Annotated in this window: 51 protein-coding genes, 1 tRNA gene and 1 pseudogene (1 of these 53 only partly in view); 24 read left to right on the top strand and 29 right to left on the bottom strand. The window is 63.5% G+C overall.

The annotated features are described in order from the left end of the window. A protein-coding gene (gene argE, locus SJI00_RS19150) for an acetylornithine deacetylase (RefSeq protein WP_322463247.1) crosses the window boundary here: on the bottom strand, window positions 1-453 show its start. It extends 687 nt beyond the left edge of the window; 453 of the gene's 1,140 nt are visible here — the first part of the coding sequence; the start codon lies at window positions 451-453; its stop codon lies beyond the left edge, outside the window. Window positions 454-600: 147 nt separating this feature from the next. Between argE and SJI00_RS19145 the strand changes: the two genes are divergently transcribed. Further along, on the top strand, window positions 601-2,001 hold the full coding sequence (locus tag SJI00_RS19145; protein WP_322463246.1) for a CYTH domain-containing protein: 1,401 nt from the start codon (window positions 601-603) through the stop codon (window positions 1,999-2,001). Here SJI00_RS19145 and SJI00_RS19140 read toward each other — a convergent pair. Next, window positions 1,990-2,460, bottom strand: coding sequence for an Lrp/AsnC family transcriptional regulator (locus tag SJI00_RS19140; protein WP_322463245.1), 471 nt, complete (start codon window positions 2,458-2,460; stop codon window positions 1,990-1,992). The genes SJI00_RS19145 and SJI00_RS19140 overlap by 12 nt on opposite strands. 124 nt (window positions 2,461-2,584) lie before the next feature. Here SJI00_RS19140 and SJI00_RS19135 point away from each other — a divergent pair, with 124 nt between their 5' ends. Further along, entirely contained in the window at window positions 2,585-2,896 is a 312-nt protein-coding gene (locus tag SJI00_RS19135; protein ID WP_322463244.1) for an ACT-like domain-containing protein, read from the top strand. 75 nt (window positions 2,897-2,971) lie between these two features. Beyond that, entirely contained in the window at window positions 2,972-4,645 is a 1,674-nt protein-coding gene (locus SJI00_RS19130) for a GspE/PulE family protein (protein ID WP_322463243.1), read from the top strand. Window positions 4,646-4,791: 146 nt separating this feature from the next. Here SJI00_RS19130 and SJI00_RS19125 read toward each other — a convergent pair whose 3' ends face one another. The 4 genes and pseudogenes from SJI00_RS19125 to SJI00_RS19110 all read right to left on the bottom strand — a co-directional run bounded on the left by SJI00_RS19125 (window position 4,792) and on the right by SJI00_RS19110 (window position 9,525). After that, entirely contained in the window at window positions 4,792-5,097 is a 306-nt protein-coding gene (locus tag SJI00_RS19125; protein ID WP_322463242.1) for a DUF971 domain-containing protein, read from the bottom strand. Further along, window positions 5,094-5,237: pseudogene (locus SJI00_RS19120) on the bottom strand (HEAT repeat domain-containing protein); the annotation flags it as partial. The gene SJI00_RS19125 and the pseudogene SJI00_RS19120, both read right to left, overlap by 4 nt. A 251-nt stretch (window positions 5,238-5,488) precedes the next feature. Further along, window positions 5,489-7,165 (bottom strand): aryl-sulfate sulfotransferase, encoded by a 1,677-nt coding sequence (locus tag SJI00_RS19115; protein WP_322463241.1) that lies wholly within the window; start codon window positions 7,163-7,165, stop codon window positions 5,489-5,491. A gap of 11 nt (window positions 7,166-7,176) precedes the next feature. Continuing rightward, window positions 7,177-9,525 carry a TonB-dependent receptor gene (locus SJI00_RS19110; protein ID WP_322463240.1) on the bottom strand — a complete coding sequence of 783 codons (2,349 nt, stop codon included), beginning with the start codon at window positions 9,523-9,525 and terminating at the stop codon, window positions 7,177-7,179. Between the two features lie 191 nt (window positions 9,526-9,716). Between SJI00_RS19110 and SJI00_RS19105 the strand changes: the two genes are divergently transcribed. Then, window positions 9,717-10,673 carry a LysR family transcriptional regulator gene (locus SJI00_RS19105; RefSeq protein WP_322463239.1) on the top strand — a complete coding sequence of 319 codons (957 nt, stop codon included), beginning with the start codon at window positions 9,717-9,719 and terminating at the stop codon, window positions 10,671-10,673. An 84-nt stretch (window positions 10,674-10,757) separates the two neighbouring features. On the opposite strand, the gene SJI00_RS19100 is transcribed toward SJI00_RS19105, so the two are convergent. After that, entirely contained in the window at window positions 10,758-11,663 is a 906-nt protein-coding gene (locus SJI00_RS19100; RefSeq protein WP_322463238.1) for a TauD/TfdA dioxygenase family protein, read from the bottom strand. Between the two features lie 42 nt (window positions 11,664-11,705). Further along, on the bottom strand, window positions 11,706-12,770 hold the full coding sequence (locus SJI00_RS19095) for an ABC transporter substrate-binding protein (RefSeq protein ID WP_322463237.1): 1,065 nt from the start codon (window positions 12,768-12,770) through the stop codon (window positions 11,706-11,708). 450 nt (window positions 12,771-13,220) lie between these two features. Between SJI00_RS19095 and SJI00_RS19090 the strand changes: the two genes are divergently transcribed. The 4 genes from SJI00_RS19090 (at window position 13,221) to SJI00_RS19075 (ending at window position 16,649) form a co-directional block, all read left to right on the top strand. Beyond that, the gene (locus SJI00_RS19090; RefSeq protein WP_322463236.1) at window positions 13,221-14,804 is read left to right on the top strand and encodes an ABC transporter permease; all 1,584 of its coding nucleotides are present in this window, start codon (window positions 13,221-13,223) and stop codon (window positions 14,802-14,804) included. Next, a complete protein-coding gene (locus SJI00_RS19085; protein ID WP_322463235.1) occupies window positions 14,801-15,661 on the top strand; it encodes an ABC transporter ATP-binding protein in 861 nt (286 codons plus the stop codon). Before SJI00_RS19090 ends, SJI00_RS19085 begins: the two co-directional genes overlap by 4 nt. Before the next feature lie 107 nt (window positions 15,662-15,768). Further along, window positions 15,769-15,845 (top strand) — tRNA-Arg (locus SJI00_RS19080). 366 nt (window positions 15,846-16,211) lie between these two features. Beyond that, a complete protein-coding gene (locus tag SJI00_RS19075; protein ID WP_322463234.1) occupies window positions 16,212-16,649 on the top strand; it encodes a CBS domain-containing protein in 438 nt (145 codons plus the stop codon). Window positions 16,650-16,689: 40 nt separating this feature from the next. Here the strand turns inward: SJI00_RS19075 and SJI00_RS19070 are convergent, their stop codons facing one another. From SJI00_RS19070 to SJI00_RS19055, 4 genes are all read right to left on the bottom strand, one after another. After that, window positions 16,690-17,298: an NADH:ubiquinone oxidoreductase subunit N gene (locus SJI00_RS19070; RefSeq protein ID WP_322463233.1), complete on the bottom strand. Its 609-nt coding sequence runs from the start codon at window positions 17,296-17,298 to the stop codon at window positions 16,690-16,692. 68 nt (window positions 17,299-17,366) lie between these two features. Further along, complete coding sequence (locus SJI00_RS19065) at window positions 17,367-17,609, bottom strand: DUF2789 domain-containing protein (RefSeq protein WP_322463232.1); 243 nt, start codon at window positions 17,607-17,609, stop codon at window positions 17,367-17,369. 126 nt (window positions 17,610-17,735) lie between these two features. Then, window positions 17,736-18,368, bottom strand: a complete 633-nt coding sequence (locus SJI00_RS19060) for a LysE family transporter (RefSeq protein WP_322463231.1) — start codon at window positions 18,366-18,368, stop codon at window positions 17,736-17,738. Window positions 18,369-18,493: 125 nt separating this feature from the next. Further along, the gene (locus SJI00_RS19055; protein ID WP_322463230.1) at window positions 18,494-20,404 is read right to left on the bottom strand and encodes an ATP-binding cassette domain-containing protein; all 1,911 of its coding nucleotides are present in this window, start codon (window positions 20,402-20,404) and stop codon (window positions 18,494-18,496) included. A gap of 51 nt (window positions 20,405-20,455) precedes the next feature. On the opposite strand from SJI00_RS19055, the gene SJI00_RS19050 reads away from it, so the two are divergent. Then, complete coding sequence (locus SJI00_RS19050; RefSeq protein ID WP_322463229.1) at window positions 20,456-20,926, top strand: TIGR02444 family protein; 471 nt, start codon at window positions 20,456-20,458, stop codon at window positions 20,924-20,926. Here SJI00_RS19050 and SJI00_RS19045 read toward each other — a convergent pair. Continuing rightward, the gene (locus tag SJI00_RS19045; protein ID WP_322463228.1) at window positions 20,908-21,726 is read right to left on the bottom strand and encodes an AlgP family protein; all 819 of its coding nucleotides are present in this window, start codon (window positions 21,724-21,726) and stop codon (window positions 20,908-20,910) included. The two genes, SJI00_RS19050 and SJI00_RS19045, sit on opposite strands and share 19 nt — an antisense overlap. Before the next feature lie 190 nt (window positions 21,727-21,916). Here SJI00_RS19045 and SJI00_RS19040 point away from each other — a divergent pair, with 190 nt between their 5' ends. Next, window positions 21,917-22,582 (top strand): FKBP-type peptidyl-prolyl cis-trans isomerase, encoded by a 666-nt coding sequence (locus tag SJI00_RS19040; RefSeq protein ID WP_322463227.1) that lies wholly within the window; start codon window positions 21,917-21,919, stop codon window positions 22,580-22,582. Window positions 22,583-22,584: 2 nt separating this feature from the next. On the opposite strand, the gene rsd is transcribed toward SJI00_RS19040, so the two are convergent. The 7 genes from rsd to SJI00_RS19005 form a co-directional block, all read right to left on the bottom strand. Beyond that, window positions 22,585-23,055, bottom strand: a complete 471-nt coding sequence (gene rsd, locus SJI00_RS19035) for a sigma D regulator (protein ID WP_322463226.1) — start codon at window positions 23,053-23,055, stop codon at window positions 22,585-22,587. Between the two features lie 224 nt (window positions 23,056-23,279). Next, window positions 23,280-23,792, bottom strand: coding sequence for a disulfide bond formation protein B (locus SJI00_RS19030; RefSeq protein ID WP_322463225.1), 513 nt, complete (start codon window positions 23,790-23,792; stop codon window positions 23,280-23,282). A 219-nt stretch (window positions 23,793-24,011) separates the two neighbouring features. Beyond that, window positions 24,012-25,250: a heme biosynthesis HemY N-terminal domain-containing protein gene (locus SJI00_RS19025; protein WP_322463224.1), complete on the bottom strand. Its 1,239-nt coding sequence runs from the start codon at window positions 25,248-25,250 to the stop codon at window positions 24,012-24,014. Next, on the bottom strand, window positions 25,247-26,356 hold the full coding sequence (locus SJI00_RS19020; protein ID WP_322463223.1) for a uroporphyrinogen-III C-methyltransferase: 1,110 nt from the start codon (window positions 26,354-26,356) through the stop codon (window positions 25,247-25,249). The genes SJI00_RS19025 and SJI00_RS19020 overlap by 4 nt, the downstream gene beginning before the upstream one ends. Window positions 26,357-26,391: 35 nt before the next feature. After that, complete coding sequence (locus SJI00_RS19015; protein ID WP_322463222.1) at window positions 26,392-27,168, bottom strand: uroporphyrinogen-III synthase; 777 nt, start codon at window positions 27,166-27,168, stop codon at window positions 26,392-26,394. Then, complete coding sequence (gene hemC / locus SJI00_RS19010) at window positions 27,165-28,106, bottom strand: hydroxymethylbilane synthase (RefSeq protein ID WP_322463221.1); 942 nt, start codon at window positions 28,104-28,106, stop codon at window positions 27,165-27,167. Before hemC ends, SJI00_RS19015 begins: the two co-directional genes overlap by 4 nt. Window positions 28,107-28,225: 119 nt before the next feature. Next, complete coding sequence (locus tag SJI00_RS19005) at window positions 28,226-28,972, bottom strand: LytR/AlgR family response regulator transcription factor (RefSeq protein WP_322463220.1); 747 nt, start codon at window positions 28,970-28,972, stop codon at window positions 28,226-28,228. 307 nt (window positions 28,973-29,279) lie between these two features. Between SJI00_RS19005 and argH the strand changes: the two genes are divergently transcribed. Further along, window positions 29,280-30,674, top strand: coding sequence for an argininosuccinate lyase (gene argH / locus SJI00_RS19000; RefSeq protein ID WP_322463219.1), 1,395 nt, complete (start codon window positions 29,280-29,282; stop codon window positions 30,672-30,674). Window positions 30,675-30,728: 54 nt separating this feature from the next. Here argH and SJI00_RS18995 read toward each other — a convergent pair whose 3' ends face one another. Then, complete coding sequence (locus SJI00_RS18995) at window positions 30,729-31,397, bottom strand: glutathione S-transferase family protein (RefSeq protein WP_322463218.1); 669 nt, start codon at window positions 31,395-31,397, stop codon at window positions 30,729-30,731. 147 nt (window positions 31,398-31,544) lie between these two features. Between SJI00_RS18995 and SJI00_RS18990 the strand changes: the two genes are divergently transcribed. The 3 genes from SJI00_RS18990 to SJI00_RS18980 all read left to right on the top strand — a co-directional run bounded on the left by SJI00_RS18990 (window position 31,545) and on the right by SJI00_RS18980 (window position 35,182). Beyond that, a complete protein-coding gene (locus SJI00_RS18990) occupies window positions 31,545-31,859 on the top strand; it encodes a hypothetical protein (RefSeq protein ID WP_322463217.1) in 315 nt (104 codons plus the stop codon). Between the two features lie 78 nt (window positions 31,860-31,937). Then, a complete protein-coding gene (locus SJI00_RS18985) occupies window positions 31,938-32,183 on the top strand; it encodes a TIGR02647 family protein (protein WP_322463216.1) in 246 nt (81 codons plus the stop codon). A 134-nt stretch (window positions 32,184-32,317) separates the two neighbouring features. Next, window positions 32,318-35,182 (top strand): class I adenylate cyclase, encoded by a 2,865-nt coding sequence (locus SJI00_RS18980; RefSeq protein WP_322463215.1) that lies wholly within the window; start codon window positions 32,318-32,320, stop codon window positions 35,180-35,182. Window positions 35,183-35,249: 67 nt separating this feature from the next. Here the strand turns inward: SJI00_RS18980 and rnk are convergent, their stop codons facing one another. From rnk to cyaY, 3 genes are all read right to left on the bottom strand, one after another. Beyond that, complete coding sequence (gene rnk / locus SJI00_RS18975; protein WP_322463214.1) at window positions 35,250-35,660, bottom strand: nucleoside diphosphate kinase regulator; 411 nt, start codon at window positions 35,658-35,660, stop codon at window positions 35,250-35,252. Window positions 35,661-35,806: 146 nt separating this feature from the next. Next, a complete protein-coding gene (locus SJI00_RS18970; protein ID WP_322463213.1) occupies window positions 35,807-36,016 on the bottom strand; it encodes a DUF1289 domain-containing protein in 210 nt (69 codons plus the stop codon). 1 nt (window position 36,017) lies between these two features. Next, complete coding sequence (gene cyaY / locus SJI00_RS18965; RefSeq protein WP_322463212.1) at window positions 36,018-36,350, bottom strand: iron donor protein CyaY; 333 nt, start codon at window positions 36,348-36,350, stop codon at window positions 36,018-36,020. 186 nt (window positions 36,351-36,536) lie between these two features. Here cyaY and lptM point away from each other — a divergent pair, with 186 nt between their 5' ends. The 6 genes from lptM (at window position 36,537) to SJI00_RS18935 (ending at window position 41,249) form a co-directional block, all read left to right on the top strand. Further along, a complete protein-coding gene (gene lptM / locus SJI00_RS18960; protein WP_322463211.1) occupies window positions 36,537-36,680 on the top strand; it encodes an LPS translocon maturation chaperone LptM in 144 nt (47 codons plus the stop codon). A gap of 9 nt (window positions 36,681-36,689) precedes the next feature. Then, complete coding sequence (gene lysA, locus SJI00_RS18955) at window positions 36,690-37,937, top strand: diaminopimelate decarboxylase (protein WP_322463210.1); 1,248 nt, start codon at window positions 36,690-36,692, stop codon at window positions 37,935-37,937. A 4-nt stretch (window positions 37,938-37,941) separates the two neighbouring features. Next, a complete protein-coding gene (gene dapF / locus SJI00_RS18950; RefSeq protein ID WP_322463209.1) occupies window positions 37,942-38,772 on the top strand; it encodes a diaminopimelate epimerase in 831 nt (276 codons plus the stop codon). Window positions 38,773-38,956: 184 nt separating this feature from the next. Further along, a complete protein-coding gene (locus tag SJI00_RS18945; RefSeq protein ID WP_322463208.1) occupies window positions 38,957-39,658 on the top strand; it encodes a DUF484 family protein in 702 nt (233 codons plus the stop codon). Then, the gene (gene xerC / locus SJI00_RS18940) at window positions 39,658-40,557 is read left to right on the top strand and encodes a tyrosine recombinase XerC (protein ID WP_322463207.1); all 900 of its coding nucleotides are present in this window, start codon (window positions 39,658-39,660) and stop codon (window positions 40,555-40,557) included. Before SJI00_RS18945 ends, xerC begins: the two co-directional genes overlap by 1 nt. Then, complete coding sequence (locus tag SJI00_RS18935; RefSeq protein WP_322463206.1) at window positions 40,554-41,249, top strand: HAD family hydrolase; 696 nt, start codon at window positions 40,554-40,556, stop codon at window positions 41,247-41,249. The genes xerC and SJI00_RS18935 overlap by 4 nt, the downstream gene beginning before the upstream one ends. Before the next feature lie 50 nt (window positions 41,250-41,299). Here the strand turns inward: SJI00_RS18935 and sutA are convergent, their stop codons facing one another. The 3 genes from sutA to glnK form a co-directional block, all read right to left on the bottom strand. After that, a complete protein-coding gene (sutA, locus tag SJI00_RS18930) occupies window positions 41,300-41,620 on the bottom strand; it encodes a dormancy-specific transcriptional regulator SutA (protein WP_312933572.1) in 321 nt (106 codons plus the stop codon). Window positions 41,621-42,125: 505 nt separating this feature from the next. After that, on the bottom strand, window positions 42,126-43,457 hold the full coding sequence (locus SJI00_RS18925) for an ammonium transporter (protein ID WP_322463205.1): 1,332 nt from the start codon (window positions 43,455-43,457) through the stop codon (window positions 42,126-42,128). A 48-nt stretch (window positions 43,458-43,505) separates the two neighbouring features. Beyond that, window positions 43,506-43,844, bottom strand: coding sequence for a P-II family nitrogen regulator (gene glnK, locus SJI00_RS18920; protein ID WP_002555808.1), 339 nt, complete (start codon window positions 43,842-43,844; stop codon window positions 43,506-43,508). 374 nt (window positions 43,845-44,218) lie between these two features. On the opposite strand from glnK, the gene SJI00_RS18915 reads away from it, so the two are divergent. The 3 genes from SJI00_RS18915 to SJI00_RS18905 all read left to right on the top strand — a co-directional run bounded on the left by SJI00_RS18915 (window position 44,219) and on the right by SJI00_RS18905 (window position 49,792). Beyond that, window positions 44,219-44,488, top strand: coding sequence for an accessory factor UbiK family protein (locus SJI00_RS18915; RefSeq protein ID WP_322463204.1), 270 nt, complete (start codon window positions 44,219-44,221; stop codon window positions 44,486-44,488). 882 nt (window positions 44,489-45,370) lie between these two features. After that, window positions 45,371-48,067: a magnesium-translocating P-type ATPase gene (gene mgtA / locus SJI00_RS18910; protein WP_322463203.1), complete on the top strand. Its 2,697-nt coding sequence runs from the start codon at window positions 45,371-45,373 to the stop codon at window positions 48,065-48,067. A gap of 237 nt (window positions 48,068-48,304) precedes the next feature. Further along, on the top strand, window positions 48,305-49,792 hold the full coding sequence (locus SJI00_RS18905; RefSeq protein WP_322463202.1) for a YifB family Mg chelatase-like AAA ATPase: 1,488 nt from the start codon (window positions 48,305-48,307) through the stop codon (window positions 49,790-49,792). Between the two features lie 147 nt (window positions 49,793-49,939). On the opposite strand, the gene SJI00_RS18900 is transcribed toward SJI00_RS18905, so the two are convergent. Next, window positions 49,940-51,316, bottom strand: coding sequence for an HlyD family type I secretion periplasmic adaptor subunit (locus tag SJI00_RS18900; RefSeq protein WP_322463201.1), 1,377 nt, complete (start codon window positions 51,314-51,316; stop codon window positions 49,940-49,942). Further along, on the bottom strand, window positions 51,306-53,462 hold the full coding sequence (locus SJI00_RS18895) for a type I secretion system permease/ATPase (RefSeq protein ID WP_322463200.1): 2,157 nt from the start codon (window positions 53,460-53,462) through the stop codon (window positions 51,306-51,308). The genes SJI00_RS18900 and SJI00_RS18895 overlap by 11 nt, the downstream gene beginning before the upstream one ends. Before the next feature lie 742 nt (window positions 53,463-54,204). On the opposite strand from SJI00_RS18895, the gene SJI00_RS18890 reads away from it, so the two are divergent. Continuing rightward, window positions 54,205-56,064, top strand: a 1,860-nt coding sequence (locus tag SJI00_RS18890; RefSeq protein ID WP_322463199.1) for a retention module-containing protein, incomplete at its 3' end; no start/stop codon positions are given.

Here is a 56,064-nt window from a genome sequence, read left to right as displayed (position 1 = left end):
GGCCAAGGCCCGCGCGCCAGACATCGAGCTTTCTTCATCACAGGTGGCCAGGATCAGCAGCGGCTGCTTGAAGTCATGCGCCAGCAACGGCTGCACGGCTTCGATCACCAGCGCAAAGAAGCCTTTCATGTCGCAACTGCCCAGGCCGATCCAGCGGCCGTCCTGCTCGGTCAGCTTGAGCGGATCGGTGCGCCACAGCTGCTCATCGAACGGCACAGTGTCGCTGTGGCCGGCCAGCACCAAGCCGCCAGGACCGCTGCCGCGGCTGGCCAGCAGGTTGAACTTGCCGGGGGTGACCTGCTGGATTTCGCAGCGAAAACCCAGGTCGCCGAGCCAACCGGCAAGCAGGTCGATGACCTGGCGGTTGGACTGGTCCAGCGCGGCTTGGGTACAGCTCACAGAAGGCGCGGCGATCAGCGCAGCGAACTGGTCTTTCAACGATGGCAGCGGCATGCGCGGTCTCCTCTGAATCAGGGCTCATCATAACAATGCGCGTCGGTCAAAAGGCAAGGCTGCCCGGCTTGACGACGGCCCGGCGCAGCGGTAGGCGCCCGACTCCTGTAGACTGCCGAACATCCACGCCCCTGCTTCGAGCCCGTGATGCACATAGAAACCGAACTCAAACTTCGCGCCAGCCGCGAGACCCTTGCCGCGCTGCGCGAACACCCGCTGCTGAAAAAGCGCAACAAGTCCGGCTGGCAGACCCGCGAACTGTCTAACCAGTACTTCGACACGCCCGAGGGTGATCTGTCGGCCGCCCAGGTCGCGCTGCGCCTGCGTCGCGATGGCGAGGTCATCATTCAGACCCTCAAGTGCCGCGGCCGCAGCGTCGCCGGGCTGTCCGAGCGTAACGAGTTCGAGTGGCAGTTGGAAAAACCCAAGCTGGACCTGAAAAAACTCGACGCCACGTGCTGGCCCGAGGCGCTGGCCGCGCTCGACAAGAAAACCATCAAGCCGCTGTTCACCACGGACTTCACCCGCGAGTACGCGGAAATCGCCTGGGGCCGTGGCAAGGCCAAGGTGGTGATCGAAGTGGCGCTCGACCAGGGCTGGGTCGTGGCCGGCAAGCAAAAAGAAGACATCTGCGAAGTCGAGCTGGAGCTGCGTGAAGGCACGGCCGAGGCGCTGCTGGAGCTGGCCAGCGAGCTGTCCGCCACCCTGGCCCTGATGCCCTGCGACATCAGCAAGGCCGAACGCGGCTACCGCCTGCTCGACCCGGCCAGCTACGACCTGAACCTGCCCGGCACCGAGCTGGAGCCGACCATGGCCCTGGACGACGCCTTCACCGCGCTGGCCTGGCAACTGCTCGGCAGCAGCCAGCGCCTGGCCGAGCAGTACCGCTACAACGGCCACTGGGGCTTGTTGCAGGACTGGGTCAAGGCCTTGTCCGAGCTGCGCGCCCTGGTCAGCAGCCTGGGGCAGGCCGCACCGCGCGCCACCTCGCGCGAACTGCGCAGCAGCCTCGATGCACTGCTCGAAGACTGGCGCCCGCTGGTCCAGGCCGGCAACGATGACGAAGACATTCGCCGCGCCGCGCCCGAGCAATTTGCCGAAGAGCTGCAAGACCCGCGCTGGGGCCAGTTCTCGCTGAACACCTCGCGCTGGCTGCTGGCCCGCGCCTGGACCCTGGAGCGCAACAACCGTGGCGACCGCCAGGGCAAAGCACAGCTGGCCAGCTGGCTGATGCACTTGCTGGGCGAAGAGGGCCGCGACTTGCAGTTGTCGCTCTACGTCCAGCGCCCTGAAGACCTGGGCGAGCAGCTGCCGCGCATCGAGCGTGTGCAAAGCTGGTTGCACCATGCGCGCCAGGTGCTCGAAGCACCGCAACTCGATCGCCTGTATGGCGATTTGAACAAGCTGCAGCAACTGGCCGAGCAGCCCTTGGGCGATGAAGAAGCCGAGGTGCGCGAGCAACTGCTCGAAAACCGCATCGAGCAAGCCCGTGCGGTGGATCAGAGCCGCGGCTGGAAATACCTGCTCAAGCCGGCTTCATCGCGCTAATGGCAGGCAGGTGGTGGACTTGATCTGCGACAGTGCGACGATCGAGTTCACCTCCTGGATTCCCGGAACGTTCGACAGCTTCTCGAAGAAGAAGCGCTCATAGGCTTCGATGTCCGAGGTCACGATGCGCAACAGGAAGTCCACTGCGCCCATCAGCACGTAGCACTCCAGCACTTCCGGAAATCCGCGAATTGCATCGGTGAATTCGGTGAAGTTCGAACGCCCGTGGGCGTTGAGTTTCACTTCGGCAAAGATCTGCGTGTTCAACCCCACCTTCTTGCGGTCCAGCAGGGTGACCTGCGCGCGGATCACCCCCTCGTCCTTCAAGCGCTGGATCCGTCGCCAGCACGGTGATTGCGACAAGCCGACGCGCTCGGCCACTTGGGCGCTGGAGAGCGATGCATCGTCTTGCAACACTTCGAGAATGCGTCGATCGTAGGCGTCGAGCGGGCTGTGCATGAACAAGTCCTCATAATTTGATCTTTGAATAGATCAATCTTCGGTTACGCAAAATTCGGTCGATCATAGCGAAATAATCGCAATGGGCGAGTGCCAGAATGTTTCGGTCTTCCGGAGGCCCGCCATGAACGCACTTGCCCAACTCGATCCCCCGCTTCGCCCTGAAACGCTGCCCCCTGCCCACGCGCTCGTGCACGTGAGCTATGCCGTACAGGTCGAGGCCGAACCCGACAGCCTGTGCCGCATCCTCAACCTGTTCGCCTTGCAGTCGCTGATGCCGCACGCCGTTCAGGCGACCCAGCTGGACGACCTGCTGGCCGTGCGCATCGAGCTTGGCGGGGTGAGCTGGGCGCGTGCCGAGTTGATCGCGCAAAAGATGCGCAACCTGATCTGCGTGGCGCAGGTCAGCCTGCAAGGCCCTGGCAAGATTCTGTAACCCCGTCGCACGGCGGCGCTACCCGACAGTGGCTACCCTTGGCCGACCTCTCCCCTCGGCAAGGATGCCCTCGCGATGTTCGCCGCTCCCGATCACTCTCTCGACCTCAATCGCCTGCTCGACGCACTGCTCGCCGAGCAGCGTCTCTCGGCCAACACCGCGCTGGCGGTGCTCGACTGCGCCAAGGCCCGGCCTGACGTCCATCCCCTGGAACTGATCGCCAGCCAGCCACGGGACGCTGCCGAGCCTGCACAGGACCTCGACAGCCTGTGCCAATGGCTGGCGACCAAGGTCGGCCAACCCTACCTGCACCTGGACCCGTTGCAGCTCGACCTGAACCACAGCGCCAGCCTGATCTCGGCGGCGTTCGCCCAGCGCCACGGCATTCTGCCAATCGCCGTGGACGCTGCCGGTATCACCGTCGCCAGTGCCCAGCCCTACCAACGTGAATGGGAGGTGGACCTGCGGCGCAGTCTGGGCCGGCCCATCCACCGGGTCATGGCCAACCCACAGCTGATCCGCCAGATCAGCCAGGCGGCCTTCGAGCTGGCGCAGCAGGTCGCCGGGGCCAGCCACCAGCACAGCGCCGGCCTGGAGCACCTGGAGCAGTTGCTGGCGCCAGGCCGGCGCGCAGAACACTCAAGTGCCGAGGACGCGCACATCGTCACCCTGGTCGACTGGATGCTGCAGTACGCCCTTGAGCAGCGCGCCAGCGATATCCACCTGGAGCCGCGGCGTGAGCAGGGCCAGTTGCGCTATCGCATCGACGGGCTGTTGCACCCGGTCTACGCCTTTCCCGCCAGCGTGACCTTGGCAGTCACCAGCCGCCTCAAGCACCTGGGGCGGATGAACGTGGCGGAGAAGCGCCGGCCGCAGGATGGCCGTCTGCAGCATCGCCTGCCCAGCGGGCAAGACATCGAACTGCGCCTGTCCAGCCTGCCGACCCCGTTCGGCGAGAAGCTGGTGTTGCGCTTGTTCGACCCGCTGCAGTTGCGGCAGGACTTTGCCCGCTTGGGGCTGCAGGGCGAGGTACTGCAGCGCTGGGAGCAGTTGTTGGCGCAGCGCCAGGGCATCATTCTGGTCACCGGGCCGACGGGCTCGGGCAAGACGCAAACGCTCTATGCCAGCCTCGAACGGCTCGCCTCGCCGCAGGTCAACCTGTGCACCATCGAAGACCCCATCGAGCGTTTGCACCCGGCCATCAACCAGCTGCAGGTCCAGGCGGGTCTGGACCTGAGTTTTGCCAGCGGCGTACGCGCGTTGCTGCGCCAGGATCCAGACGTGATCATGATTGGTGAAATCCGCGACCAGGAAACCGCTCAGGTCGCGATCCAGGCGGCGCTGACCGGTCATCTGGTGCTGTCGACCCTGCACACCAACGATGCATGCAGCGCCATCACTCGCCTACAGGAACTGGGCGTGGCCGATTACCTGATCAAAGCGACTTTGGTGGGGGTGATGGCGCAGCGCTTGGTACGCACGCTGTGCCGCCATTGCCGTGGTCAGCCTCGGCCCGGCAACGGCGTCTGCCCGCTGTGCCGCAACACGCGCTATCACGGCCGTACCGGGTTGTTCGAGCTGATGGTGATGAGCGATGCGCTACGCCAGCAGATCGACACGGGCGCAGACCTGCAACGCCTGCGTCGCCAGGCGGCTGCCGAAGGGCTGCGAACCTTGCGACAGTGCGGCGACGATCACGTCGCGGCGGGGATGACCACGGAGCAGGAAGTGCTGCGGGTGTGCGCCTGACGTGCTCCGTGATGTCCTGGCCCCGGGGTGCCTGGCAGCCGTGGAGGGCCAAGGGGCAGAGGTGCCGGCGAACGGCCACGCCGCTCTGGGCAGCGCGTACCACTGCTGCTTTCAGGCAAGCCAGGCCGAGCGTTCTTGCCTGAACCTCACGCCCGGTCCGTCTCCGCACCCAGCGTTTCCAGCAGCCCATGCAAGTAGGCCCAGGGATAGATGCCGCGATCGTGGCCATCACTGAAGATCATCTGCACCCCATACCCCTGCAGCTCGATGCGCTCCAGACGCACCCTGCCCCGTACCGCAGCACCCTGCCCGCGAAGCCGAGCCGCGCGGCAGTGCGAGCAGGGGCAGGCCTGACGCAGCTGGGCATGACTGAACACGTGTGGGCGGTCCCACTCGATGACCAGCCAGCCTTCGTCACGCGCATTGCGCAGCGCCGTGGGCACCAGACTCATGACCCGTCCTCCAGCTGAAGCAAGGCAATCCGTACCGCCTTGTGCACCTCCGGATCGCCGTCGGGCTCGGCGGCGCGCAGCGCAGGCAGCGCTCGCACGTCACCCAGCTCACCCAACGCCAGCGCCGCCTCTTTGCGCAGAATGATTTCGCCCGGCATACCGCGTTCCGAGTAGGAGCGAGTTTGCTCGCGATGGGCGGCGAAGCAGCCCTAATGGCTGCAATCGCGCTTGATCAGACGGTCAGTGTCGCTTGGGGCAGGCCGGCTTCGCCGTCCCTCGCGAGCAAGCTCGCTCCTACCCCCGTGGCTCTCACAGAATGACGCGTGACACTTCAGGCCCCCGGCCACAGGTCGCAGACTGCAAACTGCAAACTGCAGCGCCTCGGAATGCCTCAGAACGCCTTGTCCAACTCGATCACCAGCGCTCGATAGCCCACGCTACCCGGCTGGCGGCTGTGCACCTTGAGCTCGACCAGCACCTCCTGGCTCCCGCGCCGCACCTCGTTGAGCACCGAGGTGGTGAGCTTCTCAGCGGTCAGGAAACCCACCGATGCGGAGTAGATGAACTGGGTATCGGTATCTGGGCGGTAGGCCACCACGGAGGTCACCGGGCTGTACCACTCCTCGCCCCGTTCCTGCCCATAGGCCCAGACCTGTTCGACCGTGCCCTGGGCCTCGTCGATGCGGTACTCCACCGCCCGGCTGTAATTGCCGGTCAGTTTGGTCGGGGCAAAATCGCGGCCCCAGCCGTTGTCGAACACCGTCAAGGTGCCCTGCCCGGTCAGCCAGGCGGTGTGCTGGGTCCAGGACCAGTCGAAGCCTTCGCTGTGCAGCGGCTTGAGCACTTTGGCCTGCAACGCCTCGGGCCAGCCCTGAGACGCCGCCAGAATCCATTTGACCGTTTTGTCCCGGCCAATCTTCACCACGCCCTGATGGCGCGCCGAGACGATGATGCTGTCGTCTGCCGGGTCGTAGTCGATGGCATTGACGTGCGCCCAGTTGCGCCCGGTGCCAACGCCAGGCGTATCGCCAAACGGCAGATCACCCTCGGCCAGCTCGTTGGCCAGGCGCTCGGTCTGCCTGACCACGCCCTCGGGCAACTGCACGGCGGCCTTGCCCAGCGTGCCGAGCAGATCGCCGCGGTACGGGTCGAGGATCTGGTTCAGGTCCCAGAAGTCGATGACATCCCCGGCTTCGTTCACCTCGATGATGTGGTCACGGATCGAGCGCACCCGCTTGCCATCGGGCCGACGGTAGTCGCTGGTGCCGACGCGCAGCAGGTAGGTGCCGTTGGCCGTCTCGCGGATTTCATGGGAAAAGTCGGCGAACTTGTCCGGCAGGTTGCGCTGCCACACACGCCGGCCCAGCAGGTCGAACTTCGAATAAGTCTGGCCCTGGCCCCAGATCAGCTTGCCGTCGCGGGTCTGTTGGAAGCCCATGGTGCCGCCCAGCCCATCGCGGCGGTTGGAGTCATGGATCTGCTCGATGTCCAGATACCAGCGCACCTCGCCGTTGGTGTCGGCAATCCAGTTGTTGCCCACCTGATCCCATTCCGCCGCTCCACCCAGGCCGTTCCACTTGAAGGCGCGCGCGCCGGGAATGTCGCCCTGCAAATGGTTGAACAGGTACAGCCGCTGTTCGAAACCCGGCGCGACCTTGATCGGCTGCACCTGCGGCAGGGCCGCGGTCTGGCTGGCTACGACCGGCAGGCGCACGGCGGGCGCATAGATCGCGTAGCGCTCGCGCAGGCGCTCGCCGTCCAGCGTGTAAGTGACCTGAACCTGGTTGACATAATCAGGGTAGAGCCCGAACACGGGAATTCCGCCATAGGTCCACAGCGAACGGTCGGACACGTCATAGGCGATGTCCACGCCCCGCTCGCCGCGGCCCAGTACGCGCACATGGACGTCACTCACGGTGCGCCCGCCGTCGCGAATCACGGCCGTCAGCGGGGCCAGGCGATACGGGTTGACCACCACATCACCGAGCAGCGCCTGGCTGCGCTCGGGCACGCGCGCGGTGAGGCAAGCGCCCGTGGGAAGGTCGAGGGTTGGCGTCTTGGCATTCATCGAAAGGCTCCTCAGAAGTCGTAGCGGGCTGTTGCACCGACGGTGCGCGGGGTACCGAGTACGCCGGAATAACCGCCGTTGGCGGAGTTCCAGAGACTGGTGAAATAGGTTTTGTCGCCGGCGTTCTTGACCCACAGCGACAGGTCGAGCACACCGTTGTCTTGGTTCAGGCGCACGCCGCCGGAAAGGTTGACGATGGCGTAGCTGGGAATCTGGCCGAACTCGGAATCGTCAAGTGTGCCCACGGCCCGCGAGCGCCATGCGTAGCTGGCGGTGACATAGGGTTCGATCTGCTCATCCACCTGCCACTTGTACTGGGTGTTGAGGTTGGCGATGTACTTGGACGCCCCCACCACCTGGTGCCCGGTCAGGTCGCAACTGGCAGCGCCTGTGGCAAAGCTCACTTCCGGTGCGCACGGCGCATCCTTGTAATCGGTGTAACGCACATCGTTCCAGGAGCCGTTGAGGCTCACCGTCAGGCCGGTGATCGGCAGCGCCGTGGCCTCCAGCTCCAGGCCCCGCGAGCGCACACTGCCGGCATTGGCCAGGTACTGCACGCGGTTGACCTGGTCGTAGACGTTGGCCTGGTAGCCGTGCACGTCGGCCCAGAACAGGTTGGCGTTGAGCAGCAGGCGGCGGTCGAGCAGCGTGCTCTTGACCCCCACCTCGGTGTTGTTGATGCGCTCGGTGCCGACGATCAGCGAGTCGGTGCCGGCCGTTGGCGCGGCGCCTACGCTGAGGTTCACGCCACCGGATTTCTCACCATGCGACACGCTGGCATAGCCGAGTACATCGTCGGTGAACTGGTAGCTCAGGCTGAGCAGCCCGGAGGGGCTGAAGCTGTATTGGTTGAGGTCGCCCGAATCGTAGGCGCCCGCCCGGCCCTGGCGAGCCGCAGCCGCACCACCGGTTACCGCCGCGCCGCCAACCGGCGTATCGCGGGTGATCCAGGCGCTCTTTTCTTCGTACGTGCCACGGATACCGGCGGTGAAATCCAGGCGGTCGGTCAGGTGCCAGGTGCCTTGGCCGAACAGGGCATAGCTGTCGGTGTCGATGTGTCCATCGCTGAGGCTGGTGATGTTGGCCAACGCGCCGCCGGGCGTGGCGCTCCACACGTCAGCCTGCGGGCCGTACTGGTAGGCCAGCTGGTTGTCCAGGTCCTGCTTGAAGTAATAGGCGCCGAGCACGTAGTCGAAGACGTCGTCCTTGGGCGAGGCCAGGCGGATTTCCTGCGAGTATTGTTTATCGCGCACCGAAACCCCGGCGTTGTAGTACACCGGCACATTCAGGCCGTCGTCGTTGCGCGGGGTGAAGTCCCACCAGCGATAGGCGCTGATGGAGGTCAGGGTGAAATCGTTCGGCAGGGTCCAGTTGGCTTCCAGCGACGTGCCGCCCTGGAACACCGTGACCTGCTGCTTGGAGTCGAGGTTGACCTTGCGCTGCTTGCCGTCCACCAGCGTGGCACCGGCCCGGGCGGCCAGGGTTTCGTAGCGGTTCACCCCGTTGAGGGTCGGGCCGGTGCTGAACAGGGCCAGGGTGCCGTTGCTGGAGTCTTCTTCGTTGTACTCGCCGATCCAGCGCAGGTTGAACGTCTCGCTGGGCTGGAACAACAGCTGGGTGCGAAAGCCCTGGCGCTTGCCGCCGTTCAGATCATCACCGTTGTAGACGTTCTTCACGTAGCCGTCGTCTTCGCTGCGATAGGCGCTGATGCGCCCGGCCAGGGTGTCGGTGAGCGGGCCCGAGAAGCTGCCTTGGGTCTGCCAGTAGCCGTCCTCACCAAACGAAGACTGGATGCTGCCTTCGCGCTGGAAGGTGGGCTTGCGTGTGGTGATGTTGAGCACGCCTGCGGTGGTGTTCTTGCCGAACAAGGTGCCTTGCGGGCCGCGCAGCACTTCGAGCTGGTCGACATCGAGCAGGTCGAACACCGCCATGCCGGGCCGGCCCAGGTAGACGTTGTCCAGGTACACCCCCACGCTGCCTTCCAGGCCATCACTGGCCGGATTGTTGCCCAGCCCGCGGATGGAAATGCTCGACTGGCGGGCATGGAAGTACGACACGTTGGTGCTGGGCACCAGTTGCTGGATGTCCTGCACGCGGTAGATGCGCTGGGTTTCCAGGGTCTCGCTGCCCAGCACGCTGATCGCGGTGGGCACGCGTTGCGAGGTTTCCTCACGGCGCCGGGCATTGACGGTCACGGTGCCCAGTTGCGCTTCCTGATCGGCTGCAGGCTTGACGCTGAGCGCAGGGTTTTCAGCAGCGCTGGCCTGGCCAGGACCGAACAGGGCCACTAACGTAGCGGCCGCCAGGGGTTGCAGGGTGAAGACCGAGGCGCGACTCGGACACTTGCAGGTTCGGGACATCCAATACTCCTTGAGGCGTAGGCACCAGGCGAGCATTTCCGTTGGCGGAACCGAATCGCGGGCAGAAACTGTATATTCGTTATGGGTCTATAAATATTTTTAAATCATATTTCATGGAATAAGAAAGACCCTTTATAAGTGGCTGCACCGAGATCCTCCATTGCATTCCACCGAAAGTTTCCATGTAGAAAATGCATATAGACCTGCGCCAACTCCGCCACTACGTCGCCCTTGTCGAGCACCGCAGTTTCGTCGCTGCAGCTGTTGCGGTGAACCTGTCGCAATCGGCATTCAGCCGCAGCATCCAGACCCTGGAGCACAACATCGGCTGTCGTCTGGTCGACCGCGGCAGCAAAGACCTCGAGCCCACGCGGCAGGGTCTGCTGGTGCTTGAGCATGCCCGGCGCCTGATGCATGGCGTGCATGACCTGACCACCGAACTCAGTCAGTTCAATGGCGCCACCACGGGTGTGGTGCGCTTTGGCAGTGGCCCAGCGCCGGCCGGCGGCCTGGTGCCACGAGCCGTGGCCCGGTTCGTGACCCAGTTCCCCGGCGCCCGGGCCTGTTTCCAGGTGGATAACTGGCAGGCGCTGCACCGCAAGCTGGTGGCTGAAGAGATCGAATTCTTCGTCGCCGACACGCGCCAGTTCGAGAGCGATCCGGACTACACCGTGCAGCGCTTGCAGCCGCAGCGCTGGCATTTCTGCTGCCGCGTGGGCCACCCACTGACGCAACAGCCGCACGTACTGGCGCGTGAGCTGTTCGATTACCCGCTGGCCACCACCTTTCGCCCCCCAGCGATCCGCAAAGTGCTGTGCGACTTGAGTGGACGCCCGGATTTCCTGCCCAGCGTGGAATGCGAACATGGCTACGCACTGCTCAACGTGGTGCTGCAGTCCAACACCATCGGCATCGCCTGCCACGGCAACCTGCGGCCTTACCGCATGGATCAGGGCCTGGTGGCCTTGACCCTGGCGGACCTCACACCCGCGCAAGCGGCGTCGTTCTATACCCACTACGGCATCGTCACCCGCGCTCGCTATCGTTTGTCATCCTTGGCCCTGGGGCTGGTCAGGCAGCTGGTGGCCTGCGATGAAGAAGACGGCACGGCACCCGTCGCCGAGCAGGCGACGGGGCGTCCCCAGTAGCCACGCAGCGCGCCTGGAAAAAACCCTGGTGGCGAGGCGTGCGACCAGGGCTCAGGGCGTTGCGGCGGGTGGGTACGGCGCTGTTCAGCCTTTGCGGATCGTTCGGCTCAGTTGTCCATCGACCCCGACCGGCACTTCCCCTGCCAACGTGACGCGGCGTACCACGCGCGCCTGGGTGCCATAGTCATCTACCGCGTAGTGCTGGGTGGCGCGGTTGTCCCAGATCGCCACGTCGCCCGCTTGCCAGCGCCAGCGCACGGTGTTTTCCAGACGCGTCACATGGCTTTGCAGCAACGAGAACAGGTGTGCTGAATCAGAAGTCGAATAGCCCTTGATGCGTTTGACGAAGTGCCCCAGTTGTAGCGCGCGCTCACCACTGAGCGGGTGTACGCGCACCACGGGATGCTCGGTCTCGTACACTGTGGAGGTAAACACCTTGCGGTAACGCTCCAGCTTGTCGGCACTGACGTCGGGGCGGATCACCGAGTAGTCGTAATCGTTGCTGTGCACCGCCCAGAGCTGGTCGGCCAGTTCGCGCAGCGCCGGTGGCAGGCCCGCATAGGCGCTGGCGGTGTTGGCCCACACGGTATCGCCACCGGTGGCCGGTGCCACGACGCTGCGCAGCACCGAGGCTTTCGGGTAGGCGTCGACGAAGGTGACATCGGTGTGCCACGACGACGCTCGCTGGCCTTGCGCGCCGTCGAGTTCGAGCACGTAGTGCGTGCCGTCCACCACCGGCACGGTGGGGTGGGCGACCGGCTCGCCGAGCAAGGTGGCGAAGGCCTCTTGCTGCTGATCGTCCAGGTGCTGTTGCTGGCGCACGAAGATCACCTTGTACTGCAGCAGGGCGGCCTGGATGGCTTCAACCGTTTCAGTGTCCAGGTCGGCGGACAGTGTCAGGCCGCGGATCTCGGCGCCAATGCGCCCGCCAATCGGCTGGATGTCCAGATGGACGGTGTGCGGCGCAGTGGCCAGTGCGGCATTGCTCATGGGGATAATCCTCGGTCGGGTCGTTGGGTGGCGGGCGAAACGTCAGCGGGCGGCCTGGGTGGCCTGGTTCTGTTGCAGTGCAGCGTCGAGAAAACGGGGTTCGATCCAGTCGGCAACCTTGAACCCTCGGCGAATCAGGCGCTCCTTGGCGGCCAGGTCGACGCCCTGCTGCAACAGGTCGACGAATTCGGCGTCCAGGCGGGGATCGAAGTAGTGCGCCAGGTCCTCGTTGGCCAGGTCGCTTTGCAGAATGCTTCTGGGCCAGTTGGCCGTGCTGGCGACGAGGTCCACGTAGGCCTCGCGATTGTTTTCGTCGCGCAGCCAGGTCACGGCTTTCTGCTGGGCCTGGACCACACGTGCGACGACCTCGGGGTAAAGGCGGATGAAGTCACCAGTGCCTAGCAGCACGGCCTGGGTGCTGCCAGCGCCTTGCAGATCGCGGGAATTGATCGGCAGCTCCACCAAACCGCGCTCGCGCAGCGAGAGCAGGTTGGACAGGCCCCAGGTGGCGTCGATCTGGCGCGCTGCGAGCGCGGCGTTCGAGGCGTTGAAGTCGAGGTTGATGACCTTGAAGTCGCGCTTCGACAACCCTTGGCTGGCCAACGCGCTGGCGAAGGAAAGCTGGTTGGCGGTGCCGCGGAACACAGCGACACGTTTGCCCTTGAGGTCCTGCAGGGTCTTGATGCCGGAACCTGGAACGACGCCCAGGTAACTCTTGACGCCCCGCACCCCGGCGGACAGCACGCGGGTGTCGAGGCCACTGGCCTTGCCGATGATTGCCGCCAGGTCGCCGAGGTAGGCGAAGTCCGCTTGCTGGTTGGCCAGTGCTTCGTTGACCACAGGCCCCGCCCCTTTGAAGAACAGCCACTCGATACGAATGCCATCGCTGGCAAATTCCTTTTCCAGCAACTGCTGATCGCGCAGCACATCCACCACCCCGCCGGCACTGGGCTTGCTGCCGGCGCTCAGGTCGGGCACGGCGATGCGGATGACCTCCGGTTGCTGGCGCTGTTCGGCATGGGCGAGCTCGACATGTCCAACCAAGGAGGCGGTGGCGATCAGCGTCAGGGCAAAAACGCTGGCAAAGCGGCGAAGAGGGTTGGGCATGCTCGTAGTCCTGGCGTCTGCAGCCGGCGGCACCGGCGTGGTGAGGCAAACACTAGGCACGCAGACTTAGAACCTACAAAGATCAAAACCCTATTTTCAAATACCCAAAATGCATAAACGAGCGCTCATGCGGCATTGCGCTTCACGTGCAGGCAGCGCATGGAAACTATGAGAAATACGCAACGCCCAGCGCCTTCCCCGCACCCTGGCCTCCATGCTCTTATGCCTAGATCGTATGAACTGTTTTTTTTAATTACTTAAACGCATAAATCATGCGCCGTTTGAACTATGTGCCTGCAACGCCCCACCTGGCGAAACGGAAAGAGAAACGGCCGAGCTCGCATTCGACCGCGCTCAGGTGCATCAGCACTTCAAGCCCGATTTCGACCTGGCATGGCGGCGTGCAGACCCGGCTCACCCAGCGCCTGCCGCGTTCTCGAGAGGTATTGCATGAGCCAGACCGTGCCCAGACCCACGCCCCTTGGCGGCTGGCAATTGCCATGGCGCCGCGTGCGCGTGCCAAGCCAGGTACTGCCGTGGCTGCTGCCGTTGGCGGTCGCTGGCTTATGGCAGGCGGCCAGCCATGGCCATTGGATGAGCGAGCAGATCCTGCCGGCACCGGCGCTGGTCTGGCAAAGCGCCCTGGAATTCGGCACCGGCGAATTGTGGGTACACCTGTGGATCAGCGTGCAACGGTTGTTCTGGGGCCTGGCAGCGGGTATTGCCGGGGGTTTGCTGCTCGGCAGCTGGCTAGGGGGTTCGCGGCGCGCCCAGACCCTGGTGCTGCCGACCTTCATTGGCGTGGCGCAAATCCCGACCTTGGCCTGGATTCCGCTGTTCATGCTGTTTTTCGGCATCGGTGAGCTACTCAAGCTGGTGGTGCTGATCAAGGCCGTGATCGTGCCGGTGACACTGCACACCCTGGTCGGGGTGCGCGATGCCCAGCCGAAACTGCGCGAGGCGGCCGCCACCCTGCGCCTGCCTGCCCACCTGGTGTTTCTACGGCTGTTGCTGCCTGCGGCCTTGCCGTCTTTTCTTGCCGGGGTGCGTCTGGCGCTGGCGGCCGGCTGGACGTCGCTGCTCGCCGTTGAGCTGCTGGCCTCCAGCGAGGGAATCGGCTATCTGATGGTCTGGGGGCGGCAGCTGTTCATGCTCGATCTGGTATTGCTGTGCATCGTGGTCATCGGCGTGATCGGGGCGCTGATGGATCGCGGCTTTACCGCCCTAGAACGACGCGCCCTGTACTGGCCGCAACCTGCAACGGGCGAGCGTGCTCAAGGTCCGATCGCGCGTGGTGCGTCGAGCCTGATCGTGCCCGTGCTGTTGCTGGTGCTCTGGCAAGTCACCGTCAGCCTGGGCTGGGTGGATCGCAACATCCTGGCATCGCCATTCGATGTGCTGACCAGCCTGGGCGCTGGCCTTGCCGATGGCTCGCTGATCGAGGCTCTGCGCCTGAGTTTGCAACGGGCACTGGCAGGGCTGCTGTTCGGCGGCATCGCAGGGCTGGTGGTGGGCCTGCTGCTGGCGATGTCGTTTACCGCCGAGCGGGTGCTGGGGCCGAGCCTGTCGGCGCTGCGCCAAGTGGCATTGTTCGCCTGGGTGCCATTGCTCACGGCCTGGTTCGGCCTGGGCGAGGCGACCAAGATCGTGTTCGTTTCGCTGGCCGCGTTCTTCCCCTTGCTGATCGCCACCCAGCGCGGCATCGCCAACTTGTCTCCACAACTCGATGAAGCCGCGCACGTGATGCGCCTGAGCCTGCCCAAGCGTTTGCGCCTGCTGCTGTTGCCAGGCGCCGCACCGGCCATTTTCGCAGGCCTGCGCCTGTCGTTGATCTACGCCTGGCTGGGCACCATCGGCGCCGAATACTTCATGCCCTCGAACGGCGGGATCGCCAGCCTGATGCTGGGCGCTCAACAATTGTTTCGCATGGACCAGGTCATGGCCGCCATGCTGCTGATCGGTGTGATCGGCGCGGCGCTCGGCTACCTGGGCCAACGTCTGGAATCACGCGCCACGCGCTGGAGAACCGCATGAATGCTCTGATTACCCCGGCCCGGACTACAGCCAGGCAAGCACACACCCCACCCCTGGTCAGCTTTGAACAGGTGAGCAAGTCGTTCACGGTGGACGGGCAAGCCCTGGAGGCAATTCGCGACTTCAACCTGGCCATCCATGAAGGCGAGTTCATCGCCATCGTCGGTTCATCGGGCTGCGGCAAGTCGACCTTGCTGCGCTTGCTGGTGGGACTGGACACTGCGTTCAGCGGCACCATCCAGGTGGACGGCCAGCCGGTGACCGGCATCGGCGGCGAGCGTGGGATCGTGTTTCAGGAGCACCGCCTGTTCCCCTGGCTGACGGTTCAGCAAAACATCGGCCTGGGGCTGGTCAACGAGCCACTGACCGCCGGTGAGCGGGCCCGGCGCATCCATGAACACGTGCTGCTGGTCGGGCTATCGGGCTTCGAGACCGCCTACCCCCATCAGCTCTCTGGCGGCATGGCGCAGCGCGTGGCCATCGCTCGCGGGCTGGTCGCCAGCCCGCGCATCCTGCTGCTGGACGAGCCGTTCGGTGCGCTGGATGCCCTGACCCGTCAGCAATTGCAGGATGAACTCCTGGCGATCCGTGAGCGCTCTGGCATCACCACCTTGTTGGTCACTCACGATGCCGAAGAAGCCACTTACCTGGCTGACCGCGTGGTGGTGCTCGAACCGCGCCCAGGACGCATAAAGGCCGTGGTGGACATCGACTTGCCGCACCCTCGCCAACGCACCAGCGTTGCGCTGCACACCTTGCGCGAAAGGGTGCTGCACCAGATCACCGGCGATAAGGGCTATCGCAGGCCATTGCCCGCACGGGTCGAAGGGCTGCGGCCGGAGTTGATTGCGCTGTAGGCGATGACGCGCTCGCCAAAGCGCCCCGAGGCCCGCCGCGTAGGGAAACGCCTACGAATCAAGGCAATGGACGCCATCGGCAGACATGGGTATCATTGCGCCGCGTTGCACTCGTAGCTCAGCTGGATAGAGTATTGCCCTCCGAAGGCAGTGGTCGTGGGTTCGAATCCCGCCGAGTGCGCCATCTATTTCGCCATGTTCATGGCACTGCGTTGCCAACGCCGCTTATCGGTGGGTACACGCACTCGCAAACGGCCCCGCTAATCTCGATTGGCGGGGCCGTTTGCTTTTCGGTTTTCCGTAAGTGCCGATGCATGCCTTGGCCGTGGTGCCGAGCGCATTCTGCTGGGTCGGGAGGCGTCGCACGTCCACGCCTGTCTGCACACTCGGCCTCAGCGACCGGCTTGCTCTCAACTCGCGAATGGCTCGTTTCAGCCCATGGCGTTTTTCAATCAGGTCGATGCCGTTTTCTGCGTTGCCGCCGAGCGCGCGGTGCAGGATGCTTGCGTAACCGGCGCGCGATCGCTGACCCCACCCCGTAGAGGCCCGTATGAAAAACGTCGAACACATCCTCAAGGCCAAATCCGATCACCAGACGGTCTACACCATCGGTCCGGACGAATCGGTGCTGCAAGCGCTCAAGCTGCTCGCCGAAAAGAACATCGGGGCGCTGCCGGTGGTGGAAGATGGCCAAGTGGTGGGCATCGTCAGTGAGCGCGATTACGCGCGCAAGCTGGTGCTCAAAGGTCGTTCCTCTGCGGTAACGCCTGTGCGCGAGATCATGAGTGCACCGGTGGTCTTCGTCGAACCCAAGCACAACCTTGAGTACTGCATGAACCTGATGACCAACCGTCACCTGCGCCACTTGCCGGTGGTGGATAACGGTGAGCTGCTGGGGTTGCTGTCGATTGGCGACCTGGTGAAGGAAACCATTGCCGAACAAGCGGGGTTGATCATCAAGCTGGAGCAGTACATTCGCGGCGAATGACCGCCAGCGTTCAGTGGTAGGCGCGTTCCAGTTCGTCGAGCTAATGATCGAAGCGTTTGAGCCGCGCTGACCAGGTATAGACCAGCACTTCCAGGTCGCGGCTGAGTACTGCCGTCGCACCGCTGCGGGCACTGGATGGCTCGACCACGTCCAGTTGATAACGGTCACGCGCCATGGCGGTGGCAACGCTGGACAGGTCACGGGCGTTGGCCAGCCAGTGATGGCGAGGGTCGTGAACTTCCCTGTCCAGCGCCCTGCATTGGCACCTGAGCGCCTCCAGACACTGTTCGAGCGGCGTGTCCTTGAGCTCGCCCATGACCTCCTCGAAAGTGCGGCCAGAGTGCCAGTAGCTGCCCCAGAAATAGCGATCGAACACGGTCTCGACCCGGCGCAGTGCAACCTTGGTGTTCCAGAGGGTCACAAGGGTATGGCCCTGGCGGACTTCACGTCGATTCAGCTTGAGCGATTGCCAGGCGATCCAGCTCAGCGCCACCAAGGCACCGGCGATCGACAGCAGGGCCACGGCCTGCAGAAACTGCACAGCGTGGCTCAGTTGCAGGGCATGGCGGATGCCCTGGAAAAACCCGGCAGTCATGGTGCCCAGCACCAGCAAGGCACACCAGAACGCGGGTGCGTAGGGGTCCTTCATGGCGCCTCCCCCTTGGGTTTTCCTGAGCATAGCAATGCCTTCGGAACGGGGCAGGCGCCGCTGGGCGGTTATGTGTTGGGTTCGTGCAGCGCTACGTTCAACTGGTCGATGATCGGGATCCAGTCGGAGTCGGCGATGTAGTTTTCCTTGAGGAAAGCACGCTGACCTTCGCTCCAGAACGGCGCATCCACCAACTTCACGTCGTCATCGAGCGGCCCATGGGTGGTGATGAACTGTTGAATCTCTGCGGGCTCGTCGCCAATGCCTAGCTGCTTGAAAAGATCGGGATAGGTAGGAATCGGTGCGTCCATGTTGCCTCCACTGCGCCGGCCCGAGGGTGTCGGGCACATCGGCGGGTTTACGTCGGGGCGGGCGGTTGCCTCACCCCCTGGAACGTAGACAGCAATGGACCGGGCATAGGTTCCTGAAATCTTCCCTTACAGCGGCGCGCGGCGCAGTGTGGCCAGGAAGGTCGCGGCACCCAGGAACAGCCCGGCGAAGGTCCGGTTGAGGCGTTTCTGCTGGCGCGGCGTGCGCAGCAGACGCAGCACGCGTGAGGCCAGCCCCGTATAGCCGGCCATCACCAGCAGATCGACGGTGACCATGGTGGCGGCGATGGTGAGGTACTGCGCCAGCAAGGGCGCATGCGGGTCGATGAATTGCGGCAGCACTGCCAGCATGAACACCAGCGCCTTGGGGTTGCTGACATTCACCAGAAAACCTCGCGCAACCAGCACCAGCGGTTTGCCCAAGGGGCGAATACCGCTGTCGTCGCTCATGTCCATGGGCAAGGCGCGCCACTGCCGGTAGGCGAGGTACACCAGATAAGCCACGCCAAACCACTTGATGACCTGAAAAGCGGTCGCCGAGGCCGCCAGGATGGCGCCCACACCGGCCGCGACCACAGCGATCTGCACGACCAGGCCCAATTGCAGGCCCAACGCGTTCCAGTAGCCACGCCAGAAGCCGTATTGCAGGCCGCTGGACATCGAGGCGATAGCCCCCGCGCCCGGCGACAGGCTGATTACCCAGCACGCAGCGAAAAACGCCAACCAGGTCTCAATGGTCATCACACACCTCGAACAGGAGAATTTGCAAACGTTACGCTAATCTGCCGCGGCTAAAAGCGCCAGCGCGTTGAAGGCCCAACGCCACCTCGCTCAACCGATTGCGGTCAAGCGAGGCACGCCAGGTTTCACGACAAGGCTTCGAGTTCGGCCTGCATCGCCTCAAGGGTTTCCAACGCCTCCATCCACGCCTCTTCCAGCTCACCTTCACGCTGCTTGAGGGTGGTCTGGCGGGCCAGCAGCTCGCGCAGCTGGTCCTTGCGTGCGGCCTCGTACAAGCCGCCGTCACCCAGCGCGGTCTCGATGTCGGCGAGTTGGCTGTGGACCTGGCCCAGCTCGGCTTCGAGCTTGTCGGCGGTGCGCTTGTGCGGCGCCAGTTGCTGGCGCAAGGCCGCGGCGGCCTGGCGCTGGGCTTTCTTGTCGGTCTTGTCCGGATTGCCCGCGCTGGTGCTGGCAGGGGCGCTGCGCTGACGGTAATCAAGCAGCCAACGGCTGTAGTCTTCGAGGTCACCCTCGAAGCTTTCGACCTTGCCGTCTGCGACCAGCAGGAAGTCATCGGTGGTGCTCTTGAGCAGATGACGGTCGTGCGAGACCACCACCACGGCGCCGCTGAATTCCTGCAACGCCATGGTCAGGGCCAAGCGCATTTCCAGATCGAGGTGGTTGGTGGGTTCATCGAGCAGCAGCAGGTTCGGCCGTTCCCAGGCGATCAGCGCCAAGGCCAGACGCGCCTTCTCGCCACCGGAGAAGTTCAGCACCGGCTCATCGACCCGATTGCCATGAAAATCGAACCCCCCGAGGAAGTCGCGCAGGGTTTGCTCGCGCTCGCCCAGCGCCAGGCGCTGCAGGTGCAGTAGCGGGCTGGCCTTGTCGTCGAGCGAGTCGAGCTGGTGCTGGGCGAAGTAGCCGACCGCGAGGTTCTCGCCACGCACCAACCGCCCGCCGATGGGCTGCAGTTCGCCAGCCAGGTTCTTGATCAGGGTGGACTTGCCCGCACCGTTGGGGCCCAGCAGGCCAATGCGCGCACCGGGGACCAATTGCAGCTTGACCTTGTCGAGGATGACCTTGTCGGCATAACCGAGGCGGCCTTCGGAGAGGTCGAGCAATGGGTTAGACAGCTTGTGCGACTCGCGGAAGACAAAGTCGAACGGCGAATCAACGTGGGCCGCCGACAACTCTTCCATGCGCTCCAGGGCCTTGATCCGGCTCTGCGCCTGGCGCGCCTTGGTGGCCTGGGCCTTGAAGCGGGCGATGTACTTTTCCATGTGCGCGCGCTGGGCCTGCTGCTTCTCATAGGCCTGCTGCTGCTGCGCCAGACGCTCGGCGCGGGTGCGCTCGAACGCGCTGTAGCCGCCTTTGTAGAGGTTGAGCTTGCGTTGCTCGACGTGCAGCACGTGGTCGACCACTGCATCGAGGAAATCCCGGTCGTGGGAAATCAGCAGCAGTGTGCCGGCGTAGCCTTTGAGCCAGTCTTCGAGCCAGAGGATGGCATCGAGGTCCAAGTGGTTGGTGGGCTCATCGAGCAGCAGCAGGTCAGAGGGGCACATCAGCGCCTGGGCCAGGCTCAGGCGCATCCGCCAACCACCGGAGAAGTCGCCGACACGGCGGTCCATCTGTTCGTTGCTAAAGCCCAGCCCGGCCAGCAGCTTGCGCGCGCGGGCATCGGCGGTGTAGCCGTCGGCGCTGTCGAATTCACTGTGCAGGCGTGCCAGCGCGGTACCGTCGTGGGCCTGTTCGGCGGCCTCGAGCTGGCCTTGAACCTGACGCAGGCGCAGGTCACCATCGAGCACATAATCGATGGCCACGCGCTCGAGCGTATCGACCTCCTGGCGCATGTGCGCGATGCGCCAGTCGGCGGGCAGCAGGCAGTCGCCGCCGTCGGGCGACAGCTCGCCACGCAGCAAGGCGAACAGGCTGGATTTGCCGGCGCCGTTGGCACCGATCAGGCCGGCTTTGTGGCCGGTGTGCAGGGTCATTTCGGCGCCATCTAGCAGGCGCTGAGGACCACGCTGTAAAGTGAGGTTGGATAGTCTGATCATGATGGTCGCGGAGTCTACCAGCTTCCTCGACCCTATAGTGCGAGCTCAACCATGCCCCCTGACCTGTGGAATTACGCCCTGGCGTTGTATGGCCGGCGCGGCGTCGAAGCGGCCTGCCTGAGGCTGCAGGACACCGGTGCCGACGTGTGCCTGCTGCTGTGCGCCTGTTGGTTGCAGGCGCGCCAGGTGCACCCCACGCAAGACCGCGCGACGGCGCTGCGAAGCGTATCCGAACCCTGGCAGCAGGAGGTGATCGCGCCCCTGCGTGAACTGCGTCAGCGCTGGAAAGCACAGGCGCAGCATGACCCGCAATGGGCGGGGCTGCGTGGGCGTATCAAGGGGCTTGAACTGGAGGCTGAGCAGGTGCTGCTGGAGCGCCTGGCGCAGTGTGCCGGCCCGTGGCCTACACAGCAGGCGCCACGCGAGGATTGGCTGACGTGGCTGTCACCGACGCCTTCGGACAACGCCGCGCTGAACAGTCTGCGCGACGCTGCCCGTTCGCTTCAGGAGCCGGAAGGCTGAGTAGCGTCTGCCGAGGGGGCTGGGGTGCTGTCAGCCGTGCTGGCAGTTGCAGCAGCGGGCTTGCGCACCGCCGGCTTACGCGGGGCGGCTTTGGCTGGCGCTCTGGCAGTGCTGGTTGATGCCGCAGCTGGCTTGGCGGATTCAGCAGTGGCCGCAGGCTTGGCCGCTACAGCCGCTGAACGCGCGGCAGGCTTGGCAGGGGCCTTGCGCGGCGCGGGCTTGGCGTCGTCTGCAGGCGCAGGCGGCTTGCTCGCGGCAGGCTTGCGACCGGCCGGTTTCGCAGCAGCAGGTTTGCCAGGTGCAGCTTTACCGGGTGCAGCCTTGCCCGAAGCAGGTGTACCTGGCGCAGGCTTGCCAGCGGCAGGCTTGGAAGCAGTGGAGCCCGCCTTGGCATCGGCGGCGCGCTGGTCGAGGGCCTTGCTCGCCGCTTCGCGCACTTTGCCAACGCCTTGTGCCAACTTCAGGCTCTCTTGGGCATCGCGCTTGAGGTGTTGGATGTAGGTACGGGTTTCAGACTGTCGCTCTTTCAACGAGTCGAGCAACGCTTCGAGTTCACCCGCAGCTTTCTGCGCCTTGCCTTGCGCCTTGGCTTTACCGGCCTTGGCCGATTCCTGCAACTTGAGGCGCGCGTCGTGAAGTTTGTCCTGGGCTTTGACCCGCTGTTTTTCCAGCTTGGTCAGCAGCTTTTCAGCATCGGCCAGCGCTTGCGTGCAGGCCTCTTCCAGATATTCCAACAAGCTGCCCGAAAGTTGCTGGAGCAGGTGCAGCGGTGTACTGACAGGTTTCTTCTTTGCCGACATGATTCACACCCTGGCTGAGGAAAGTGCGACTCATACTATGCTTCTGCCGCGTAGCCCGCTAGAGCCTGTGCACGCCGATACAAGTGCGTGTGCCCAGGGTATTGAATGATCAACTTTTGCATAAACACAGGGTGCGTGTTGAGGATGATTCAACGCTGGCATACTTGCCGTTCGATTCAAGGAGCTCGCCGTGTCTCGCCCATTGATGTTCGCCCTGTGCCTGTGCCTGCCGTTGTCGGCCCTCGCGGCCGATCCTTCGCCTTCCGAGCAACACGACCTTGCCTACAGCCTGGGCGCAAGCCTGGGCGAGCGTCTGCGCCAGGAAGTGCCGGATCTGCAAATCGAGGCGCTGCTTGAAGGGCTTGGCCAGGCCTATCGCGGCCAGCCACTCAAGTTGGAGCCACGGCGTATGCAGGCACTGCTCGAACAACACGAAGCACACGCCAGTGCCTTGGCCGAGCAGGCGCACACGGCTGAGGCACAGGCGGCCGAACAACGGTTCATGGCCGCCGAACGCGACCGCACCGGGGTGCACGAGCTGGCGGGCGGGCTGCTCTATGGCGAGCTGACTGGCGGTACAGGCGCACAGCCGCAGGCCGGTGGCAGGGTGCAGGTGCGGTATGTGGGGAAACTGCCTGATGGCAGCGTGTTCGATCAGAGCACCACCGCGCAGTGGTTCAACCTCAGCTCGGTGATCGAAGGCTGGCGGGTGGCGCTGCCGAAGATGAGGGCCGGCTCGACATGGCGCCTGGTGATCCCTTCGGCCATGGCCTACGGCGCCGAGGGCGCCGGAGACCTGATTGCGCCCTATACACCGTTGGTGTTCGAGATCACGCTGGTGGCAGTGGCCGATTAGGCTTACGCCTTCACTGCACCTTCTTCCTTGTGCGCGTTGTGCAGCACTTCGATCAGGCAGTCTTCCAGTTCAAAACGCTCGCGCAGCAAACTGCCCAGTTCACCCAGCTTCTTGGCAAAACGCTCGGCGTCCTTGCATTGGGCCTGCTCGCAGTGGTCATTGAACGCCAGCGCGATCTGGGTGATTTCATCGATTCGCGGGTTGATCTCGTCGGCCAGACGCAACGCCCGATCATCACCAAAGGCCTTGGCTTCGCTGATCAGTTGTTCACAAATACCAAAGTGCCAGCCGGACACATAATCGACGAGGATTTCGCAGAAGCCGGTGTTGTGCTGCTTGTCGGCGAACGCCGGTTTGGCGTCGCGCAGCGCTCGGAAGGATTTGACCAGTTCATGGCGCTCTTTTAGCCAACGGTCAATCAGCTGGTGAACCCCGCCCCAGCGTTCCTGAGCATTCTGACAACTATCTAGCATGGCGGTCTCATCCTTCTGGATTGACGCCCCTGCACCTGGCGCCGCCACCGTGCGACACGCGGGTGACATCAGCAAAAGGGCATCTAACAGGTGTATTTTTCAGTAAGCGTTGTGGGAGATTATTCCCGCACGTCCTGGCCATCAAGGTACGCAGGGCACTAACTTCATACAAGTGTTTAATCCACCCGTCCGACACCACTGGTCGAACCAACCGACCACGGCGGCTAGGCATATTCATTGACCCAGTCGCGAAACCGGTTTGTCAGCAGGTAGGACAGCGGTAGGCAGGCCAGTGCCAGGAATGCCAACAGACTCCATTCCGGCAGGGTGAGGTCGAGGAAGCTCCAGCGGATCGGTGAGCAGTCAGGCAGCCCTAGCAATAGTCGATGCGCCAGTTGACCCACTGGCAACTCGGTCAGCGCCGCGACGGGCGCCGGGCAGGCGGTCATTGACCAGGCCCCGCCCTGCAGCCACACCTGCCGGGCCGCCAGCCAGCTCCCCAACGCAGCGCACATGAACAGCATCCAGGCGTAACGCCGATCGCCACGCTCACTGGGCGTGTGGGCCAACGCGCACATGCTCAGTAACAGGTACAGACCGAGCACGCCACGCTGGCTGTAGCACAGCCCGCAGCCCTCGATGCCACTTACCGGAAGCAGGCTGAGAGAGCCGCCCAGCAAGGCCAACGACGCTAATGCGGCAGGAAGGAACAGGGTGCGCAACCGAGACAGCGACATGGATGAGGACATTCCCGGATGTGAAAAAGTGGCTTGAGACGGTAAGGAAAGATGTCCTCTGTTTCAAGGCGCTACACAACCGACAAATCGCTGAATGATCAAGAAAGGAGGTATTGCGAGGTAAGAAGCTTCCTAGGACCGCCAGGTACTGTTGTCTGGTGGCGACGGAAAAGTGCGCGACCCCCGGCTCCTCGGAATCAGGAGGAGCCGGGGGGTGACTCAGGCACGCACCGTTTCAGGCAACGGCAGCGCCAGCAGGCGTTCGTCCAGCAGGTTCAAGCCTTCCTGGAACAATTGATTGCTCCGTTCGGTTTCACCCAGTGCTGCAAGCAGCCGCGCCAGCTCAGCGCAGGCTTCGGGATTGCGCTCAAGGCGCAAGCTGCTCTCGAAGTAGTCCCGCGCCTTACCCCACAGGCGATTCTGCAGGCTCAGGCGACCCAGCGTCAGCAGCAGGCTGGGGTCACGAGGATGGTCCTTGAGCCAGCCCTCGGCGGTCTGCAACTGGCGCGCCGGATCGTCCCCGCGAACCAGCCCGTACAGCCGCGCAAGGTGGCTCTCGTACTGGCGCTTGATCGCGGCACGCAGCACCTGTTCGGACTCACCTTGCGCATTGGCCTGGCGCATCTGCTCGACGTAGGCCAGAACCAGTTGCGGCTCCTGGCGCTGGGCGGCAGTCAACTGCTGCCAGGCGCGTTCCAGTGACTGACGTGCCGTTGTGGCGTCTTCGCCGCGGGTGGCAGCCAGGCCGAGGTTCTGCCCCCAGGCACGCTGTTCCAGCTGTGCCAGCTCATTGGCCGGCAAAGCCTTGTGCTTGCGCAGATCAGGCAGCAGGCGAATCAACGCCGACCAGTCACCCCGCTCGAGGTACAACCGCTGCAACAAACGCAGCACCTGGGCATTGTTCGGGTGGCGCTCCTGCATGGCCTGCAGGGTGTTCAGTGCGCCATCGCTGTCGCCTCGGTCCATCTGCAGCTGAGCGTGGGCCAACGCGATGGCCAGCTCAGCCTGGGGCTGACGCTCCAGCGCACGCTCGAGCATGTGGTCACTTTCTTCGGTGCGGCCCAGCTCGTTGGCCGCCCGGGCGGCGCCGAGGTAGAACAGCAAAGGCTGGCGCTCGGCCTCGGCGGCGCTGCGCAAGTGCTTGTGGGCACTGGCCCAGCGGCCTTCTGCGAGGTCGAGCTGGCCTTGTTCGATGGCGATACGGGTACGCCGGCTGCGATTGCGCCGCGACCACGGGTTGACCACCCCGGTAGACCTCAGCAGCAAACCGATCAGGTAACGCAGCAGCCACAGCGCCAAGACCAGCACCAGCAACGCGCCCAGCGCTGCCCACAGGCCAGACTGATAGCGAAAGCCGCCGTAGGCGATCATCACATAGCCGCTGTGCTTGGCAATGGCAATGCCCAGCGCCGCCGCAATGACGATCGCAATGACCGCCAGCAGGTACGCGCGCTTCATGGCTTGGCCCCTTCGCTGGCCGCTGGCAGGTTACGGCGCTGGATGTAGGCCTGCACCGCCGCCAGGCTTTCGCTGAGGTCAGGCACCTTCACCGCAACGGGCTGTTCGGCCAGCTGGTTGAGGCTGTCGAGCATGGCCTTGCTTTGCGGGTTATCGGGGTTGAAGTTGGCCAGCAGCACGCTGCGGGCGTCATCCAGCGCTTTTTCATAGACCTTGGCCTCGCCATTGAGCGCGGCCCACTGGGCTTGTTCGAGGGTCAGGCTCAAGGCCAGGCGCAGTTGGCTCAGGGACTGGCCCGCCAGCAACGGCTTGACGTTCTTGTCGGCCTCGAACTCGACCTGGAAGTACTTGGAGATCTGGTCCCGCCACTTCGACAGTCGGCTCGACACATCACCTTCGCCGGTGAGCGCGCCCATGGCGTCGGCATTGGCATCGAACTCGGGCGTTTGTGCACTGAGCTGTGGCACCAGGTCACGCTGGGCCGCAAGCTTGAGGAACAGACCGGTGCGGTCGGGCTGCTGCGTGCTGTCGAGCACCGCCTTGCTGCGGGCCAGTTGCTCACGGGCAGCGAACGAGCCAGGATCGCTTTGCTCGCGGAGGATTTCGTCAGCCCCTTCGACCAGCGCGCGGGCGCTGGTGATGTCCTGCAGAGCCGACAGACGCAGCGTGGCCAGGCGCAGCAGGTGCTCGGCCTCGGCCAGACGCCATTCCTTGCGGCTCTCGCCCAGCACGGTCTCGACCTTCTGGCTCAAGCGCTGCTGGTCGCCCTGCAGCTGGGCCACCAGACGACGGCGGTCTTCCAGCTCGCTGGCCGCCGGCAGGCTGGAGAGCTGCGTGGTGATCTGCTGTTCGCGCTGCTGCAGCGCATTGGCGCGCTCGGCCAGCGCTTGCAGGCTCTGCCCTTGGCCCTGCTCACTGCCTTGCAACTGGCGCACCTGCCAGACACTCCACCCGCCGAACGCCACACCTGCCGCGCCCAGCAGCAGGGCGAAGGTGGCCAGGCCATTGCCCGAGCGCTTGACGGGTTTGGCAGGCTTGGCCGGGGGGGCGTTCGGCGTTTCCGGCGCCGAGGGTTGATCGTTCTTGGACAAGACAGTTTCGCTCACGTATCCATCCTTTGCAGAGGGGCGCCGCGCACGGCTCAATGCCCTGTCAAGGCAGGTACAGCGGTTCGCTGTACAGCTGCCAGCAAGGCCGCGGCGCTAGCGCCACGGCATTCCACAACCTGTTGCGCACCCGCCTCGCGCGCCTGTTGGGCAACACGGGGGCTGGGTACGAATAACGGCATTCGTGACAGACGGGGCCAATCGGCGCCCGCCAGTCGTTGCAAATGTTCAAGACCTTGCCCACTGCTGACCACCAGGCCATTGAGGCGTTCCCCAGCGACCCGCTCAGCCACGGCAGCGCCCGGGTAGTGGGGCAGGCAACGGCGGTACAGTTCCAGATAATCGACACTAGCACCTTGCTCTGCAAGACGCTCGGCCAGCAGTTCGCGACCTCCCACTCCGCGCACGATCAACACCTGCGGCTGCACCGTGGCCAGCGCCTGATGCAACGCCGGCACGGCCAGCAGCGCTTCGCTGTCATCGCCGGCCGCGGGCCAGCTCACCTGCAGCCCACGCGCTGTCAGAATGCGCCCGGTGGCTTCGCCGACGGTGAACCAGTGAGCGGTGGGTGGCGCCAGCCCGGCGGTGTCCAAGTGTTGCAACAGCAGGCGCGCAGCCGGTTTGCTGACCACGATGAACGCGTGATAGCCGTTCAGCGCAGCCAGGCGCTCTTGCTGCGCAGCTTCAAGCGCCACCGGCTCAAGCTCGAGCAGCGGCAAGCAGCTGGTGGCAACGCCTGCCGCGTGCAGGCGCTCGGCCACGGCCAGGCTGTCCTCGCGTGATCGCGTCAGCAGCAGGCGCCAACTGCTCACGGGTGCCCGCTCTCGCCGTAGATGGCCTTGAGAATCGCCTCAGCGCCCTGCGCAAGCAGCGCCTCGGCGACCTGAATACCCAGCGCCTGGGCCTCGGCGCGAGGCGCGCGTGCTTGCGCCGTCAGCAACACCCCGCCATCGGGCTGGCCGACCAGCCCGCGCAGCCACAGCTGGTCGCCCTCAAGCACAGCATAAGACGCGATGGGCACCTGGCAGCCGCCATTGAGGTGTTTGTTCAAGGCTCGCTCAGCGACCACCCGATCAGCCGTGTCGAGGTGATTGAGGGGTGCCAGCAGGGCATGGATTTCGCTGTCGCCACTGCGGCACTCGATACCCACCGCGCCCTGGCCACCGGCCGGCAGGCTGTCATCGACGCTGATACTGGCGGTGATACGGCCCTCGAACCCCAGGCGGATCAGGCCGGCAGCGGCCAGAATGATGGCGTCGTATTCGCCGGCATCGAGCTTGGCCAGGCGCGTATTGACGTTGCCGCGCAGGAAATGGATCTGCAGATCAGGGCGCCGCGCCAGCAGCTGCGCTTGTCGGCGCAGGCTGGAGGTACCGACCACACTGCCGGCAGGCAGGGCAGCGAGGCTGTCGAAGCGGTTGGAAACGAACGCATCGCGCGCGTCTTCCCGCTCGCAGATGCAGTACAGGCCCAGGCCTTCGGGGAAGTCCATCGGTACGTCTTTCATGGAGTGGACGGCGATATCGGCCTGCTGCTCCATCAGCGCGGTTTCCAGCTCCTTGACGAACAATCCCTTACCGCCAATCTTGGCCAGCGGTGAATCGAGGAGTTTGTCGCCGCGACTGACCATCGGCACCAACGTGACTTGCAGGCCCGCATGGGCCCGCTCCAGACGTGCCTTCACATACTCGGCCTGCCATAGGGCCAAGGCACTCTTACGGGTGGCAATGCGGATTTCGCGAGTAGACATGAAGCACACCGAAGCAAAGGAAATGCTGCCGATGATAGCAAATCAGCCACGCGTGCCTGCAGACCCAGGTCATGTCACGCCATCCTTGGCGCACGGGTGTGAACGTTCAGCGGAAGGGATCAGAGCGTTTGCATCATCTTGCGTACACCGGCCACATGCCGACGGCTGACGGTCAGCGCCTCGCCATCGAGGCCGCGCAGGTACAGCTGGAAATGCCCGAGCGGGGTGCGCTGCAGGCGCTCGATACGTTCACGGGCAACCAGCGCATTCCGGTGAATACGCACGAAACGGTTGCCGAACTCATCTTCCAGCGCCTTGAGCGGTTCATCGAGCAACACTTCACCGCCTTCATGGCGCAAGGTCACGTACTTGTGATCGGCAATGAAATAGATGACCTGCGGCAGCGGGATCAGCTCGATGCCCTTGCGGGTACGCGCACTGATATGGCTGCGTGGGCCGCCGCCCGCTTCATTGGCGGGGCGGGTCAAGGCGGCCAGCTGCGCCCGGTTGGGCTTGTCTGCCTTGCGCAGTGCATCGCGCAACGCGCTCGATTCGACAGGCTTGGTGACATGGCTGAGCGCGCTGTCGGAAAACGCCTGGCTACCGTATTCATCGTCGCCTGTGCAGAACACCACCGCAGGCGGCGCTTCGCGCTCGCAGAGCCGCGCAGCCACCTGCAAGCCATCGAGCCCTGACATGCCGATATCCAGCAGCACGACATCAGGCTTGAGACTATCAATCAGCGCCAGAGCCTCTTCGCCATTGGTGGCACTTGGCTCCAGTACGGAATAACCCTCTAGTTCACCTAACAACCGACTAAGGCGATCGCGGGATTGGGGTTCATCATCAACGATCAGGACATTCATAATTACGCTGGATTCCTGAGTGAGTCTCGCACGGGTGTGACGTAGACGGGTGCCGAATAACCGGGACCACACTTCACGCTCTAGACCGATGCAATGGCCAAAGATTCAGTGCTCCGACAGTTTCTGCCGAGCCTCTGTGCAACTGTAGACGGTCCATGGAACGCTGCCGTTCAATCGGTAAATATCTCCAGGTGAACTTAACGCGCATTTAGCCGGCGATATTCTTCGAACTCGCGCCCTGCGGCAGGCCCGGCAACCCTGATATGATCGGTGCCACTTCTTCTTCACGCCTGCAATGAGTGAATCCATGAGCACCGACAAGACTAATCAGTCGTGGGGCGGCCGCTTCAGCGAGCCGGTCGACGCCTTCGTCGCCCGTTTCACCGCTTCGGTCGACTTCGACAAGCGCCTGTATCGCCACGACATCATGGGTTCGATCGCCCATGCCACCATGCTGGCCGATGTCGGCGTGCTGACCACCACCGAGCGCGACACCATCATCGATGGCCTGAAGACCATCCAGGCTGAGATCGAGGCTGGCCAGTTCGACTGGCGCGTCGAGCTCGAAGACGTGCACATGAACATCGAAGCGCGTCTGACCGACCGCATCGGCATCACCGGCAAGAAACTCCATACCGGGCGCAGCCGCAATGACCAGGTCGCCACTGACATCCGCCTGTGGCTGCGTGATGAAATCGACCTGATCCTGGCTGAAATCACCCGCCTGCAGCAGGGCCTGCTGGCCCAGGCCGAGCGCGAAGCCGACACCATCATGCCGGGCTTCACTCACCTGCAAACGGCGCAACCGGTCACCTTCGGCCATCACCTGCTGGCCTGGTTCGAGATGCTCAGCCGCGACTACGAGCGCCTGGTCGACTGCCGCAAGCGCACCAACCGCATGCCGCTGGGCAGCGCCGCGCTGGCCGGCACCACCTACCCCATCGAGCGCAACCTGACCTGCTCGCTGCTGGGCTTCGAGGCGGTATCGGGCAACTCGCTGGACGGTGTTTCGGACCGCGATTTCGCCATCGAATTCTGCGCCGCGGCCAGCCTGGCCATGATGCACCTGTCGCGCTTTTCCGAAGAGTTGGTGCTGTGGACCAGCGCGCAGTTCCAGTTCGTCGACCTGCCTGACCGCTTCTGCACCGGCAGCTCGATCATGCCGCAGAAAAAGAACCCCGACGTACCGGAGCTGGTACGGGGCAAGAGCGGCCGCGTGTTCGGCGCCCTGACCGGCCTGCTGACCCTGATGAAAGGCCAGCCGCTGGCCTACAACAAGGACAACCAGGAAGACAAGGAACCGCTGTTCGATGCCGCCGATACCCTGCGCGACTCGCTGCGGGCCTTCGCCGACATGATCCCGGCGATCAAACCTCGCCACGCCATCATGCGTGAAGCGGCGCTGCGTGGCTTCTCCACCGCCACTGATCTGGCGGACTACCTGGTACGCCGCGGCCTGCCGTTCCGCGATTGCCACGAAATCGTCGGCCATGCGGTCAAGTACGGCGTCGACAGCGGCAAGGACCTGGCCGAGATGAGCCTCGAAGAGCTGCGCCAGTTCAGCGATCAGATCGAGCAGGACGTGTTCGCCGTGCTGACCCTGGAAGGCTCGGTCAACGCCCGTGACCACATTGGCGGCACCGCACCTGCACAGGTGCGCGCGGCGGTCGCTCGCGGTCAAGCCCTGCTGGCGTCGCGCTGAAGCGGGTGGTGTTGCCGTAACAAGAAGGGGGCGCCAGAGCGCCCCCTTCTTGTTTCAATTGCCTTGCTTCTTGTTGCGCATCATCTCCAGGAAGCCAGGCATGGCTGCATCCTTGTCGGCCTGGATCTTGGCCAGGTGCGGGTGTTCGCCGAGCTTGGCGAGCAACGCAGCGGCTTTCGGGAAATCAGCCAACAGGTCCAGGTTCAGCACTTTCTTCGCTGCAGCGACCGCCAGATCGACCGAAAACGCGAACATCACGTCAGCCAGGCTGAGCTGTGCGCCGGCCAGGTACGGCGCGAACTGGCCATTGCGCTCCACGGTGGCAAAACCTGCCAGCAACTCGCTGCGGGCTTTCTCCTTGACCAGCGGCTCCACGGGCATACCGAAGAATGCTTCGGCGTAACAGGTGCGCGCAGGCAGCTCGATGTACAGCTCGATCTCTTTCATCAGCTCATGCACCTTGGCCTGGGCGAACGGCTCGCTCGGCAGCAGCGGCGTGCCGCTCTGGGTGCGCTCGATGTAGTCGAGGATCGCGCTGGTTTCGCTCAGGAAGCCCTGCTCGGTTTCCAGCGCCGGCACCTTGCCGCGCGGGCTGACCGACAGCGACCCTGAGTCTTGCCCGGGAAAGAACAGCACTTCCTCGAAGGGCACGCCCTTCTCCAGCAATGCCAGCTTGACCATGTTGTAGTAGTTGCTTACAGGGAAACCATGCAGCTTGAGCATTGGAACAGCCTCCGGGCCGTGTGGGGTTGGGCCCGACGTTTATAGCCCCTGGCGGGTACGCTGACCAGCGTCATGCCTGTTGTCGATGGCCGGACATTGCCAGGAACGTCGTGGCAAACTGTCTGCTCAACCCCCAGGAGCCCTGCCATGAGCCAGCCCCCCGACATCGACCGCGAAGACGATGAAGCCTTCGCCGAAGCCACCCTCACGCAAGCCGTGGAAAACCAGATCGAAAGCGGCGAGCCACCAGCGGCCAAGGCCACCTTCAACAAGCTGAGCCTGGTGGGTTACTCACGCGAAGACAGCTTGAGGCTGATGGCCATGGTGCTGGCATACGAGATCGACACGATGCTTGCCGAAGACCGCCCGTTCGACAACCAATGGTACGAAGGCGCGCTGCGTGCCCTGCCGGACCTGCCCCCGGAACTGGCCGCTGAGATGGATCAAGGCGACGACGAGTAACTGTGACTACACTCCACGCTCAGGCGCCAGGCAGTCACCACTGGCGCCGTCCTCCATCCCTTGAAGTCTGGAGTCGCCATGTCCTTTACCCCTGAGCTGGTCGCCGAACTCGAAGTCCTTGCCCTGTTCAATCTCGATAGCACCCAAGAAGGCATCAAGGTCCATAGCAACGCGTCCCCTGACACCATCCAGGCTGCCAAGCGCCTGCACCAGAAGCAGCTGATCAGCCAGCCCGACGGCGGCTATCTGACCAGCCTGGGCATCGATGCTGCGCAAAGCGCTCAACAGCTGCTGACCATCCTCGGCGTCGCACAGCCCGCCTGACGCGGTTTACCGCAAGGCAGGGCTGCCCCTGCCTTGCGCCGGCCACCATGAAAATGACGTCAATTTTTCATCAGACGCTGATTCCCTCTGCCCACTCGGGCTAAACTCGCCGGGCCCCTGCCGCCGAGTGCGCAATGAATCACCCCCACGAGATTCGTCCCGACCTTGACCAAGGCATCGACCGCAAGGTTCTGAACACCCTGCGCGCACGCTTTCTACAGCTCAGCCGAGGTCGCCTGACCCGAGCCCGGGAAGTCCTCTCGAGCCGCCAGCAACAGGTGCTGACCCTCCTTCCACTGCTGCTGCACATCAACCACCCGCTGATGCCGGGTTATGTTTCCAGCGCCACCCCTGCCGGCATTTGCGGATACGAGCCCGATTTCGCCACGCTGGCCGAAGCGCTGCGTCTGACCCGCTCGTTCAGCTACAAATCGTCACGCGGCGACGCCATGCGCCCCTTGAGCGGCCTGTACCTGATCGGCAGCCTCGGCACGCTGGCGCACGCCGAGCAGAGCGACATGGACCTGTGGGTCTGCCACAGCGCCGAGCTGAGCGCCGATGCCCTGAACGAGCTGCGGCGCAAATGCCAACTGCTGGAAAACTGGGCCGCCACCCTGGGCGCCGACGCTCACCTGTTCCTGATCGACTGCGCAGGCTTTGCCAAGGGCGAGCGTGACGGCCAGCTGGGCTCGGATGATTGCGGCACCACCCAGCATTATCTGCTGCTCGACGAGTTCTACCGCACCGCCATCTGGCTGGCCGGTCAGACCCCATTGTGGTGGCTGGTGCCCGTCTACGAAGAAGGCGACTACCAGGCTTATGCCCAGACCCTGCTCGACAAGCGCTTCATTCGCCACGACGAGTACCTCGATCTGGGCCACCTAGCGCACATTCCTGCCAAGGAGTTTCTCGGCGCCGGGCTGTGGCAGCTTTTCAAGGGCATTGAGTCGCCCTACAAATCGCTGCTCAAACTGCTGCTGACCGAAGCCTATGCCAGCGAGCATCCGGCGCCGCGCTGCCTGAGCCTGGTGCTCAAGGCCGAGGTCTACGCCAATCGCCTCGACCTCGATGAGCTGGACCCCTACGTGATGGTGTACCGGCGCATCGAGCAGCACCTGCTGAGCCGTGGTGAGCCCCGCCGGCTGGAGTTGGTACGGCGCAGCCTGTACCTCAAGGTCAACCAGAAGCTCAGCCAGCTGGAACGTGGCCGTGGCGGCTGGCAGCGCAGTCTGCTGCAGCGCCTGGCCAGCGAGTGGGGATGGGATGAACATACGCTGCAGTTGCTCGACAGCCGCAGCCAGTGGAAAGTCGGCCAGGTGATGCAGACGCGTCGCGAGCTGGTGGCCGAGCTGAACCACAGCTATCGCTTTCTGGCCCGTTTCGCCCGCGCCAGCACAGCCAGCAGCCGCGCCGAACAGCGCGACCTGAACGTCTTGGGCCGGCGCCTGTATGCCGCCTTCGAGCGCCGCGCCGGCAAGATCGAAGTGATCAACCCAGGCATCGCCCCAGACCTGGCCGAAGACACCCTCACCCTTGTCCACGCCCCCAATCGCCAGGAGCCCGGCAGCCACCACTGGGGGCTGTACAGCGCCAGCCTCGCCGCCCACGAATGGCCTGCCGTGACGCCGATCAAACGTAACCGCGAACTGATCGAGCTGCTCACCTGGGCGTATCGCAATGGCGTCATCGACAGCGGCACGCGCATGGCCCTGCACCCCGGCGACACCGATCTGACCGAAATCGAGCTGTTCAACCTGCTGGGGTGCCTGCAACAGCGCATCCCCCTGCCGTTGCAGCCTGTCAGCGAAGTGAGCCTGCTACAGCCCAGCGTCGCCGAGGAGATTCTGATTCTGGTCAATGTCGGCATCGACCCATTGCGCCAGCACCGTGACCTGAACATCCTCATGACCAGCGAGCGAACCGATTCGCTGAGCTACGCCGGGGTCCGGGAAAACCTGGTGCTCAGCCTCGATCAGGTCACCCTGAACAGCTGGAACGAGGTCGTGGTGCAGCGCTACGACGGCCAACACGCGTTACTGCGCTGCCTGCGTGAAGTGCTCAATGGATCGACGTCTACGCGTCACCGCGCGCGGCTGACGGTGCGCTGTTTCTGTCACAACCGCGCGCAGGCCATCAGCCAGCGCATCGAAGGGCTGTTCGAGGTCCTGCAGGGGCTGTTGGCGCAGAGCGTCCCCTCGCGCTATGTACTGCAGGTGGCCGATCAGCTCCACCTGTTCGAGCTGCAACCCGGGCAGGTACGCCTGATCAACCTGGAATCCCACCACGCCTTGCTCGAGTGCCTGGGCCAGGAGCGCAGCCGTTACAGCGCTGTGCACCTGGACGCCAACGCGCTGACCGAGCATGACCTGTCACTGCTGCTGCCCCTGGGCCTGCCGCTGTGCATTCAAGTGTTCTACCGCGTGGTCGGCGGCTGGGCCGAACTCTACGTACTCGATGAATACAACGCCCTCTGGCAAGAGCGCGTCGTGCTCCAGGACGAGCAGCATCTGCTGCTGCCGCTGCACCGTTTTCTGTGCTCGATGATGAGGCGTCGCGACGCTCGATTGCCGCTTGAAGGCACCCTCACCGGCATGCTGGAGCTGCGCTATTACCAACTGCTGGCGCAGGGCGGCCAAGGCAAGGCGCGGCAGGTCGAGCAGCAGCCCATGCCCAGCGAGCGAAGTGACCACCCGACGTACGACGTGCAGGCGATCATTCAGGTCGGCGCGGGGGCCAGCGTGCATGTGACGCTGTATTGCGACCAGCAGGAGTTTTCCGAACTCGACTACGGTGAGCAGCTGTACACCGTGGTTGCCCGGCAGATTCTCGGCCAACGGCGCAGCGCTGAAACGTATCGCTGCTACATCACCGATCTCGACCTGTCCGAGCTACTGGGCGACGCGCCAGGCTCCACACGGCTCTACCTGCGCTACAAGCACCAGTTGGAGACGGCGCTCAACAGAGGGTTGCAGCAGTTGCAGGCTCGGCTCGAACCTTGAGGCGCCGGGCAACGCCGGTCGAGCCGCAGCAGGTCCCACGGTGCACCCAGATCGCGGGGCGGGCGAATCAGAGGTCGAAGTCACCGGCCGCTTCAGGCTGGTACTCGACATCCAGCAGCTTGAGCTTGAGGGTCTTGCCGCTAGGCGCCGGCCAGTCGATCTCATCCCCTACCGACAACCCCAGCAGCGCACCACCGATGGGCGCGAGCACCGAGACGTTGTTTTCCTTGCCCGCATCCCTGGGGTAGACCAGGGTCAGGTGGTAGTCCTTGCCGCTGCCCTGCTCCTGGCAGTGCACACGGGAATTCATGGTCACCACGCCCGCCGGCACCTCCTCATGCCCCACCACCTGCTCAGCACGGTCGAGTTCGTCCTGAAGGGCGAGCACGCCGGGAACGGACTCATCGAGGCTGTCGATGAGTTGCTCAAGACGCTGTACGTCCAGTCGGGTAAGGATAAGCGAAGGCTTGGTGCTCATGATCCAGTCAGGCTCCTTTGAACAGGGAAAAGTCATCAGGCAAATAAAGCAAAACCCCGCCCAAGGGCGGGGTTTGTGGATGCGGTTGGCGTCATCAACGCGTCAACCGACACTATCACAGCAGGGCAAATACTCAAGCCCGTGGGTCAATGCTGGCGACGGGCCTCGGCTTGGCGGCAGATTTCTCGACGACGCGCGTCGTCGGCCGAGCGCCATTCGCGGATGTGCTCGACCGGGCGCTGGCAACCGCTGCAGACCTTGTGCTCATCCAGCCGGCAGACACTGATGCAGGGCGACTTCACGGCCGGGCTGACATTGCTGTAGAGCGGTTTGGGTGGACGGACAGGCGTGTTCATGTCAGATCTCGGAGAAATCCAGCTTCTCACCCCCGCGCTCCCAGACGATGCGCTCGAGCATTTCGCCCAGCAGCTCTTCGCTTTTCTCGCAGATCCACTTGCCGCTCTCGGCGTCATAGTCGAAATGAAAGCCCCCGGAGCGGTCGGCCAGCCACAGCTGACGCAGCGGTTCCTGGCGGCTGAAGATCAGCTGGCTGCCGTTCTCGAACTTGATGGTCAGCACGCCCGCAGAATTCTCCATGTCCAGGTCCATGTCGCTCTCGTCGAACAGGTCTTCGAGCGCCTGTTGCGTGGCGTCGACCAGGTCGTGGAAACGTGCTTCGCTCAAACTCATTGCGGGAACCTCGGAAATGGCAGCTGACAGGCAAGCCGGGCAAGATACGGGCGCTTTGCCATGAATGCAAAGGATAGCGACGAGACAGCGAACCGGGCCGTCAGACCGACCGGCGCTTACATAGGCAATCCGCTGGTCGCTCGGTATACTCGGGCGCAATACTGCATATTTCAAAGGATTTCGCCCATGAAGCGCCTGATTTCCTCCCTCGCGGCGCTGCTCGCCGTGGCTTGCCTGGTTTCCGCCTGCGGTCAGAAAGGCCCATTGTTCCTGCCCGATGACAGCAAGGACGGCCAAGACAAGCACTCGTCGCACAAGCACACGCAGTAAGGGATTTCCATGGACGCTTTCAATTACCGCGACGGCCAGCTGTTCGCGGAAAACGTGGGCCTGTCGGCCATCGCCGAACGCTTCGGCACACCGACCTACGTTTACTCGCGCGCCCACATCGAGGCGCAATACCGGAGCTATGTCGACGCCCTGCAAGGCACATCGCACCTGGTCTGCTTCGCGGTCAAGGCCAACTCCAACCTGGGCGTGCTGAACGTCCTGGCACGTTTGGGCGCAGGCTTCGACATCGTTTCGGGCGGCGAACTGGAGCGTGTACTGGCCGCCGGTGGCCGTGCCGATCGCGTGGTGTTCTCGGGCGTGGGCAAGACCCGTGAAGACATGCGCCGCGCGCTGGAAGTGGGCGTGCACTGCTTCAACGTCGAGTCTGCCGATGAGCTCGAACGCCTGCAGGTGGTGGCCGCCGAACTGGGCAAACAGGCCCCCGTCTCGCTGCGGGTCAACCCGGACGTCGATGCCGGCACCCACCCCTACATCTCTACCGGTCTCAAGGAAAACAAGTTCGGTATCGCCATCAGCGATGCTGAAGCCTTGTACGTGCGTGCTGCGCAGTTGCCGAACCTGGAAGTCGTTGGCGTCGACTGCCACATCGGCTCGCAGCTGACCACGCTCGAACCGTTCCTCGATGCCGTAGACCGCCTGCTGATGCTGATCGACCGTCTGGGCGAATGCGGCATTCACCTGCGTCATCTGGACCTGGGTGGCGGTGTCGGCGTGCGTTATCGCGATGAACAACCGCCGTTGGTGGCTGACTACATCAACGCCGTGCGCGAGCGTGTCGGCGAGCGTGACCTGGCGCTGTTGTTCGAACCGGGCCGCTACATCGTCGCCAACGCCGGCGTGCTGCTGACCCGCGTGGAATACCTCAAGCACACCGAGCACAAGGACTTCGCCATCATCGATGCGGCGATGAACGACCTGATCCGCCCAGCGCTGTACCAGGCCTGGATGGACGTCAGCGCCGTGACCCCACGTGAAGGTCAGAGCCGCGAGTACGATCTGGTCGGGCCCATCTGCGAGACCGGCGATTTCCTCGCCAAATCGCGCCACCTGACGCTCGCCGAAGGCGATCTGCTGGCAGTCGGCTCGGCGGGCGCGTATGGCTTCGTCATGAGTTCGAACTACAACACCCGCGGCCGTTGCGCCGAGGTGCTGGTCGATGGCGATCAGGCGTTCGAGGTGCGTCGCCGCGAAACCATCCCTGAACTGTTCGCCGGCGAAAGCCTGCTGCCGGAGTGAACCCATGCTGCTGCGTTTTACCAAGATGCACGGCCTGGGCAACGACTTCATGGTCCTCGACCTGGTCAGCCAGCACGCCCACATCCAGCCCAAGCACGCGCGGCAATGGGGTGATCGCCATACCGGCATCGGCTTCGATCAACTGCTGATCGTCGAGGCCCCGAGCAACCCGGAAGTGGATTTCCGCTACCGGATCTTCAACGCCGATGGCTCCGAGGTCGAGCAGTGCGGCAACGGTGCGCGCTGCTTCGCCCGCTTCGTGCTGGACAAGCGCCTGACCGCAAAGAAGCTTATCCGCGTGGAAACCAAGGGCGGCATCATCGAGCTCGATGTGCAGCAGGACGGCCAGGTGTGTGTCGACATGGGCCCACCGCGGCTGGTGCCGACCGACATCCCCTTCGTGGCTCAAGCCCAGGCGCTGAGCTACCCACTCGAGATCGACGGCCAGGCCTACCCGATCGCCGCGCTGTCGATGGGCAATCCCCATGCCGTACTGCGTGTCGAAGACGTACAGACCGCCCCAGTGCACGCCTTGGGGCCAAAAATCGAACACCATCCGCGCTTTCCGCAGCGGGTCAACGCCGGCTTCATCCAGGTCGTCGACCGCCACCACGCCAACCTGCGCGTCTGGGAACGCGGTGCAGGCGAAACCCAGGCGTGCGGCACCGGCGCTTGCGCGGCGGCGGTGGCTGCGATCAGCCAGGGCTGGATGGATTCACCGGTTACCCTCGACCTGCCCGGCGGGCGCCTGCACATTGAATGGGCAGGCCCTGGCATGCCGGTGCGCATGACCGGCCCAGCCGTGCGCGTCTATGAAGGCCAGGTTCGCCTCTAGGCTCTGCACGGCATGTCTTCGAGCGAAGGCCAGGCAAGGCCGAGGGCGGCTGCGCAAGAACGGTCGAGGAACAGCCGGGGCCGCGCCCGACTTCACCGGAGCAAATGAGCATTCCGAGCCCGTTTTCAACGCAGCATGGGCGAGCTCGGATGCATTTCGTATAGCGCCTAACCGAGTAAGCGTCATGACCGATGAGCCAACACCCAAGGCCGCAAGCCTCGATGCCGAGGCCGTGATTGCCTACCTGCGCGAACACCCCACGTTCTTTGCCGCGCATGACGACCTGCTCCTCGAACAGCTCATACCCCACCAGCGCGGCGACAGCGTGTCGCTGGTGGAGCGTCAGCTCAAGTTGCTGCGTGAGCGCAATATCGAGATGCGTCACCGGCTGTCTCAGTTGATGGACGTTGCTCGCGACAACGACCGCCTGTTCGACAAGACCCGCCGCCTGATCCTCGACCTGCTCGACGCCAACAGCCTCGAAGAAGTGGTCATGGCCGTGGAAGACAGCTTGCGCCAGGACTTCAAGGTGCCCTTCGTCAGCCTGATCCTGTTCGGCGACAACGCCACACCGGTCGGCCGCTGGGTGTCCGGCAGCGAGGCGCAGGTGGCCATCGGTGCGCTGATCAGCAGCGGCAAACCGATCAGCGGCAATTTGCGTGATCACGAGCTGGCCTTTCTGTTCGGCGAGGAGCAGCGCAAAGAGGTCGGCTCCTCGGCGGTTGCCACGCTTGAGCATCAGGGGCTGCATGGCGTACTGGCCATCGGCAGCCGCGACCCGCAGCACTACAAGAGCAGTGTGGGCTCGCTGTTCCTTTGCCACATCGCCGAAGTGCTGGGCCGGCTGATTCCGCGCTTCACGCACACCCTGCGCTCGGTGCGCTGATGAACGAACAGCTGGACGCTTATTGCGCGCACCTGCGCAACGAGCGCCAGGTGTCCGAGCACACCCGCCTGGGCTACCGCCGGGACCTGGAAAAGGTGCTGACCTACTGCGCCAAACAGCAGATCGAACAGTGGTCGGACCTGCAATTGCAGCACGTGCGGCAACTGGTGGCGCGTCTGCACCATGATGGGCAGTCCTCAGCCAGTCTGGCCCGGCTGCTCTCGGCGGTGCGTGGGCTGTACCGCTACCTGATTCGCGAAGGCCTGAGCCAGCACGACCCGGCCGCCGGCCTGGCGCCCCCCAAGGGCGAGCGCCGCCTGCCCAAGACGCTGGACACCGACCGCGCCCTGCAACTGCTCGATGGCGGGGTTGACGACACCTTCATCGCCCGCCGCGACCAAGCCATGCTTGAACTGTTCTATTCCTCCGGCTTGCGCCTGTCAGAGCTGATTCAGCTCGACCGGGTGCATCTGGACCTCAGTGGGGGTCTGGTGCAAGTGCTCGGCAAGGGTAACAAGACACGCATCCTGCCGGTCGGGCGCAAGGCGCGCGAAGCCTTGCAGGCCTGGCTGAAGGTACGCGGCCTGGGCGCTCCGTCCGACGACGCGCTGTTCATCAGCCGCCAGGGTCGACGCATCAGCCCGCGAGCCGTCCAGCAGCGCCTCAAGCTCGCCGGCGAGCGCGAGCTGGGCCAGCACCTGCACCCGCACATGCTCCGCCACTCTTTCGCCAGCCACGTGCTGGAGTCCTCCCAGGACCTGCGCGCCGTGCAAGAGATGCTCGGCCATGCCGACATCAGCACCACGCAGATCTATACCCACCTGGACTTCCAGCACCTGGCGTCGGTGTACGACAGCGCCCACCCCAGGGCCAAACGCAATAAAGGCACAGACTCATGAGCATCCAGCTGATCACCTTCGACCTCGATGACACGTTGTGGGACACCGCGCCCGTGATCGCCAGTGCCGAGGTCGTGTTGCGCGACTGGCTCAAGGCCAACGCGCCCAAGCTCTCGGCGCTGCCCGTCGAGCACCTGCACAGCGTGCGCGAACGACTGGTACAGGCCGAGCCTGGCCTCAAGCACCGCATCAGCGAACTGCGCCGCCGCGTGCTGTTCCATGCCTTGAGCGAGGTGGGCTATGCCGAGCACACCGCGCAGTCCATGGCCGCCGAAGGCTTTGAGGCGTTCCTGCACGCGCGCCATCAACTGCAGATCTTTCCCGAGGTGCAGCCGATGCTGGAGGTGCTCAGCCAGCGTTATACCCTGGGCGTGGTCACCAATGGCAACGCCGACGTGCGCCGCCTGGGGTTGGCGGACTACTTCGACTTCGCCCTGTGCGCCGAAGACGTTGGCATCGGCAAACCTGACCCTGCACCCTTCCTTGAAGCGCTTCGGCGCAGCGCTGTGTCGGCGGCAGCCGCGGTGCACGTGGGCGATCATCCGCGTGACGACATCGCCGGTGCGCAGCGCGCAGGTTTGAAGGCGGTGTGGTTCAACCCGCAGGGCAAGGACTGGGCAGGCGAGGCGGCACCCGATGCGCAGATTCAGTGTTTGTCGCAATTGCCGGGTGTGCTCGCGCGCTGGAACTGACAGGCACAAAAAAGCCCGCAGCGACGGCGGGCTTTCAGCTGTAGCGCCACTCAGATAGGGCGGCTGCCGTACTTGTTGTCCGGCTTCTTGGGCGGGTCGGCGACCACATTGGCCTCGACTTCCTGCACCTTGCCGCCACGGGAGAGAAACTCTTCCATGGCGCGGGCCAGTGCATCGCGCTCTTTCTGCTTGGCTTCCATGCTCGGCATTTCTTCTGCCGTCACGGCCTTGGACTTGCCCTTGGCAGCAGGTGCCGGGCTATCGTCTTCGGCTGCATCTTCTGCACCGTCATCGGCGGCGGTTTCAAGGCCATCATCAGCCTCGTCGTCGCCTGCTTCCAATTCGTCGTTTTCCAGATCGTCGTCGCTCATGTTCTACCTCATGACTTGCGAAAAGCAGATTTAGTTGGTTTTTTCGCCTGTTGTCGCCGTAGACCGGCGAGCATCAGAAATAATTCCCGGCAGTGTGAGTCGATGCTGCCAGTCAGCGTTGCGCTTGGGCGGTGAGCCTTCACGCGCGGTCGGTCGCAGATGCACCACCTCCGGCACGTCATGCAACCGCCGTCTGTGGGTGAGTCGCCAGAGGCCTGGGTCCTGCAATGGCATGGGGCGTGCGAGCCTTGCTTTCAGCCCCTGCCGCACCCTGTGCATGACCGCGCCTGTTCAACCACTGCCCACGTCGCCGAGGAGGCGAAACGCAGTGTGGCGCGCATTCTAGCGCGCCCGCAGAAAAAGCAAAGCTCCCTGAATGCTCTGCTGTGTGTAAGTTTTTGCACCAGGGAAGCATTGCCAGGGATGCAGGGATTGTCAGCGTGCTTTGTTGAACACGCAGACAAAAAAAAGCCCGGCGAACCGGGCAGTGATTACAGCGTCGCGGTCAGAGGTTATAGCCGCGCTCGTTGTGTTGAGCCAGGTCGAGACCGACCGCCTCTTCTTCTTCATTGACCCGCAGGCCCATCAGCACATCCAGCACCTTGAGAATCACGTAGGTGACGATCGCGGTGTAGATGACCGTGAACAGAACGCCCTTGGTTTGTACCCAGACCTGCGCGGCGATGTCGGTCACGGCGCCGAAGCCGCCCAGGGCCGGTGCGGCGAACACACCGGTCAAAATGGCTCCGACGATCCCGCCAATGCCGTGCACCCCGAATGCATCGAGCGAATCGTCATAGCCCAGCTTGCGCTTGAGGCTGGTGGCGCAGAAGTAGCAGATCACGCCCGACGCCAGACCGATCGCCAGCGCGCCCATCGGGCCCACCGTGCCGGCTGCCGGGGTGATGGCCACCAGGCCAGCGACCACGCCAGAAGCGATACCCAGAGCGCTGGGTTTACCGTGGCCGATCCACTCGGCGAACATCCAGCCCAGTGCCGCTGCAGCGGTCGCGATCTGGGTGACCAGCATGGCCATGCCGGCAGTGCCGTTGGCTGCTGCGGCAGAACCTGCGTTGAAGCCGAACCAGCCGATCCACAGCATGGCGGCGCCAATCAGGGTGTAGCCCAGGTTGTGCGGCGCCATTGGCGTGGTCGGGTAGCCTTTGCGCTTGCCCAGCACCAGGCAGCAGATCAGGCCGGCGACACCCGCATTGATGTGCACCACGGTGCCACCGGCGAAGTCCAGCACACCCCAGTCCCACATCAGCGCACCGTCACCGCTCCACACCATGTGCGCGATCGGCGCGTAGACCAGGGTGAACCAGATGGCCATGAACACCAGCATGGCCGAGAATTTCATGCGCTCGGCGAAAGCACCGACGATCAACGCTGGGGTGATGATGGCGAAGGTCATCTGGAAGGTGATGAACACCGCTTCGGGGAACAGCGCCGCAGCCGACGTCAGGCTGTCGGGCGTTACGCCGTTGAGGAATGCCTTGGAGAGCCCGCCGACGAAGCTGTGCAGGTTGGTCACGCCCTTCTCCATGCCGCTGGTGTCGAACGCCAGGCTGTAGCCGTAGATCATCCACAGCAGGCTGATCAGACCGGTGATGGCAAAGCACTGCATCATTACCGAGAGCACGTTCTTCGAGCGCACCATGCCGCCGTAGAACAAGGCCAGGCCAGGGATGGTCATGAACAGCACCAGGGCGGTTGCCGTGAGCATCCAGGCGGTGTCACCGGAGTTGAGAACCGGGGCGGTTTCGTCTGCCAAGGCAAGGCCTGGCAGGACGAGAGGCAATAGGGCGCCAAGCCCTGCGATCTGACGCAGAGTCATGTTGTTTTCTCCTGGGGCGTTGGGGTTTGCTGAGGCGGTGGTGCGGTGTCAGATCGCGTCGGTATCGGTTTCGCCGGTACGGATGCGGATCGCCTGCTCCAGATTGACTACGAAGATCTTGCCGTCACCGATCTTGCCGGTGTTGGCGGCCTTGGTGATGGCTTCAATGACACGGTCCAGGTCCTTGTCGTCGATGGCGACATCGATCTTGACCTTGGGCAGGAAGTCGACGACGTATTCGGCGCCGCGATACAGCTCGGTATGGCCTTTCTGCCGACCGAAGCCTTTGACTTCAGTGACGGTGATGCCTTGCACGCCGATTTCCGACAGCGACTCACGGACGTCGTCCAACTTGAACGGCTTGATGATGGCAGTGACTAGTTTCATGCAACTCTCTCCCGATTTGGTGGACTTGCCCCAGGAAAACAAACCCGTCTCAAGTCTAAGCGCAGCGCCTGGCTTTGTAACGCGTCGTAAGCGGCGTCCGGTCTGCTGTCGATCCACCGGCCAATTGCCCGTCTGCGGGGCCGATTCAGTGCCTGTCGCCTGAACACGTAGCAGAAAGCTTGCCAATTTCCTGGAGCCCTCGATTTAGAAGCGTTGAAGAGGGTTCGCCGGACTCGGGCCAGAGGCCATCATCCAGCGCATGCACAAGTGCAGTGCACGCGCTTACCCCCTTGTGCGCGAAAACTGTGCACGGCAGGGCTGCCCAGGCTGCGTGTTACACTCGCGCACTCATTCCCTTGACGGACCGCTCGATCATGCTCGCGCCCAAAGCTTTCCTCGATGCGCTCAGCGACCAGGCTTCGCGCCTGTTCAGCGGCGATGCCTCTCAACCCCGCGCCGAAATCGAGAGCCAGTTCAAGGCACTGATGCAGGGCGCGTTCAGCAAACTGGATCTCGTCAGCCGAGACGAATTCGACAGCCAGATGGTAGTGCTCGCGCGCACGCGCGCTCGACTGGAAGCCCTCGAGCAGCAAGTGGCCGACCTCGAAGCGCGCATGGCGCCGGCTGCGCCAACGCAAGACTGAACACCCCCTCCCCCAGCGTCGCGCGACTTGGCGCGACGGTGCCTATAGCCTGTAATTGCTATCCGGTAATCTTTCCTACAGTTTTTTAGGAAGCTTAAATAGATGAAAATTAATTAAAGTGCGGACTTCGGGTTGACGCGCATACTCCCTATTAACTAAAGTTCGCTCGCTTCGCCAGCGAGGCGTTTTTTCATTACTTGAAGAGTTCAATGGACACAGTCAATAGACGCAGCCTGGCTGTTGCACGTCGCAACGGCCAGGCATTCAAACAAGCATTCCGATCTCGACACTCAGGTCGGGTGAGTCGCGCCAGGGCCTAGGGCTCCGCCGTCGCTTGCCTGCACCGGTATCAGACCGGGTGGAGGCAAGCCCATGCACCTCACTTTCTGCGTACCTTCGTGGTTTCGCGCCCGTCAGCCGGCGCCGCCTACCCCTGTCCGAGCCCCGGACCTTCTACCCTCTAGCTCAACGCTGACCCCGCGCTGCCGGCTGTATGCCGTGTGGCATCGCGCACACCCGCATTGCCCCCCGCAGCTGCAATGGCAGCAACTCGACAGTGAGGAACCGCCCAGTCAGTGGTATGGCCTTCGGCTGTCGTGCTGAGTTCGCCTCACACTCAAGCTGAAACTTCACATTCAAACAACACATACTTTTCACAATGAAAAGTGTGCGAACTCTTGTCGCCTTAAATAACTTAACGAGATAGATATTCATGGAAATTCCGAGTAGTAAGTTCGCCGCCTTTCAGGTTCTCGACACCCGGCCGCGAGCACTCAATCGTCGAACATTCCAACTTCATCGTTCAACCGTGTCGAGACCGGCCTGTGCATCAGGATGATCCACAGCGCTGTCTCGTCGCCTCCTGTCACAGGAGTACAGTCAATGACCGTCAAAGACCGCACCCCCGCCTCCCCGAAGCTGTCCATGCGTGCCGCCCGTGAGGCGCGCAACGACTTGTCCGTCACTTACGCCAACCTCGACGCCAGTGAACACGGCCTGACTGAGCGCGAGGCCGCCAAGCGCCTGCAGCGCGACGGTCGCAATGAGGTGGCCCATGACCGGCCACCCGCACCTGCCATGCAATTTCTCATGGCGCTGCACAACCCCTTCATCTATGTGCTGCTCACCCTCGCCGCCATCAGCTTTGTCACCGACTACTGGCTGCCCGTGCGCGCAGGTGAAAACGATGAGGCCGACCTGACCAAGGTCATCATCATCCTCACCATGGTCAATCTCAGTGCCGTGCTGCGCTTCTGGCAGGAATACCGCTCCGGCAAGGCCGCTGAAGCGCTCAAGGCCATGGTGCGGACAACCGCGACCGTGCTGCGCCGGGAACAAGGCCTCGGCACTGCCAGCCTGCGCGAAGTGCCCATGAGCGACCTGGTGGCCGGCGACATCGTGCAGCTGTCGGCAGGCGACATGATCCCTGCGGACCTGCGCCTGATCGAATCCCGTGACCTGTTCATCAGCCAGGCCGTGCTGACCGGCGAAGCCTTGCCGGTGGAGAAGTACGACACCCTCGGCAACGTCGCGCAAAAATGCGCTGCGGGCATTGGCAGCGATTCGGCGAGCCTGCTCGATCTGCCCAACGTCTGCTTCATGGGCACCAATGTGGTCAGTGGCCGCGCACGCGCTGTGGTGGTCGCCACAGGAGGCCGTACCTACTTCGGCTCGCTGGCCAAATCGTTGTCGAGCAATCGCAGCCAGACCGCCTTCGACCGCGGCGTGAACAGTGTCAGCCGCTTGTTGATTCGCTTCATGCTGGTCATGGTGCCAGTGGTGTTCATGATCAATGGCCTGGTCAAAGGCGACTGGGCAGACGCCTTCATGTTCGCCCTGGCGGTTGCGGTAGGCCTGACGCCGGAAATGCTGCCCATGATCGTCAGCGCCAACCTGGCCAAGGGGGCAATGGCCATGGCCCGGCGCAAAGTGGTGGTCAAGCGCCTCAACGCCATTCAAAACCTGGGCTCGATGGATGTGCTGTGCACTGACAAAACCGGCACCCTCACCCAGGACCGGATCATTCTGGAGCACCATGTCGACCCCAGCGGCCAGCAAGACCCGCAGCTGCTGCAACTGGCCTGGCTGAACAGCCACCATCAGAGCGGCGTTCGCAACCTGATGGACCAGGCCGTGCTGAACTTTGCCCAGGCAACCGCCGACTTCAAACCGCCATTCGCCTACGCCAAGGTCGACGAGCTGCCTTTCGACTTCGTCCGCCGGCGCTTGTCCGTGGTACTCGACAGCGGCGCCGGCAATCACGTACTGATCAGCAAGGGTGCGGTCGAAGAGATGTTGGCGGTCGCGAGCCAGATTCAGCAGGGCGACGCTGTTCTACCGCTCGATGACACACAACGTGAAGCCCTGCTGGCGCGAGCAAACACCTTCAACGCACAAGGTTTCCGTGTATTGCTCCTGGCCACCCGGGACATCCCGGCGCATCAGTGCAAGCGTCAGTACACGGCCGAGGACGAACGCGAGCTGGTGGTGCGCGGGCTGCTGACCTTCCTCGATCCACCCAAGGAAAGCGCCGGCCCGGCCATCGCCGCGCTGCGTGAAATGGGCGTGTGCGTGAAGGTGCTGACCGGTGACAACGCACTGGTCACCAGCACCGTGTGCCGGCAGGTGGGCATCGACCCGGGTGAGCCGCTGCTGGGCCAGGATGTCGAACGTCTGGACGATCAGGCACTGAAAGATGTTGTCGAGCAGCGCACGGTATTTGCCAAGCTCACTCCGCTGCAGAAGTCCCGCGTGCTCAAAGCGCTGCAGAGCAATGGCCATACCGTCGGCTTTCTGGGCGATGGCATCAATGACGCACCGGCCCTGCGTGACGCCGATGTGGGCATCTCGGTCGACAGCGGCACCGACATCGCCAAGGAGTCGGCCGACATCATCCTGTTGGAAAAAAGCCTTTTGGTGCTCGAAGAAGGCGTGACGAAAGGCCGCGAAACCTTTGGCAATATCATGAAGTACCTGTGCATGACCGCCAGTTCCAACTTTGGCAATGTGTTCTCGGTGCTGGTGGCCAGTGCATTCATTCCGTTCATGCCCATGCTGGCGCTGCATCTGCTGCTGCAGAACCTGCTGTACGATTTCTCCCAGCTTTCGCTGCCCTGGGACAAGATGGACAAGGCGTTCCTGCGCCGCCCACGCAAGTGGGATGCCGGCAACATCGGACGCTTCATGCTGTGGATCGGGCCAACCTCGTCGATCTTCGACATCACCACCTTTGCCCTGATGTGGTACGTGTTCGCCGCCAACAGCGTGGAGATGCAGGCGCTGTTCCAATCCGGCTGGTTCATCGAGGGCCTGCTGTCGCAGACGCTGGTCGTGCACATGCTGCGCACCCGTAAAGTGCCGTTCTTCCAGAGCACGGCGGCCTGGCCGGTGATTCTGGCGACCGGGCTGGTGATGGCCCTGGGCATCTACATTCCCTTCTCGCCGCTCGGCACGATGGTGGGCCTGGTGCCACTGCCGTGGGAATACTTCCCTTGGCTGGTGGCGACGCTGCTCGGCTACTGCATCGTTGCGCAGGGCATGAAGACCCTGTACATCCGCCGCTTCGGTCAGTGGTTCTGATCGCCCACACGCTGAGCTGAAGCGAACCCGGTGCCATCGAAGGCACCGGGTTCAAACACATCTTGAGCCCGCCTGAAGCAGCACCTTGCGTTTTCTCAGTCAGCGCGCCCTGGCGCAAGATCTGTCCCGCCTGCAAAACCCCGATTCATTTCCCCTCATCCGTTTTGCCACAGCGCTCTATGCTTGCCCTGCCGCAGGATGCGGCAACCCTTCCCTCTTGGTGACAACGGAGTGTCCATGGCCCTAGCCCTCGTCCACAGCCGCGCGCAAGTCGGCGTACACGCGCCCGCCGTCAGCGTCGAAACCCACCTGGCCAACGGCCTGCCCACCCTCACCCTGGTGGGCTTGCCGGAAGCCACGGTCAAGGAAAGCAAAGACCGCGTACGCAGCGCGATTGCCAACTCCGGGCTGGAGTACCCGGCGCGGCGCATCACCCTGAGCCTGGCGCCTGCCGACCTGCCCAAGGACGGCGGGCGCTATGACCTGGCCATTGCCCTCGGCATCCTGGCAGCCAACGGCCAGGTGCCAGCGACGCACCTGGGTGACTACGAATGCCTGGGCGAACTGGCGTTGTCGGGGGCTCTGCGTGCGGTGCAGGGGGTGTTGCCGGCCGCGCTGGCCACGCGAGAAGCTGGGCGCGCGCTGGTGGTCCCCAAGGAAAACGCCGAAGAAGCGAGCCTTGCCAGCGGCCTGGTGGTGTACGCGATCGGCCACCTGCTGGAGCTGGTCGGCCACCTCGCCGGGCATACCCTGCTCACGCCTTACGCCGCCAATGGCCTGATCCTGCAAAGCCACCCCTACCCCGACCTGTGCGACGTGCAGGGCCAGGTGGCTGCCAAGCGGGCGCTCATGGTGGCCGCAGCGGGTGCGCACAACCTGCTTTTTACCGGCCCGCCTGGCACTGGCAAGACCTTGCTCGCCAGCCGCCTGCCCGGCCTGCTGCCGCCGCTGGATGAACACGAAGCGCTGGAGGTGGCGGCCATTCGTTCGGTCAGTGGCCACGGCCCGCTGAACAGCTGGCCACAACGTCCGTTCCGACATCCCCATCACTCCGCCTCCGGACCAGCGCTGGTGGGCGGCGGCAGTCGGCCTCGACCGGGGGAAATCACCCTGGCGCACCATGGCGTGCTGTTTCTGGACGAGTTACCGGAGTTCGAGCGCCGCGTGCTGGAGGTACTGCGCGAGCCGCTGGAGTCAGGAGAGATCGTCATTGCCAGAGCCCGCGACAAAACCCGCTTCCCCGCCCGCTTCCAACTGGTCGCCGCGATGAACCCCTGCCCCTGCGGCTACCTGGGTGATCCTACCGGCCGCTGCCGATGCAGCGTTGAACAGGTCCAGCGCTACCGCAACAAACTCTCCGGCCCCCTGCTCGACCGCATTGACCTGCACCTCACCGTGGCCCGCGAAAACACTGTCCTCAGCCAAGCCCCGAGCGGCGAGCGCAGCGCCGACATCGCCCAAGTGGTGGCGCAGGTACGCGCGCTGCAACAACAGCGCCAGGGCCGGCCCAACGCCTTTCTCGACATGCAGGGGCTGCACGCACACTGCGCCCTCAGTGCCGACGATCAGACCTGGCTGGAAACGGCGTGCGAACGGCTGACGCTGTCGCTGCGCGCAGCGCACAGGTTGCTGAAGGTGGCGCGAACGCTGGCGGATCTGGACGGCGCCCAGGCCATCGCCCGCGCGCACCTGGCCGAAGCGTTGCAATACCGGCCAAGTCATTGAGGCGTCGAGGGATGCGAAACAGGTAGTGCAGCCGAAGCACCAAAAGACGCCTTTAACGTGTACTGCAAGATACCGATACATCGCCAGGGCTCCACCTAGGGGCGACCAACTGACCTGGAACGCCCCTGGTTTCCCAGCCAAAATGAATCAACGCTCGCGCATCGCCTCGTCGCGACCTTTGATGATCGGCTTGAGCAGGTAGCTCATGATGGTTTTCTTGCCGGTCTTGATGTCAACGGTCGCCACCATGCCGGGAATGATCAGCAGCGGATTGGCATCGGTGCCAAGGTGGCTGCGCTCAGTGCGCAGCCGGATGGGGTAGTACGTGGTCTTCTTGTCTTCGTCGGTGATGGTGTCGACGCCAATCTGCTCCAGAGTGGCCTTCAGACCGCCATAGATCGTGTAGTCATAGGCGGTGAACTTGACAGTCGCCTCCTGGCCGGGATGCAGGAAGGCGATGTCCTTGGGCAGGATCTTCGCCTCGATGACCAGGGTATCGTCCAGCGGCACGATCTCGACGATGTCGCTGCCTGGCTGGATCACGCCGCCGATGGTGTTCACCAGCAACTGCTTGACGATCCCACGCACCGGCGAGGTCACCAGGGTGCGGTTGACCCGGTCGTCCAATGCCTTGCTGGTGGCGGTAGCCTTGTTCAGGTCGGTGCGCGCTTCATTGAGCTGAGTCAGCGCGTCACTGCGGAACTTGCCGCGGGTTTCCTCGATTTTGCTCTGGATCTCGCGGGTCGCGGCCTCGGCACGGGGAATGGCCAGTGTGGTGGCGTCCATCTCACCGCGCAGCTCCACCTCGGAGCGGCGCAGGCGCAGGATTTCAACCGGCGACACTGCACCCTTGGCCACCAGCGGCTCGGACATGCCGATCTCCTGGCGCAGCAACTGCAGGCTATTGGCGTATTGCGCGCGCTTGGAGCCGTACTCGCGCAGCTCTTGCTGACGCTGCACCAGCTGCTGCTGCAGGCCGCCGATTTCATCCTGAAGCTGCTGGCGACGGCTCTGGTACAGCGACTCTTCGCTGGCAGCCTGATTAGGCGAGGTCTGGCGCAGTTTTTCGTCGATATTCAACGCCCGGCCCTCGACCTCGGCACTCAGGCGTTCGACGCGCAAGGCCATGGACACGCGCTCGGCTTCGGTTTCACCCACGTTGGACACAAAACGGGTTTCGTCCAGCCGCAGCAGCGGCTGGCCGATTTCGACCACCTCTCCTTCCTTGGCGAAAATCTGCGCAACGATGCCGCCTTCAAGGTTCTGGATTTTCTGGATCTTCGACGATGGAATGGCCTTGCCTTCGCCACGTGTCACCTCGTCGATCGGGGCGAAGCTGGCCCACGACACGAAGAAGATGAAGAACAGCAAGATGCCCCAGATGGTCAGGCGCGCGACCCGCGGTGCATCTTCGATGAGCGCCTTGTTGACCTCAGGCAGCGGTTGCCCGGCAAGTGAGCGCTTGCCTTTGAAGTACTCACGCAGACCATTCTTGAACTGACCGACATCGAGCTTATGCGACACTGATCTGCCCCTTCTTCAGCGCATCCATGACAGCAGCTTTCGGGCCATCGGCCACCACGCTGCCGCGGTCAATGACGATTAGCCGGTCCACCAGCGACAGCAACGATGCACGATGGGTCACCAGCAGCACGGTACGGCCTTCCATGACGGCCTGCAGGCGCTGCTTGAGCCGCTCTTCGCCGGTGTTGTCCATGGCGCTGGTCGGTTCATCGAGTAGCAGAATCTGCGGGCTCAACAACAACGCCCGGCCCAGCGCGACGTTCTGCCGCTGACCGCCAGACAGGTTCTGACCGCGCTCGCCCACTTGCAGCTCGTAGCCATCGGGGTGCAGCCGGGCAAATTCGTGCACGCCAGAAAGTTCGGCGGCTTGCAGGATCAATTCGTCTTCGATGTAGCGCGCACCGCTGACCAGGTTGTCGCGCAGGGTGCCAGCGAGCAGCTGGATGTCCTGCGGCACATAACCGATGTTATGGCGCAGCTCGCTGACGTCGATCTGACGAATGTCCACGCCATCGACCAGCAGTGAGCCGCGGTCTGCCTCGTACAGACCGACGATCAGCTTGGCCAGCGAGCTCTTACCCGAGCCGCTGCGGCCGATGATGCCGACCTTCTCGCCGGGACGAATCACCAGGTTGATACCTTTGAGCGCCTGGTTTTGCTGGTTGGGGTAGGTGAAATCCACCCCGCGGAACTCGATCGCGCCTTGCAGTACCTGGCGGCTGAGCGGACGCTCTTCGAAGTTGCGCTCTTGCGGCAGGCTCATCATCTGGTCCGTTGCACCCATGGTCACCTTGGCCTGCTGGTAACGCGCCAGCAGACCATTGAGCTGGCCCAGTGGGCCCAGGGCGCGGCCGCTGAGCATGTAGCAAGCCACCAGGCCGCCCATGCTCAGGTTGCCGTCGATGATCAGGTACACCCCTACACAGATCATTGCCACGCCCGCCAATTGCTGGATCAGCAGGGTGATGTTCATGGCCAGGCCCGACAGCACTTTGACCCGCAACTCCAGACGGCTGAGGGTACCGAGGGTCTGCTCCCAAAGGTACTGGCGTTCGCTTTCGGCGTTGTTCACCTTGATCGCGTCGAGCCCGGCAAGCGTTTCGATCAGGCTCGACTGGCGCTCGGAGGCCAGCGCCATGGTGCGTTCCATGGTTGCCATCAGCGGTTTCTGCAGGGCATAGCCAATGCCCAGCGCCAACGGGAAGGCCAGCACCGGAATCCACACCAAGTGCCCCCCGATGATCCCGATGACCATCAGGATCAACAGCGTGAAGGGCAGATCGATCAGGCTGGTCAGCGTCAACGACGCGAGGAAATCGCGCAGCCCCTGGAATTCATGGATGTTCTGCGCATAGCTGCCGACCCGCGCAGGCCGGTATTTCATGGCCATGCCGACGATACGTTCGAACAGCGTGGCGGAAATGATCAGGTCGGTCTTCTTGCCCGCCAGGTCCAGACACAAGCTGCGCAAACCTTTGAGAATCAAGTCGAAGACATAGGCGCCAGCGATGCCTACCGCAAGCACCCAGAGGGTAGACGTGGCCTGGTTGGGCACCACGCGGTCGTAGACGTTCATCACGAACAACGGCGCGGCCATGGCAATGATATTGATGATCAGGCTGGCGGCAACCGCATCGGCATAGAGCCACTTGCTGCGCAGCAGCGTGTCGCGGAACCAGGATTTGGTCCGCGGAACGAGGTTGCCATGATTGACGTCGTATTTATGCTGCGGCTGGGCGAAAAACACTTTGCCGCTGTAGTCGGCTTCCAGCGCTTCGCGAGGGACATGCACTTCGCCACCGTCACTTTCGCTGAGCAGCAGGCGAGCGGTGTATTCGTTCTCCCACCCCAGCATCACCGCGCTGCGACCCTCCTTGAGCAAGAGCATGGCCGGCAGCGCAATCTTCGGGATGTGCTCGAGTTTGCGTTGCAACAAGCGCCCTTGAAGGCCGGCACGGGCAGCCGCACGTGGTAACAGCTCAGGGCTCAGGCGTTGGGCCGGTAACGGCAGGCCGGTGGTGAGCATGGCGCGGCTGGCGGGTTTCTGGTGCAGGACACACAGCGTCAGCAGGCTGTCGAGCAGCGGATCGTCGTGCTGACTGCGAGGGTCATGGCTGAGGTGCACTCGACTAACTTCGGATTCCACGCGGGCGCTCTCTCCGTACTTGCGAAGTTCAACCAGACTGCAGCGTGGCCAGAACCGCGCAGTAGAGCCTGGAGTATTTTTGGGGCTGTCTCACGCGATGTAGCGCACACCCCTGGGGTTCAATTCATCGGAGGTAGCTTTGCACAGTGCAGACGCTTTGATTTACCTCAAAGTTCAAACCCCCGACGCCACGAGCCGGCAACTAAGGCTTGACCCTTGGGACGCCCTGCAGCGAACTTTGGATACGCTCGAAAAGCACTGTGAAATCTTCGTCATGCAGTGCTGCAAGCCTAACCCCAGTTTCGCGGTATGCAAGGCGTTTTTTCTAGAATACGTGCGCTGAGACGTGCCGTTTCAGGTCGACAGGCCATCATAAAGGCATCACTGCATAAATATCGAGGGTACAGGCCTGTTTCCCCCGGCGCAGAGGGGCTATCCTAGGTTTATGCGATTGTCATACGCCGCTATCAACTTCCCGATTAGATCCAGCTAACTATCCCAGGCTGACTAGTACGAAAGTAGGAGTTGGCAGCGGGCTGATTTACGATATGTCATGTCACCAATTTGCGCGGAAACAACACCTGACCCGCGCAGCTAGCAGCGACCCGCTTATTTAGTGAACTAACTACTAATTCAGCAATTTCCCGCGTTTCGCGGCATCGAGATTTCCCTCTGTCTAATCGCGCGCCCGAACATGCGCGAGGCTTGAAAGCCGCCAGAGGTGTCAACCGGAGAAGGTCCAATGAGCAGTGTCGTCGCCATCGTCAAAAGCATCGTGGGTCAGGTCATCGCAGTGTCAGCCGAAGGGGTTCGTCGGGTCCTGATCGAAGGTGACCGGATTTACGCCGGGGAGCAGATTCTGACCGGTGAAGCGGGCGCCGTGACCCTGGAATTTGCCGATGGCCGCATGCTTGATCTTGGACGCGATACGCAATGGGCCGCCACAGTGCCGGATCAGGTCGCTGAACTCAGCGAAGCCACCGCGCAGTCTGCACCGTCCGTGAAGGAGCTGCAGCAGGCGATCGCCGCGGGCCTCGACCCGACCACCGAACTGGAAGCGCCGGCCGCCGGTCAGACGGGCAACCCGGGTGGGGCAGCCGGTGGCGGGCACAGCTTCGTACTGCTGAGCGAGGTCGGCGGCGCAGTCGACCCCACCATCGGCTATCAGACTGAAGGGTTGCAGTTCGACGCTGCTGCGCAAGACATCCGTACAGGCGGGCAGGACAACACCTCCGGCAGCACCGCTGCAACGCCTGCGCTGACCGTAGCGCTGACCGCTACACCTGCCATCAGTGAAGCCGGCGGCGTCATCGCCTACACCGTCACGGCCAGCCGCCCGCCGCTCGCCGACCTCAGCGTGACACTCTCCAACGGCGCCGTCGTTGTCATCCCGGCCGGACAAAGCCAAGGCACCGTCAACGTCAGCGTCAACCCTGGCGATACCGTTTACATCGACGACCGTGACGTCTCGGCGAGCATCGTCAGCGGCAGTGGCGGCGGCGCGCCGGTGCTGGCCGACACCACCCCGGCCGTGACCCAGATCGTCGACACGATCGACACCACGACCGTCACTCTGGTGGCCACGCCCAGCGTCAACGAAGGCGGTGTGATCACCTACACCGCCGCGTTGACCAACCCTGCCCAGACGCCCGTCACCATCACCTTGTCCAATGGCCAGACGCTCGTAATCCAAGCAGGCCAAGCCACTGCCAGCGTCGATGTGCCGGCACCGGCCAATGACGCCTACGAGAACCAGCCTCCGGTGAGCGTCAGCATCACGGGGGCGAGCGGTGGCAACTTCGAGAACCTGGTCGCCGATCCGACCCCTGCGGTTACCCAGATCAGCGACGTGCCTGATACCACCACCGTAGCGCTCACTGCGACCCCAACGGTCGCTGAAGGCGGCTCGATCGTTTACACCGCCACTCTGACCAACCCAGCTGGCTCGCCCGTGACCGTGACCTTGAGCAATGGCCAGGTCATTACCATTGCTGCCAATCAGACGTCGGGTAGCGTCACCGTTGCCGCGCCTGCGGATGATCCGTATATCGATGCCAGCCAGGTCAGTGCGCAGATTACGAGTGCAACGGGTGGCAACTTCGAGAATCTGGCGGTCAACGGGGCAGCGGCTGTCACTACCGTTACCGACACCATCGATACCACCACGGTGACGCTGACAGCGGCGCCTTCGGTGGCCGAAGGTGGTGTGATCACTTACACCGCATCGGTCGGTGCTGTAGTGACCGGCTCGCCTGTCGTGGTGACTTTGGCCAATGGCCAGAACATTACGATTGCCGTTGGCCAAAGCTCGGGAACCGTGAATGTGGCGGTGGCTGACGATGCGTACCAAAGCGCACCGGTCACTACCAGCATTACGGGTGTTTCGGGGGGTAATTACGAGAATCTGGTGGCTAATCAGGCGCCAGTAACTACGGCTGTTACTGATGTAACGACGACCACTACCGTTTCCTTGGCGGCAACACCCTCCGTGGCCGAGGGCGGTTCGATTGTTTACACCGCCACTCTGACCAACCCTGCTGGTTCGCCAGTGACCGTGACCTTGAGCAATGGTCAGGTCATTACCATTGCTGCCAATCAGACC

The sequence above is a fragment of the Pseudomonas gebzensis genome, from assembly GCF_034427815.1.
Classification (GTDB): domain Bacteria; phylum Pseudomonadota; class Gammaproteobacteria; order Pseudomonadales; family Pseudomonadaceae; genus Aquipseudomonas.
This window is presented reverse-complemented; position numbering and strand designations above follow the sequence as displayed.

Excerpts from the sequence above, each read along its gene's own strand:
- SJI00_RS18945 (WP_322463208.1), top strand. The coding sequence starts at position 38,957 with ATGACCGATGAGCCAACACCCAAGGCCGCAAGCCTCGATGCCGAGGCC.
- SJI00_RS19060 (WP_322463231.1), bottom strand. The coding sequence starts at position 18,368 with ATGACCATTGAGACCTGGTTGGCGTTTTTCGCTGCGTGCTGGGTAATC.
- SJI00_RS19130 (WP_322463243.1), top strand. The coding sequence starts at position 2,972 with ATGTTCGCCGCTCCCGATCACTCTCTCGACCTCAATCGCCTGCTCGAC.
- SJI00_RS18985 (WP_322463216.1), top strand. The coding sequence starts at position 31,938 with ATGTCCTTTACCCCTGAGCTGGTCGCCGAACTCGAAGTCCTTGCCCTG.
- SJI00_RS19090 (WP_322463236.1), top strand. The coding sequence starts at position 13,221 with ATGAGCCAGACCGTGCCCAGACCCACGCCCCTTGGCGGCTGGCAATTG.
- SJI00_RS19135 (WP_322463244.1), top strand. The coding sequence starts at position 2,585 with ATGAACGCACTTGCCCAACTCGATCCCCCGCTTCGCCCTGAAACGCTG.
- rnk (WP_322463214.1), bottom strand. The coding sequence starts at position 35,660 with ATGAGCACCAAGCCTTCGCTTATCCTTACCCGACTGGACGTACAGCGT.
- SJI00_RS18980 (WP_322463215.1), top strand. The coding sequence starts at position 32,318 with ATGAATCACCCCCACGAGATTCGTCCCGACCTTGACCAAGGCATCGAC.
- SJI00_RS18995 (WP_322463218.1), bottom strand. The coding sequence starts at position 31,397 with ATGCTCAAGCTGCATGGTTTCCCTGTAAGCAACTACTACAACATGGTC.
- lptM (WP_322463211.1), top strand. The coding sequence starts at position 36,537 with ATGAAGCGCCTGATTTCCTCCCTCGCGGCGCTGCTCGCCGTGGCTTGC.
- lysA (WP_322463210.1), top strand. The coding sequence starts at position 36,690 with ATGGACGCTTTCAATTACCGCGACGGCCAGCTGTTCGCGGAAAACGTG.
- SJI00_RS19095 (WP_322463237.1), bottom strand. The coding sequence starts at position 12,770 with ATGCCCAACCCTCTTCGCCGCTTTGCCAGCGTTTTTGCCCTGACGCTG.
- SJI00_RS19050 (WP_322463229.1), top strand. The coding sequence starts at position 20,456 with ATGCCCCCTGACCTGTGGAATTACGCCCTGGCGTTGTATGGCCGGCGC.
- SJI00_RS18925 (WP_322463205.1), bottom strand. The coding sequence starts at position 43,457 with ATGACTCTGCGTCAGATCGCAGGGCTTGGCGCCCTATTGCCTCTCGTC.
- SJI00_RS19115 (WP_322463241.1), bottom strand. The coding sequence starts at position 7,165 with ATGAATGCCAAGACGCCAACCCTCGACCTTCCCACGGGCGCTTGCCTC.
- SJI00_RS19065 (WP_322463232.1), bottom strand. The coding sequence starts at position 17,609 with ATGGACGCACCGATTCCTACCTATCCCGATCTTTTCAAGCAGCTAGGC.
- dapF (WP_322463209.1), top strand. The coding sequence starts at position 37,942 with ATGCTGCTGCGTTTTACCAAGATGCACGGCCTGGGCAACGACTTCATG.
- SJI00_RS18915 (WP_322463204.1), top strand. The coding sequence starts at position 44,219 with ATGCTCGCGCCCAAAGCTTTCCTCGATGCGCTCAGCGACCAGGCTTCG.
- SJI00_RS19070 (WP_322463233.1), bottom strand. The coding sequence starts at position 17,298 with ATGAAGGACCCCTACGCACCCGCGTTCTGGTGTGCCTTGCTGGTGCTG.
- SJI00_RS19030 (WP_322463225.1), bottom strand. The coding sequence starts at position 23,792 with ATGTCGCTGTCTCGGTTGCGCACCCTGTTCCTTCCTGCCGCATTAGCG.
- SJI00_RS19140 (WP_322463245.1), bottom strand. The coding sequence starts at position 2,460 with ATGCACAGCCCGCTCGACGCCTACGATCGACGCATTCTCGAAGTGTTG.
- SJI00_RS19005 (WP_322463220.1), bottom strand. The coding sequence starts at position 28,972 with ATGAATGTCCTGATCGTTGATGATGAACCCCAATCCCGCGATCGCCTT.
- SJI00_RS19125 (WP_322463242.1), bottom strand. The coding sequence starts at position 5,097 with ATGAGTCTGGTGCCCACGGCGCTGCGCAATGCGCGTGACGAAGGCTGG.
- sutA (WP_312933572.1), bottom strand. The coding sequence starts at position 41,620 with ATGAGCGACGACGATCTGGAAAACGACGAATTGGAAGCAGGCGACGAC.
- SJI00_RS19100 (WP_322463238.1), bottom strand. The coding sequence starts at position 11,663 with ATGAGCAATGCCGCACTGGCCACTGCGCCGCACACCGTCCATCTGGAC.
- xerC (WP_322463207.1), top strand. The coding sequence starts at position 39,658 with ATGAACGAACAGCTGGACGCTTATTGCGCGCACCTGCGCAACGAGCGC.
- SJI00_RS19110 (WP_322463240.1), bottom strand. The coding sequence starts at position 9,525 with ATGTCCCGAACCTGCAAGTGTCCGAGTCGCGCCTCGGTCTTCACCCTG.
- SJI00_RS19025 (WP_322463224.1), bottom strand. The coding sequence starts at position 25,250 with ATGAAGCGCGCGTACCTGCTGGCGGTCATTGCGATCGTCATTGCGGCG.
- SJI00_RS18990 (WP_322463217.1), top strand. The coding sequence starts at position 31,545 with ATGAGCCAGCCCCCCGACATCGACCGCGAAGACGATGAAGCCTTCGCC.
- SJI00_RS18905 (WP_322463202.1), top strand. The coding sequence starts at position 48,305 with ATGGCCCTAGCCCTCGTCCACAGCCGCGCGCAAGTCGGCGTACACGCG.
- SJI00_RS19055 (WP_322463230.1), bottom strand. The coding sequence starts at position 20,404 with ATGATCAGACTATCCAACCTCACTTTACAGCGTGGTCCTCAGCGCCTG.
- SJI00_RS18935 (WP_322463206.1), top strand. The coding sequence starts at position 40,554 with ATGAGCATCCAGCTGATCACCTTCGACCTCGATGACACGTTGTGGGAC.
- SJI00_RS19045 (WP_322463228.1), bottom strand. The coding sequence starts at position 21,726 with ATGTCGGCAAAGAAGAAACCTGTCAGTACACCGCTGCACCTGCTCCAG.
- SJI00_RS19075 (WP_322463234.1), top strand. The coding sequence starts at position 16,212 with ATGAAAAACGTCGAACACATCCTCAAGGCCAAATCCGATCACCAGACG.
- SJI00_RS18970 (WP_322463213.1), bottom strand. The coding sequence starts at position 36,016 with ATGAACACGCCTGTCCGTCCACCCAAACCGCTCTACAGCAATGTCAGC.
- glnK (WP_002555808.1), bottom strand. The coding sequence starts at position 43,844 with ATGAAACTAGTCACTGCCATCATCAAGCCGTTCAAGTTGGACGACGTC.
- cyaY (WP_322463212.1), bottom strand. The coding sequence starts at position 36,350 with ATGAGTTTGAGCGAAGCACGTTTCCACGACCTGGTCGACGCCACGCAA.
- argH (WP_322463219.1), top strand. The coding sequence starts at position 29,280 with ATGAGCACCGACAAGACTAATCAGTCGTGGGGCGGCCGCTTCAGCGAG.
- SJI00_RS19105 (WP_322463239.1), top strand. The coding sequence starts at position 9,717 with ATGCATATAGACCTGCGCCAACTCCGCCACTACGTCGCCCTTGTCGAG.
- SJI00_RS19145 (WP_322463246.1), top strand. The coding sequence starts at position 601 with ATGCACATAGAAACCGAACTCAAACTTCGCGCCAGCCGCGAGACCCTT.
- rsd (WP_322463226.1), bottom strand. The coding sequence starts at position 23,055 with ATGCTAGATAGTTGTCAGAATGCTCAGGAACGCTGGGGCGGGGTTCAC.
- SJI00_RS19085 (WP_322463235.1), top strand. The coding sequence starts at position 14,801 with ATGAATGCTCTGATTACCCCGGCCCGGACTACAGCCAGGCAAGCACAC.
- mgtA (WP_322463203.1), top strand. The coding sequence starts at position 45,371 with ATGACCGTCAAAGACCGCACCCCCGCCTCCCCGAAGCTGTCCATGCGT.
- hemC (WP_322463221.1), bottom strand. The coding sequence starts at position 28,106 with ATGTCTACTCGCGAAATCCGCATTGCCACCCGTAAGAGTGCCTTGGCC.